General features: G+C 66.5%; 56 protein-coding genes and 1 tRNA gene (2 of these 57 only partly in view). 24 read left to right on the top strand and 33 right to left on the bottom strand.

The annotated features are described in order from the left end of the window. The 5 genes from WC585_RS05285 to mnmH all read left to right on the top strand — a co-directional run. On the top strand, positions 1-847 hold the 3' portion of the coding sequence (locus WC585_RS05285) for a Gfo/Idh/MocA family protein (RefSeq protein WP_373256517.1). Its footprint begins 89 nt before the window's first position; the window shows 847 of its 936 coding nt (coding positions 90-936); its start codon lies off the left edge, out of view; it ends in the stop codon at positions 845-847. A 4-nt stretch (positions 848-851) separates the two neighbouring features. Beyond that, the gene (locus tag WC585_RS05280; RefSeq protein ID WP_373256516.1) at positions 852-1,343 is read left to right on the top strand and encodes a hypothetical protein; all 492 of its coding nucleotides are present in this window, start codon (positions 852-854) and stop codon (positions 1,341-1,343) included. Positions 1,344-1,434: 91 nt separating this feature from the next. Further along, on the top strand, positions 1,435-2,805 hold the full coding sequence (locus WC585_RS05275; RefSeq protein ID WP_373256515.1) for an NAD-dependent succinate-semialdehyde dehydrogenase: 1,371 nt from the start codon (positions 1,435-1,437) through the stop codon (positions 2,803-2,805). Positions 2,806-2,858: 53 nt separating this feature from the next. After that, entirely contained in the window at positions 2,859-3,923 is a 1,065-nt protein-coding gene (gene selD / locus WC585_RS05270; RefSeq protein ID WP_373256514.1) for a selenide, water dikinase SelD, read from the top strand. Positions 3,924-3,927: 4 nt separating this feature from the next. Beyond that, entirely contained in the window at positions 3,928-4,992 is a 1,065-nt protein-coding gene (gene mnmH, locus WC585_RS05265) for a tRNA 2-selenouridine(34) synthase MnmH (RefSeq protein WP_373256513.1), read from the top strand. A 3-nt stretch (positions 4,993-4,995) separates the two neighbouring features. On the opposite strand, the gene WC585_RS05260 is transcribed toward mnmH, so the two are convergent. Next, complete coding sequence (locus WC585_RS05260; protein ID WP_373256512.1) at positions 4,996-5,451, bottom strand: MaoC family dehydratase; 456 nt, start codon at positions 5,449-5,451, stop codon at positions 4,996-4,998. A 52-nt stretch (positions 5,452-5,503) separates the two neighbouring features. Beyond that, the gene (locus WC585_RS05255) at positions 5,504-6,496 is read right to left on the bottom strand and encodes a threonine/serine dehydratase (RefSeq protein ID WP_373256511.1); all 993 of its coding nucleotides are present in this window, start codon (positions 6,494-6,496) and stop codon (positions 5,504-5,506) included. Between the two features lie 44 nt (positions 6,497-6,540). Between WC585_RS05255 and glpK the strand changes: the two genes are divergently transcribed. Together glpK and WC585_RS05245 are read left to right on the top strand one after the other, a co-directional pair. Next, complete coding sequence (gene glpK, locus WC585_RS05250) at positions 6,541-8,046, top strand: glycerol kinase GlpK (RefSeq protein WP_373256510.1); 1,506 nt, start codon at positions 6,541-6,543, stop codon at positions 8,044-8,046. After that, positions 8,043-9,149 (top strand): phosphotransferase family protein, encoded by a 1,107-nt coding sequence (locus tag WC585_RS05245; protein WP_373256509.1) that lies wholly within the window; start codon positions 8,043-8,045, stop codon positions 9,147-9,149. The genes glpK and WC585_RS05245 overlap by 4 nt, the downstream gene beginning before the upstream one ends. Here WC585_RS05245 and WC585_RS05240 read toward each other — a convergent pair. The 6 genes from WC585_RS05240 to ccmC form a co-directional block, all read right to left on the bottom strand. Further along, positions 9,146-9,952: a hypothetical protein gene (locus WC585_RS05240; protein WP_373256508.1), complete on the bottom strand. Its 807-nt coding sequence runs from the start codon at positions 9,950-9,952 to the stop codon at positions 9,146-9,148. The two genes, WC585_RS05245 and WC585_RS05240, sit on opposite strands and share 4 nt — an antisense overlap. 103 nt (positions 9,953-10,055) lie before the next feature. Beyond that, positions 10,056-10,814, bottom strand: coding sequence for a DUF1223 domain-containing protein (locus tag WC585_RS05235; protein WP_373256507.1), 759 nt, complete (start codon positions 10,812-10,814; stop codon positions 10,056-10,058). Between the two features lie 53 nt (positions 10,815-10,867). Beyond that, on the bottom strand, positions 10,868-11,110 hold the full coding sequence (locus WC585_RS05230) for a hypothetical protein (protein ID WP_373256506.1): 243 nt from the start codon (positions 11,108-11,110) through the stop codon (positions 10,868-10,870). A gap of 42 nt (positions 11,111-11,152) precedes the next feature. Continuing rightward, positions 11,153-11,761, bottom strand: a complete 609-nt coding sequence (locus tag WC585_RS05225) for a DsbE family thiol:disulfide interchange protein (RefSeq protein ID WP_373256505.1) — start codon at positions 11,759-11,761, stop codon at positions 11,153-11,155. Further along, positions 11,758-11,910 carry a heme exporter protein CcmD gene (ccmD, locus tag WC585_RS05220; RefSeq protein ID WP_373256504.1) on the bottom strand — a complete coding sequence of 51 codons (153 nt, stop codon included), beginning with the start codon at positions 11,908-11,910 and terminating at the stop codon, positions 11,758-11,760. Before ccmD ends, WC585_RS05225 begins: the two co-directional genes overlap by 4 nt. Then, positions 11,903-12,634 (bottom strand): heme ABC transporter permease CcmC, encoded by a 732-nt coding sequence (gene ccmC, locus WC585_RS05215; RefSeq protein WP_373256502.1) that lies wholly within the window; start codon positions 12,632-12,634, stop codon positions 11,903-11,905. Before ccmC ends, ccmD begins: the two co-directional genes overlap by 8 nt. Before the next feature lie 88 nt (positions 12,635-12,722). Between ccmC and WC585_RS05210 the strand changes: the two genes are divergently transcribed. After that, entirely contained in the window at positions 12,723-12,947 is a 225-nt protein-coding gene (locus tag WC585_RS05210; protein ID WP_373256501.1) for an alkylphosphonate utilization protein, read from the top strand. A 43-nt stretch (positions 12,948-12,990) separates the two neighbouring features. Here the strand turns inward: WC585_RS05210 and ccmB are convergent, their stop codons facing one another. Together ccmB and ccmA are read right to left on the bottom strand one after the other, a co-directional pair. After that, entirely contained in the window at positions 12,991-13,656 is a 666-nt protein-coding gene (gene ccmB, locus WC585_RS05205) for a heme exporter protein CcmB (RefSeq protein WP_373256500.1), read from the bottom strand. Beyond that, positions 13,653-14,252, bottom strand: coding sequence for a heme ABC exporter ATP-binding protein CcmA (gene ccmA, locus WC585_RS05200; RefSeq protein WP_373256499.1), 600 nt, complete (start codon positions 14,250-14,252; stop codon positions 13,653-13,655). The genes ccmB and ccmA overlap by 4 nt, the downstream gene beginning before the upstream one ends. Before the next feature lie 201 nt (positions 14,253-14,453). Here ccmA and acnA point away from each other — a divergent pair, with 201 nt between their 5' ends. Then, a complete protein-coding gene (acnA, locus tag WC585_RS05195; protein ID WP_373256497.1) occupies positions 14,454-17,198 on the top strand; it encodes an aconitate hydratase AcnA in 2,745 nt (914 codons plus the stop codon). A 71-nt stretch (positions 17,199-17,269) separates the two neighbouring features. On the opposite strand, the gene WC585_RS05190 is transcribed toward acnA, so the two are convergent. Together WC585_RS05190 and WC585_RS05185 are read right to left on the bottom strand one after the other, a co-directional pair. Beyond that, on the bottom strand, positions 17,270-17,800 hold the full coding sequence (locus tag WC585_RS05190) for a hypothetical protein (RefSeq protein WP_373256496.1): 531 nt from the start codon (positions 17,798-17,800) through the stop codon (positions 17,270-17,272). A gap of 66 nt (positions 17,801-17,866) precedes the next feature. Beyond that, positions 17,867-18,736, bottom strand: a complete 870-nt coding sequence (locus WC585_RS05185) for an isoaspartyl peptidase/L-asparaginase family protein (protein WP_373256495.1) — start codon at positions 18,734-18,736, stop codon at positions 17,867-17,869. A 155-nt stretch (positions 18,737-18,891) separates the two neighbouring features. Here WC585_RS05185 and WC585_RS05180 point away from each other — a divergent pair, with 155 nt between their 5' ends. Beyond that, positions 18,892-19,893 (top strand): NADPH:quinone oxidoreductase family protein, encoded by a 1,002-nt coding sequence (locus tag WC585_RS05180; RefSeq protein ID WP_373256494.1) that lies wholly within the window; start codon positions 18,892-18,894, stop codon positions 19,891-19,893. Beyond that, positions 19,893-20,606, top strand: coding sequence for a 2OG-Fe(II) oxygenase family protein (locus WC585_RS05175; protein ID WP_373256493.1), 714 nt, complete (start codon positions 19,893-19,895; stop codon positions 20,604-20,606). Before WC585_RS05180 ends, WC585_RS05175 begins: the two co-directional genes overlap by 1 nt. On the opposite strand, the gene WC585_RS05170 is transcribed toward WC585_RS05175, so the two are convergent. Further along, complete coding sequence (locus WC585_RS05170) at positions 20,603-21,001, bottom strand: YkvA family protein (RefSeq protein ID WP_373256492.1); 399 nt, start codon at positions 20,999-21,001, stop codon at positions 20,603-20,605. The two genes, WC585_RS05175 and WC585_RS05170, sit on opposite strands and share 4 nt — an antisense overlap. A gap of 55 nt (positions 21,002-21,056) precedes the next feature. On the opposite strand from WC585_RS05170, the gene WC585_RS05165 reads away from it, so the two are divergent. Both WC585_RS05165 and WC585_RS05160 read left to right on the top strand, forming a co-directional pair. Next, positions 21,057-21,839 carry an SDR family NAD(P)-dependent oxidoreductase gene (locus tag WC585_RS05165; RefSeq protein WP_373256491.1) on the top strand — a complete coding sequence of 261 codons (783 nt, stop codon included), beginning with the start codon at positions 21,057-21,059 and terminating at the stop codon, positions 21,837-21,839. Between the two features lie 108 nt (positions 21,840-21,947). After that, positions 21,948-22,022 (top strand) — tRNA-Gly (locus WC585_RS05160). 253 nt (positions 22,023-22,275) lie between these two features. Here the strand turns inward: WC585_RS05160 and WC585_RS05155 are convergent. After that, a complete protein-coding gene (locus WC585_RS05155; RefSeq protein WP_373256489.1) occupies positions 22,276-23,373 on the bottom strand; it encodes a phytase in 1,098 nt (365 codons plus the stop codon). A gap of 258 nt (positions 23,374-23,631) precedes the next feature. Here WC585_RS05155 and WC585_RS05150 point away from each other — a divergent pair, with 258 nt between their 5' ends. The 3 genes from WC585_RS05150 to WC585_RS05140 all read left to right on the top strand — a co-directional run bounded on the left by WC585_RS05150 (position 23,632) and on the right by WC585_RS05140 (position 29,024). Next, the gene (locus tag WC585_RS05150) at positions 23,632-26,454 is read left to right on the top strand and encodes a TonB-dependent receptor (protein WP_373256488.1); all 2,823 of its coding nucleotides are present in this window, start codon (positions 23,632-23,634) and stop codon (positions 26,452-26,454) included. Between the two features lie 341 nt (positions 26,455-26,795). After that, positions 26,796-28,229, top strand: a complete 1,434-nt coding sequence (gene lpdA, locus WC585_RS05145; protein WP_373256801.1) for a dihydrolipoyl dehydrogenase — start codon at positions 26,796-26,798, stop codon at positions 28,227-28,229. Between the two features lie 3 nt (positions 28,230-28,232). After that, the gene (locus tag WC585_RS05140; protein WP_373256487.1) at positions 28,233-29,024 is read left to right on the top strand and encodes an SDR family oxidoreductase; all 792 of its coding nucleotides are present in this window, start codon (positions 28,233-28,235) and stop codon (positions 29,022-29,024) included. Between the two features lie 8 nt (positions 29,025-29,032). On the opposite strand, the gene WC585_RS05135 is transcribed toward WC585_RS05140, so the two are convergent. From WC585_RS05135 to fsa, 3 genes are read right to left on the bottom strand one after another with little or no spacing between them, the layout of a single operon-like run. Then, positions 29,033-29,959 (bottom strand): tyrosine recombinase XerC, encoded by a 927-nt coding sequence (locus WC585_RS05135; RefSeq protein ID WP_373256486.1) that lies wholly within the window; start codon positions 29,957-29,959, stop codon positions 29,033-29,035. Next, a complete protein-coding gene (locus WC585_RS05130; RefSeq protein WP_373256485.1) occupies positions 29,956-30,657 on the bottom strand; it encodes a DUF484 family protein in 702 nt (233 codons plus the stop codon). Before WC585_RS05130 ends, WC585_RS05135 begins: the two co-directional genes overlap by 4 nt. 21 nt (positions 30,658-30,678) lie before the next feature. After that, entirely contained in the window at positions 30,679-31,332 is a 654-nt protein-coding gene (fsa, locus tag WC585_RS05125) for a fructose-6-phosphate aldolase (protein WP_373256484.1), read from the bottom strand. A gap of 210 nt (positions 31,333-31,542) precedes the next feature. Here fsa and WC585_RS05120 point away from each other — a divergent pair, with 210 nt between their 5' ends. Beyond that, entirely contained in the window at positions 31,543-33,705 is a 2,163-nt protein-coding gene (locus WC585_RS05120) for a primosomal protein N' (protein ID WP_373256483.1), read from the top strand. 2 nt (positions 33,706-33,707) lie between these two features. Here the strand turns inward: WC585_RS05120 and WC585_RS05115 are convergent, their stop codons facing one another. Beyond that, positions 33,708-34,499: a glutaminyl-peptide cyclotransferase gene (locus WC585_RS05115; protein ID WP_373256482.1), complete on the bottom strand. Its 792-nt coding sequence runs from the start codon at positions 34,497-34,499 to the stop codon at positions 33,708-33,710. A gap of 2 nt (positions 34,500-34,501) precedes the next feature. Beyond that, on the bottom strand, positions 34,502-35,347 hold the full coding sequence (locus tag WC585_RS05110; RefSeq protein WP_373256481.1) for a TerC family protein: 846 nt from the start codon (positions 35,345-35,347) through the stop codon (positions 34,502-34,504). A 284-nt stretch (positions 35,348-35,631) separates the two neighbouring features. On the opposite strand from WC585_RS05110, the gene WC585_RS05105 reads away from it, so the two are divergent. The 6 genes from WC585_RS05105 (at position 35,632) to WC585_RS05080 (ending at position 41,065) form a co-directional block, all read left to right on the top strand. Beyond that, positions 35,632-36,186 carry a F0F1 ATP synthase subunit delta gene (locus WC585_RS05105; RefSeq protein ID WP_373256480.1) on the top strand — a complete coding sequence of 185 codons (555 nt, stop codon included), beginning with the start codon at positions 35,632-35,634 and terminating at the stop codon, positions 36,184-36,186. A gap of 66 nt (positions 36,187-36,252) precedes the next feature. Next, positions 36,253-37,788, top strand: a complete 1,536-nt coding sequence (gene atpA, locus WC585_RS05100; protein ID WP_373256479.1) for a F0F1 ATP synthase subunit alpha — start codon at positions 36,253-36,255, stop codon at positions 37,786-37,788. A gap of 32 nt (positions 37,789-37,820) precedes the next feature. After that, complete coding sequence (locus WC585_RS05095) at positions 37,821-38,699, top strand: F0F1 ATP synthase subunit gamma (RefSeq protein WP_373256477.1); 879 nt, start codon at positions 37,821-37,823, stop codon at positions 38,697-38,699. Between the two features lie 46 nt (positions 38,700-38,745). Continuing rightward, a complete protein-coding gene (atpD, locus tag WC585_RS05090; RefSeq protein WP_373256476.1) occupies positions 38,746-40,314 on the top strand; it encodes a F0F1 ATP synthase subunit beta in 1,569 nt (522 codons plus the stop codon). 3 nt (positions 40,315-40,317) lie between these two features. Further along, a complete protein-coding gene (locus WC585_RS05085; protein ID WP_373256475.1) occupies positions 40,318-40,587 on the top strand; it encodes an ATP synthase F1 subunit epsilon in 270 nt (89 codons plus the stop codon). A 148-nt stretch (positions 40,588-40,735) separates the two neighbouring features. Then, positions 40,736-41,065 (top strand): multidrug efflux SMR transporter, encoded by a 330-nt coding sequence (locus tag WC585_RS05080; RefSeq protein ID WP_373256474.1) that lies wholly within the window; start codon positions 40,736-40,738, stop codon positions 41,063-41,065. 143 nt (positions 41,066-41,208) lie between these two features. On the opposite strand, the gene WC585_RS05075 is transcribed toward WC585_RS05080, so the two are convergent. The 11 genes from WC585_RS05075 to ald form a co-directional block, all read right to left on the bottom strand. After that, positions 41,209-41,682, bottom strand: coding sequence for an RNA pyrophosphohydrolase (locus WC585_RS05075; protein WP_373256473.1), 474 nt, complete (start codon positions 41,680-41,682; stop codon positions 41,209-41,211). Between the two features lie 90 nt (positions 41,683-41,772). Beyond that, entirely contained in the window at positions 41,773-42,975 is a 1,203-nt protein-coding gene (locus WC585_RS05070; RefSeq protein WP_373256472.1) for a divergent polysaccharide deacetylase family protein, read from the bottom strand. Between the two features lie 111 nt (positions 42,976-43,086). Then, a complete protein-coding gene (locus WC585_RS05065; protein ID WP_373256471.1) occupies positions 43,087-44,496 on the bottom strand; it encodes a S41 family peptidase in 1,410 nt (469 codons plus the stop codon). A gap of 206 nt (positions 44,497-44,702) precedes the next feature. Next, entirely contained in the window at positions 44,703-45,785 is a 1,083-nt protein-coding gene (locus WC585_RS05060; RefSeq protein ID WP_373256470.1) for a murein hydrolase activator EnvC, read from the bottom strand. Continuing rightward, on the bottom strand, positions 45,785-46,249 hold the full coding sequence (rlmH, locus tag WC585_RS05055; protein WP_373256468.1) for a 23S rRNA (pseudouridine(1915)-N(3))-methyltransferase RlmH: 465 nt from the start codon (positions 46,247-46,249) through the stop codon (positions 45,785-45,787). The genes WC585_RS05060 and rlmH overlap by 1 nt, the downstream gene beginning before the upstream one ends. Before the next feature lie 15 nt (positions 46,250-46,264). Further along, complete coding sequence (gene rsfS / locus WC585_RS05050; protein ID WP_373256467.1) at positions 46,265-46,684, bottom strand: ribosome silencing factor; 420 nt, start codon at positions 46,682-46,684, stop codon at positions 46,265-46,267. A gap of 97 nt (positions 46,685-46,781) precedes the next feature. Continuing rightward, positions 46,782-47,468, bottom strand: a complete 687-nt coding sequence (locus WC585_RS05045; RefSeq protein WP_373256466.1) for a nicotinate-nucleotide adenylyltransferase — start codon at positions 47,466-47,468, stop codon at positions 46,782-46,784. Between the two features lie 97 nt (positions 47,469-47,565). Next, a complete protein-coding gene (locus tag WC585_RS05040; protein ID WP_373256465.1) occupies positions 47,566-48,858 on the bottom strand; it encodes a glutamate-5-semialdehyde dehydrogenase in 1,293 nt (430 codons plus the stop codon). Between the two features lie 36 nt (positions 48,859-48,894). Continuing rightward, the gene (gene proB / locus WC585_RS05035; RefSeq protein ID WP_373256464.1) at positions 48,895-50,058 is read right to left on the bottom strand and encodes a glutamate 5-kinase; all 1,164 of its coding nucleotides are present in this window, start codon (positions 50,056-50,058) and stop codon (positions 48,895-48,897) included. Beyond that, the gene (gene obgE, locus WC585_RS05030) at positions 50,055-51,113 is read right to left on the bottom strand and encodes a GTPase ObgE (RefSeq protein WP_373256463.1); all 1,059 of its coding nucleotides are present in this window, start codon (positions 51,111-51,113) and stop codon (positions 50,055-50,057) included. The genes proB and obgE overlap by 4 nt, the downstream gene beginning before the upstream one ends. An 89-nt stretch (positions 51,114-51,202) precedes the next feature. After that, the gene (ald, locus tag WC585_RS05025) at positions 51,203-52,321 is read right to left on the bottom strand and encodes an alanine dehydrogenase (protein WP_373256462.1); all 1,119 of its coding nucleotides are present in this window, start codon (positions 52,319-52,321) and stop codon (positions 51,203-51,205) included. A 146-nt stretch (positions 52,322-52,467) separates the two neighbouring features. Between ald and WC585_RS05020 the strand changes: the two genes are divergently transcribed. Continuing rightward, positions 52,468-52,935 (top strand): Lrp/AsnC family transcriptional regulator, encoded by a 468-nt coding sequence (locus WC585_RS05020; protein WP_373256800.1) that lies wholly within the window; start codon positions 52,468-52,470, stop codon positions 52,933-52,935. On the opposite strand, the gene WC585_RS05015 is transcribed toward WC585_RS05020, so the two are convergent. The 3 genes in view from WC585_RS05015 to WC585_RS05005 are tightly spaced (at most 58 nt apart) and all read right to left on the bottom strand, a layout consistent with a single transcriptional unit that may run on beyond the window. Next, positions 52,910-53,152 carry a hypothetical protein gene (locus WC585_RS05015; protein WP_373256461.1) on the bottom strand — a complete coding sequence of 81 codons (243 nt, stop codon included), beginning with the start codon at positions 53,150-53,152 and terminating at the stop codon, positions 52,910-52,912. The genes WC585_RS05020 and WC585_RS05015 overlap by 26 nt on opposite strands. Further along, positions 53,149-54,603 (bottom strand): NAD-dependent succinate-semialdehyde dehydrogenase, encoded by a 1,455-nt coding sequence (locus WC585_RS05010; RefSeq protein WP_373256460.1) that lies wholly within the window; start codon positions 54,601-54,603, stop codon positions 53,149-53,151. Before WC585_RS05010 ends, WC585_RS05015 begins: the two co-directional genes overlap by 4 nt. Positions 54,604-54,661: 58 nt before the next feature. Next, positions 54,662-54,905 carry the 3' portion of an MFS transporter gene (locus WC585_RS05005; RefSeq protein ID WP_373256459.1) on the bottom strand. The gene runs 1,433 nt beyond the window's last position, so the window shows 244 of its 1,677 coding nt (coding positions 1,434-1,677); the start codon falls outside the window, past its right edge — the gene reads right to left on this strand; its stop codon occupies positions 54,662-54,664.

Here is a 54,905-nt window from a genome sequence, read left to right as displayed (position 1 = left end):
CGACTTCGACCTCACGCACATCTTCGACGCCGATGAAGTGACCGCCCAGGGCGTCGCCGAACTGTACGGCGCGACGCCGGTCACGACGGTTCAGGCCTTTGTCGAGGCCGGGCTGGAGGCGGCGGTGGTCTCGACCCCCAACCGCACCCATGCCGATCTGGGCGTGGCCTTGCTGGAACGCGGCGTGCATGTGCTGGTCGAAAAGCCGATCGCCGCCACCGTGGCCGATGCCCAGCGGCTGATCGATGCGGCCAAGGCCAATGACCGCGTCCTGATGGTCGGTCAGGTCGAGCGGTTCAACCCGGCGGTCGATGCCGTCAAGCGCGCCATCGCGGACGAAAAGGTCATCTCCATCCAGATCACCCGCGTGGGCCCCTTCCCGCCGCGCATGGGCGAGGTCGGGGTGGTCATCGATCTGGCGGTGCACGACATCGACATCATCCGCCACCTGACCGACAGCGAGATCGTCGAGATCCAGCCGCAGCTGGCCCGCACCAAGGCGGACCGCGAGGACACGGCCCTGCTGCAGTTCCGGCTGGAGAATGGCGTGATCGCCCACATCACCACCAACTGGGTCACGCCCTACAAGACCCGCACCCTGCAGGTCGCCACCCAGAACAAATTCGTGGTCGCCGATCTGATGACCCGTCAGGTCACCGAATATTTCGGGCAGCAGCCCGACGGCAGCTATTCGACGCGCGGCGTCATGAGCTGGCCCAGCGAGCCGCTGAAGAAGGAACTGGAAGCCTTCGCCCATGCCATCCGCACCGGAGAGACGCCGGCGGTGACCGGCGAGGACGGCCTGCGCAACCTCGAAGTCGCCCTGCGGTGCCTCGGCGAGGCCTAGGGCCATGTCGCGACCGAACCGCCAGATCGGCCGCCGGATAGGCTTGGCGGCGACGTTTCTGGTCGTCGGACCGATCGCGGGCGGGCTGACCTTCCCGCTGGTCGTTGTCATTGATCACCTGATCTGGCCTGACAACCCCGCCCGATTCGCACTGGCAGGCATGTTTCTGGCGGGGACGGTGCTGACGATCCTGCCGTCGCTGATTGCCGGGATCGCCGGTGCTATCACATCGAGGCTCTGGAGGCGGCGAACAAGCTGGATAACTCAGGCAGTGGCAATCGGCACCGCGATGAGCGTGCTCGAGGGCGTCTTGCTCGCCATTCTGTCGGGGTCAAACTCTGTGATGTTTCAGACAACAGAGGCTATGACACGCTCAATAGTCCTGATCGTGATGCTTGGGTTCCCTGGAGCACTGGCGGGGCTGGCCGCCGCGGTGGCGACCCAGGCCTGGCGTCCTAAGAGCCTTTCCGGGCTCTACGCCGAAACCTTTGACTGAAGTTCAGAAGGCACGTGGCGTCTGGTCGCGGCAACGGGAGGGGGCGGGCGGCGTTTGGCTGTGACCCGTCACCTCGCCGATCGGACGCATCATGGCCTACCGCACCCTGAACCCCTACACCGAAACCGTCGTCAAGACGTACGATCCGCATACGGACGACCAGGTTGAGGCGGCTCTGTCCAAAGCGGACGACATCTTCAAATCCGACTGGTGCCAGGGCGATATCGCGTCGCGTCTGAAAGTCCTGTCGCGGATGGCGGAGCTGCTGACGGAGCGCAGCGACGACCTCGCCGCCAAGATGGCCGAGGAAATGGGCAAGCCGATTACCCAGGGCGCGCAGGAGATCGAACTGTGCGCCGGGATCGCGCAATACTATGCCGAGAACGCCACCGAGCTCCTGAAGCCCCAGGCCTATGAGAGCCAGTTGGGCGAAGCCTGGGTCCAGAATCATCCGGTCGGCGTGCTTCTGGCGGTCGAGCCCTGGAACTTCCCGATTTATCAGCTGATCCGCGTGATCGCTCCGGCCATCGCCGTGGGCAATCCGGTTCTGTTCAAGCACGCGGGGATCGTCCCGGGCTGTGCGGCCATGTTCGAGACGCTGGTGCGAGATGCGGGTGCGCCCGATGGCATGGTGGCAACGCTCTACATCTCGTCGGAACAGGTGTCCGACCTTATCGGTGACGACCGCATCCAGGGTGTCGCCCTGACCGGGTCGGAAGGCGCAGGCTCAAAGGTCGCAGCGCGGGCGTCGGAGATGCTCAAGAAATCCACACTGGAGTTGGGCGGCAGCGACGTCTTCGTGGTGCTGGACGACGCCGATGTTGCGGCCGCCGCCCAGGCCGGGGCCGAGGCGCGCCTGTCCAATGCCGGTCAGGTCTGCACGGGGGCCAAGCGGTTCATCGTCCAGAAGAAGGTCGCAGACGCCTTCACCGCCGCCTTCACCGAAGGCATGCAATCCGCCGTCATGGGCGACCCGATGGATCCGTCCACGACGCTGGGCCCACTGTCGTCCGAGGACGCGCTGGAGGGTCTGGCCAAACAGGTCGATGCCGCTGTGGAGCACGGTGCCGAGCCGTTGACCGGTGGCAAGAGGGCGGACCGCAAGGGCTTCTTCTTTGAACCCACCATCCTGACCGGGATCACCTCTGGCAATCCGGCCTTCCATCAGGAGTTCTTCGGACCCGTAGCCCAGCTCTACATCGTCGAAGACGACGATGCCGTCGTCGCCCTGGCCAACGATTCCCCCTACGGCCTGGGCGGCTCGATCTTCTCGGGCGACACCGACCGGGCGCGCAAGCTCGCCTCGCGGATCGAGACCGGCATGGTCTTCATCAACACCCCGACCACCTCCATGCCTGAACTGCCGTTCGGCGGCGTCAAACGGTCCGGCTACGGCCGCGAACTGGGCGATCTGGGCATCAAGGAGTTCGTCAACCGCAAGCTGGTTGTCGTCGCGGGCTGAGCTAGGCTCAAGCATGGGATGATGCCGGACCGGGTTTGGGCTATCAAGGTGCCATGACGTCCGAACCCGCTACCGAGCCCCGCCTGACTTCCCTCGCTCACGGCGGCGGGTGCGGATGCAAGATGTCACCGGAGCGGTTGCGGTCCATCCTGTCGCAGATGCCCGCCGCCTCGGCCTTTCCGTCGCTGCTGGTCGGGACCGAAACCTCCGACGACGCGGCGGTCTGGAAGATCAGTGAGGATCAGGCGGTGGTCGCCACCACCGACTTCTTCATGCCCATGGTCGACGACCCCTTCGTCTTCGGCCAGATCGCGGCGACCAACGCCCTGTCGGACGTCTATGCCATGGGGGCCAGGCCGATCATGGCCCTGGCCATTCTGGGCATGCCGATCAACGTCCTGTCCGATGCGACCATCGGTCAGATACTGGCTGGCGGGGCCGAGGTCTGTTCGCGGGCCGGCATACCGGTTGCGGGTGGGCATTCGATCGATTCCGTCGAACCCATCTATGGGCTGGTGGCCATGGGTCTGGTCGATCCGCGCCGTGTCCTGACCAATCGAGGGGCCCGGCCGGGAGACAGGTTGATCCTGACCAAGGGTCTGGGCGTGGGTGTGCTCAGCGCTGCATTCAAGCGCGATGAGCTTTCAGCGACCGGCTATCAGGCGCTGGTCGCCTCGACGACGCAGCTCAATACCGTCGGCGCTCGGCTGCCCGATATCGACGGTGTGCATGCGGTGACGGACGTTACCGGCTTTGGCCTGCTGGGGCATGCCCTGGAGATGGCGCGGGGCGGGGACGTCGATCTGGAGATAGAAACCGGACGGCTCCCGGTGCTGGACGCCGCGCATGATCTGATCCGTGCCGGGCGCGTCACTGGCGCGTCGGGCCGCAACTGGACCAGTTATCAGCAGGATGTCCGCCTGCCCGCCGATGCGGTGGCAGACTGGCGCGATCGGCTGACAGACCCCCAGACCAGCGGCGGCCTGCTGATCGCCGTGGCCGAGGCGGATGCCGGGCGGGTTCTGGACATGGCGGTGCAGGACGGGTTCGCCATGGCAACCGAGATCGGGCGCGTGGTGCCTGCGGTCGGCCGGCCCTCCGTCATCGTCAGGGCCTGACCGCATGGCGGGGTCGACGATCGATCTGAGCCCCGAGGCCCGCGTGACCTATGACGCGATCATCGACGTGCGTAGCCCCGCCGAGTTCGCGGAAGATCACCTGCCCGGCGCGATCAACCTGCCGGTTCTCGACGATGCCCAGCGGGCCGAGATCGGCACGATCTACGTCCAGACCTCCAAATTCCTGGCGCGACGGCAGGGTGCCGCCATGGTCGCACGCAATATCGCGGCCCATCTGGAAGGTCCGCTGGCCGAACGGACGGGTGGGTTCAGGCCCCTTGTCTATTGCTGGCGTGGCGGACAACGGTCGGGGTCCATGGCCACGGTGATGAGCCAGGTCGGCTGGCCCGTGACGCGGCTTGAGGGTGGTTACCAGACCTGGCGGCGACGGGTTCTGTCTCGCCTCTACGATCCAGCACCACACGGTCCGGATTTCCGCTGTATCCTGCTGGATGGTCCGACCGGCAGCGGAAAGACCGCTGTCCTGGGCCTGCTGGCCGAGCGCGGCGTACAGGTTCTGGATTTGGAAGGTCTGGCCCATCACCGTGGGTCCCTGTTCGGCGCTTCCGACCAGCCCCAACCGCGCCAGCGCCTGTTCGAAAGCCATTTGCTGGAAGCCCTGGAGCGGCTCGATCCCGCTCGCCCGATCGTGGTCGAGTCCGAATCCAGCCGGATTGGTGCCCTGACCCTGCCGCCGCGTCTGTGGGCCGCGATGAAGATTGCGCCGCGCATCGAACTGGTCGCCTCGCGGGAGGCTCGCGCCCGATTCAGCCTGGACAGCTACGCCAGCGTCGCCGCCGATCCTGCGGCCCTGGACCAGACCCTGTCACGCCTGCCCTGGCGTCATGGACGGGCCCAAATCGCCGCGTGGCGCACCCTGGCCAGCGCGGGCGACCTTCTGTCCCTGGTCGATGGTCTGCTGGAGATACACTACGACCCGGCCTACCGTCGGGCCGCGTCCCGGTTCGCACCGGCCGTCGCCGCAGTGCCCTCGCCTGTTTTCGGGGACCCGTCGGAGCGTGACGCAGCCCTGGATCGAATCGAGGCCACCATCAGCGCGCTGGGCTGAGCTTCAGCCGCCGACCATCTGCATGCCCAACCATTCGGCGATCAGGGCGGGCTTGTCTCCGCCCTCGATCTCGACCGTCAGCTCGTGCTTGATCAGCCAGCGCCCGCCGCCCTTGTCCTCGGCGGACAGCAGTTTGAAACGGCCGCGCACCTTCGAATTGACCGGCACGGGTGCCAGAAAACGCAGCTTGTCGAAGCCGTAGTTGACGCCCATGACCACGCCTTCCAGCGGGGCGACGGCCTCATAGGACATGCCGGACGCCAGGCTGAGCGTCAGGAACCCATGCGCAATGGTAGTTCCGAACGGGGTCTGTTTGGCCAGTTCGGGATTCACATGGATGAACTGATGATCGTTGGTGACCTCGGCGAAGGCGTCGATGCGGGCCTGGTCGATCTCGATCCAGCTGGAGACGCCGACTTCGGTGCCGATCAGGGACTGCAGTTCGCTGGGCTTGGGCATGGTGGTCCTCACGTGGGTTTCGAGAGCAGACTGACCGGGAAGCGCGGCGCAATCAATGGGCGACGAACCGGCCCTCGATGATGTCGGAGAACAGGCCCGGATCGACATTGCCGCCTGACAGAACGAGAACCGTGGTTCGCCCCGCTGCTTCGACATGACCCGACAACAGGGCGGCAAGGGACACCGCGCCACCCGGTTCGACCACTTGCTTCAGGGTTCGGAATGCGTAGGCCACGGCCTCGGCCACCTCGGCGTCCGAAACAGTGACGACCCGCTGCAGTCGCCGGTTGATCGGAAACGTCAGCTCGCCCGGCCGATCGGTCATCAGGGCATCGCAGATGGAGGGGTGCGACACCGGCGCATGGGTCAGCCGCTCGCCTGCGGCGAGCGATAGCAGGGTGTCGTTATAGGCCTGCGGTTCTACCCCGATCACCGGCGTATCCGGCGACAGGGCCGCCATCGACAGATTGATCCCCGCGATCAGCCCGCCGCCCGACGCCCCGCACAGCAGCTGATCGATCCGCTCGACACCCTGCTCACGCGACTGCTCGACGATCTCCAGTCCCGTCGTGCCCTGGCCCTCGATGATGAAGGGGTCGTCGAAGGGGCGGACCAGGACGCTGCCCTTCGTGGCCGCGATCTCCTCGCCGATGGCCTCCCGGCTCTCGGTATAGCGGTCGTACATCCGCACCTCGCCACCGAAGGCGATGACGCCCTCGACCTTCACCCTGGGGCTGTCGGCGGGCATGACGATGATCGCGTGGGTGCCCATGCGACGGGCGGCGGCAGCCACGGCCTGGGCATGATTGCCGGACGAATAGGCGACGACACCGCGTGCCAGTTCTTCAGACGTCAGCCGGCTGATCCGGTTCCACGCCCCCCGGAACTTGAAGGCCCCCGCCACCTGAAGGTTTTCCGCCTTCATCAGCACACGCCCGCCCAGACGTTCGTTCAGCGCGGGGCTTTCGATCAGGGGCGTGCGGACGGCGTGTCCGGCGATCTGACGGGCGGCGTCGCGGACGCCCTCGAAGGAGGCGGTGTGCATGGGCCCTCTTACCTTGCCTGCACGGGTTTGCGTAAGGTGTGACTATGAGAAGTCTGATCCTCGCCATTGACCAGGGCACGACCTCGTCGCGCGCCATCGCCTTCGAAGTGGCAACAGGAGGCGGGCTTCGACCGGTAGCGGTCAGCCAGATCGAACTGCAGCAGCATTTCCCCAAGTCCGGATGGGTCGAGCATGACGCGGCCGAGATCTGGTCGGCCACGCTGCAGACCTGCCGCGAGGTGATCGGCAAGGCGGGCGGCGTCGCGCGCTTCGCCGCCATCGGGATCACCAACCAGCGTGAGACGGCGGTTCTGTGGGATGCCCGAACATCAGAGCCTCTGCACCGCGCCATCGTCTGGCAAGACCGGCGCACCGCCGATGTCACCGCGCGTCTGGCCGCGGCCGGGCATGAGTCCATGGTTCAGGACGCGACCGGCCTGATCCTCGATCCCTATTTCTCCGCGCCCAAATTCGCCTGGCTGCTGGATGCGGTGCCTGGCGCGCGCGAGCGGGCGCAGCGCGGCGAGGTGAAGCTGGGCACGATCGAGAGCTGGCTGATCTGGAAGCTGACAGGAGGCAACAGCCACGTCACCGACGCGACCAATGCCAGCCGCACCTCACTGATGGACCTGAGAACCCGCCAATGGCGGCCTGATCTGGCCGAGCTGTTCCATGTGCCCCTTTCGGCCTTGCCGGAGATACGCGGCTGTACGGATCATCTGGGGGATTGCGAGGCGTCGTTGTTCGGGACTGCCCTGCCCATTCACGGCGCGGCGGGCGATCAGCAGGCGGCGCTGGTGGCGCATGGGGCGCTGAAGGCGGGCGATGCCAAGATCACCTATGGCACCGGGGCCTTTCTGGTCGCCAATGTCGGCACAGAACCCGTCGCCTCGACCAGCCGCCTGCTGGGCACGCTGGGATACGAGGCGAAGGGCCAGGTCGCCTATGCGCTGGAAGGGTCGATCTTCTCCGCCGGATCGGCGATCCAGTGGCTGCGCGACGGGCTGAAGGTCATCTCCGCATCGCGCCAGTCCGAGGCCATGGCGCAGAGCCTGGCCGACAATGGCGGCGTCTATCTGGTGCCGGGCTTCACGGGTCTGGGGGCACCGTGGTGGGAGCCGAACGCGCGGGGCACGATCGTTGGCCTGACCCGCGATTCGGGACCGGCGCATATGGTCCGGGCTGCGCTGGAGAGTCTGGCCTATCAGACGCGCGATCTGCTGGACGCCCTGGCCCGCGACGGGGCACCCAGGCTGAAAGTTCTGAAGGTCGATGGCGGGGTCACCGCCAATGCTTTTGCCATGCAGTTCGTCGCCGACATCTGCGACATCACCGTCGAGCGCCCTGCCTTTCAGGAGATGACGGCCCTGGGGGCCGCCAAGCTGGCGGCGCTGGGCGTCGGTCTGATCGACGACCTGGAGGACCATCCCGTGGAGGCTCCGGCGGTCTGGACGCCGCGCATGGATCAGTCCAGACGTGAAAGTCTACTGAGGGGCTGGCGCGGGGCGGTGCGTGCGGCCATCATCGCCGCAAACCCGGATGACGCATGACCCAGATCGACACTGACCCGGCCGATAACGGCGACATCAACACCGACGCGCAAGCCGCCTTCTCCGGCACGCGCGACGTCGATCCGCGCTATCGTCTGGACGAACCGGCGCTCGAGCGCTGGCTGACCCAGAATGTGGAGGGCTATGCCGGGCCGCTGACGGTGCGTCAGTTCAAGGGTGGCCAGTCCAATCCGACCTATGAGCTGACCACACCCGGCCACACCTATGTGCTGCGCCGCAAGCCGCCGGGCACCCTGCTGCCCTCCGCCCATGCCGTGGATCGCGAGTTCACGGTCATCTCGGCCCTGCACGCGCAGGGCTACCCCGTCGCTCGGCCCTATACTCTGTGTACGGACGATGGCGTCATCGGCTCGATGTTCTACGTGATGGACAAGGTCGAGGGCCGCGTCCTTTGGGACCTCAAACTGCCCGGCATGACCCCGGCGGACCGCCGGGCCATCTACGACACCCAGATCGACGCCTTGGCGGCCCTGCATGCCTTCGATCCCGCCGCCATCGGCTTGGGCGATTACGGCCGTCCCGGAAACTATTTTGAGCGGCAGGTCGGACGCTGGACCAAACAGTATCGTGCGTCCGAGATCGAACCGAACGCGGCGATGGACCGGCTGATCGAATTCCTGCCCGCAACCCTGCCGCCCCAGGGGCCGACACGGATCGTGCACGGCGACTTCCGTCTCGATAATCTGATCATGGCCCCCGATGCGCCCCAGGTGCGGGCCGTGCTGGACTGGGAACTGTCCACGCTAGGCGACCCGATGGCCGACTTCTCCTATCTGCTGATCGCCTGGGTCATTCCGGCGGATCAGAAAAACGGGCTGGCCGGGACGGACATCGAGGCCCTGGGCATCCCCTCCGTGGCCCAAACCGTCGAACGCTATGCGCGCCAGACGGGGGGAGAGGTCCCCGCCAATCTGGACTGGCTGTTTGCCTATAATTTGTTCCGGTTGGCCGCCATCTGTCAGGGCATCGCCGGGCGGGTGCGGGACGGCACCGCCGCATCTTCGCATGCCAGGGCCATGGCCGCCCAGGTCCCGATGCTCGCAGGCGGTGCGCTTGCGTTTGCGAAGAAAGCCGGAGCCTAGTTGCTCAGGATCTGAACCTTGGTCCAGACGTCGCCGCGATTGACGATGTCGATCCTCAGGCGGGCCGCCGTCGCCGGCGACAGGGTGCAACTGGGATAGTGATCGTCCAGACCGTCGGCGCAGAGGACCTGTCCCCGGTCATCCCGCACGACCAGGTCGATGTTGGTGTCTCCGTCGCCTATGGCCGCAACCCTGAGAAGCTGGGCTCCGCGCGCGTCGATACTGAAGCTCCAGCGCTCGCGCGAGTTCAGTCGCTTGACGGTCGAGATGGGCCCCACGCCGAAAGGCGAGGTCATGACGCCCACCATGGGGGCGGGTGGTGCCGCCGGCATCGGTACTGCGGGGGCAGGGGCCAGAGCGGGCGGCGGAGGAGGCGGTGGTCTTGGCGCTGGCGGCGGTGCTGCCGTCTCGGCGCTGGCGGGCGGCGGACGTCTGACGCGCGAACCGGTCACCACGACATCTTCGACAACGGTCTGGCCCTGACCCAAGGCGGCTGCCTCCTGACGCAGGCCTTGAGGCGTCAGGACGGGTGTAAGGCCCACGTCACCGTCGAGCCCGGTCCGCATCGGCACCTCATCCAGCATGCGAGCCGCCGTCAGCAGCGCACCGGAATCCCTGTTCGCGCGGGCCCAGTCGACCAGATGGGCCACGATCAGGGTCCTTGAGACGGCGCGCGATTCCGGCGTCTCGTTCGCTACGGGAGGATCCTGGGCGTAGGGTTGCGGCGGCGAGATGGCCTGCGCAGACGGCACCGCCATTATGGCGAGCACAGCCATTGCTGAAATATAGACCGTCGATCTCATCACGTCGCCTTTGCCTCTTCGGGCTCTCAGCTGCCGAGCTTTCATGGTCGATGAAGGTGCTCGGTCTGCGCCACTGACGAAAGCTGATAATTCAGGCGGGACGTCAGCGCGGGGCCAGGACAGCGCCGGCCAGGATCTGGCGACTGGTCTTGGCCTGGATCAGGACAGCGACGGCTTCTCCCGCAGCCATATGGTCGGGCAGGGAATACAGAACCGGTCGTCCGCTCCAGTCACCCAGGGTCTCGACCCCGACGACGACATTGGTGTGCCGCAGGCGCCGGCCGCGATTCTCACCAGACGACACCACGACGGTCTGGGCTCCCGGCTTGTAGCGCACGGCCACAACCTCTGCCCCGCCGTCTGGCGACGTGCCGGACCCTATACCGACGCGGTCGCCCGTTTCGCGGAATTCGATCTCGGGAGGGTTGGCCGGGCGCGTCGCTTCATCGTCTATGGCCACTTGAAGCGCAGGCGGCTGGGCCAGCACGACCTCACGGCGGCCGTTGATGACGATCTGCGGCGTCGAGACATCGCGCACGCGCAAGGGACGACGATAATCCCGCTGGCGCTGGGCAAACTCCGGACGGGCAAAGGTGTCCTGCCAGCCCAGATAGTCCCAGTAGTCGACGGCATAGGTCAGGGCGATCACGCCCGGCTCGTCGGCGACCGCCTCCAGGCGTGTGTTGGCCTCGGCACAGACGCCGCAGCCCTGGGCGGTGAACAGCTCGACCACGACAGGATCGCTGGGCCCGGGGACCTGATGGCGGACATCGCGCACAGCCGTGGGCTGGGCGGTCGAGGTCGCCGCGACGAGGGCGAGCCCGAGGGCCGCCGCGGGTATGATCCAGCCCCGGTTACGCATGGCGCGACCATAAACACGGCGCGCGCGGATGCGCCGCTCATTTTCGCGTGAAGTCAGACCCGGATGTCGACCAGGGAGCCCGGGCGCAGGTCGCGCTCGCCGGTTGAGACTGTGCTGTCGGACCGCGAAGCCGTCGTGATCGAGGGCCGAACGGCGACCTCCGTCTTCGTCACCGGCGTCGGCGAAATCCCGGCCAGCGCGGCGCGGAAGAAGTCGGATGAGCGCGCCGCCTGGGCCGCCGGCTGCGGGGCCGTCGGGAACAGGGTGGAGGGCAGGTCGGGCCGAATCGCGCTCATGCCGACAAGGTTAACGAAAACGGTGTGGAGAGGGTTAACGGCCTATTCCGGCGGGCGCGGCGTGGCCGTCGGCAGGGGCCGGGCCGGGGCCTGCATGGCCTGGACCAGGCGCTCGACCTCGGCGTCGCTCACCAGGGGACCGGAGAATTTGGCGACCACCTTGCCCATGGCGTCGACGGCAAAGGTTTCCGGCGCACCCGTTATGCCCAGATCCAGCCCGGCCCGGCCTTCCCGGTCGACCAGGACGATGGAGTAGGGGTCGCCCAGTTCGTTCAGAAAGGCGCGGGTGGCGACGGGATCGTCCTTCCACGCCACGCCGACGACGGCCACACCCTGTTCGCGCAATGCCAGAAGCCGGGGGTGTTCGACGCGGCAGGGCGCACACCAGCTGGCGAAGACATTGACCAGCATCGGCTTGCCGACGCCGGCGGTCTTCAGATCGACTTGGCCCGGACCCGGCTCGGTGCCGGTCAGGATCGGCAGGACGGTCTGGGGGATCGGCTGACCGACAAGCGCTGATGGACGATACTCGTTGCCCTGGGTCTGGCCCTGGGTCAGCGAGCGCGAGGCGACATCGCCCAGTTTCAGGGCCGCGAAGACGACCAGACCGACCAGCAGCGCCAGGGGAATGAGGGCCAGCCAACGGTTCATGACTTGTCGTCCTCCAGCCGCTTCAGGGCGCTCTTCCAGCGGCGCGAGGCCGTCAGCGCCCGCATGGCCAGGGCCGCCAGAACGACTGCGCTGATGGCCCAGCACGGCCAGACGTAGGCTCCGTAGGCTCCCATATCCAGATCAGGCATGATCGGCCTCCATGGCGCGGCGGGCGCTCAGCGACAGCACCCGGCGACGCACGATCTCGGTGCGGATGGAGGTGATCCAGTAGGCCAGGAAGAAGACCCCGAACGCCGCCATCATGATCAGCAGCGGCGTCAGCATGGAGGCCGCCATCGACGGTCCGTCTTCGCGCAGCAGGCTGGCGGGCTGATGCAGGGTATTCCACCAGTCGACGGAGAATTTCACGATCGGCAGGTTGATCAGACCGACCAGTCCCAGCACCGCAGCCGCTCGTGCCGCCTTGGCCTCGTCGTCGATCGACGCCCTCAGCGCCATGTAGCCGATGTAGAACAGCAGCAGGACCAGCTCCGACATCAGCCGCGCATCGCCCCAGACCCAGAAGGCCCCCCACATCGGCTTGCCCCATAGACTGCCGGTAATCAGGGCCAGGAAGGTATAGGCCGCGCCCGGCAGGGCCGCCGCCCGCGCTGCCGCATCCGCCAGCGGATGCCGGAACACCAGGGCGAAGAAGCTGGAAATCCCCAGCGCCAGATAGATGCCCAGACCCACCGAGGCGGCGGGCACATGCACGAACATGATCCGCACCGTATCGCCCTGCTGATAGTCCTCGGGCGCGACGAAACTCAGCCAGGTCCCGACGGCCAGCAGCAAGCCGGCCCCGACCCACAGCACGGGCGTGAGCGGGCGCGTGAAGCGCAGGAACCGGTCGGGATTGGCAAGGCCGAACATCCGCATCCCTTTAAGGGGCTTGGCGCCGCCGCGCTATACGTCCCCCATCCCTGTGCTACAGCGTCGCGCCAGATTTGCGGAGACGACCATGACCGACGACGTGACCAAGGATTCCAACGGCAACATCCTGGCCGACGGGGACAGCGTGACCCTGATCAAGGATCTGAAGGTCAAGGGCTCGGGCGGGGTGACGCTGAAACGCGGCCAGCTGGTCAAGAACATCCGCCTGACCGGCGATACAGACGAGATCGAGGCCAATGTGGAGAAGGTGCGCGGCCTGGTGCTGCGGACGGAGTTTGTGAAGAAGGCCTGATGCGCTGACGCTCGGGCCGCGGACCCTCGCGACTTGAGCGCGATTACCCTTGAGCGTTCCGGATCGCCGCTGCGCCTGCGAACGGCGCAATGACGGCGGCGAACAGGACATAGGCAGTCAGCAGGGCCAGGGCCGGGATGGGGGACAGGCCGTTGGTCGCCCGCTCCAGGGCCCCGGCCCCGAAGACCACCGGCGGGATGAACAGCGGCAAGACGACGACGGCGATCAGCAGGCCGCCGCGCTTCGACCCAAGCGCCAGGGCCGCGCCCAGGGCTCCGGTCAGAGCAAACCCCAGCCCGCCGATCAGGGCTGATAGTCCCACCAGCGGGGCGAGAGCCGGCGACAGGCCCAGGGTGATGGCGGCAACGGGCGCGGTCACAGCCAGGGGCCAGCCGACGGCCAGCCACTGGGCCTTGGCCTTGGCCATGACGACCAGTTCCAGCTGGACGGGCCCCAGCGCGATCAGGTCCAGCGTACCGTCCTCCAGATCGCGCTCGAACAGTCGCTCCAGCGACAGGATCGACGACAGCGCCAGGGCCAGCCAGGCCATGCTGCCCGCGACGGGTCTCAGGCCTGCCGGATCGCCACCGGCCGCCAGCGGCACCAGGACGGTCAGACACAGGAAAAAGCCGCAGGCCAGAAGAGGCCCGCCACCGCCGGACCAGGCCAGTGCCAGTTCACGACGGAACAGGATCAACAGGCCGCTCACCGCCCGGCTCCGATATCAAGCGTACGGGCCGGCACAGGCAGGGGGTCATGCACGGCGGCGATGACGGCCCCACCCTTGTCGACATGGGCCTGCATCAGGGTGCCGAACACGGCGCGCCAGCGGGCATCCAGCGGACTGAACGGCTCGTCGAGCAGCCATAGCGGTCGCGGCGCGGCGATCAGACGAGCCAGGGCCAGTCTGCGGCGTTGGCCCGCAGACAACTGACGCACCTCCAGATCCAGCAGTGGCGTCAGGGCCAGAAGGTCAATGGCTGCGGCGACACCATCCGGGTCTGCACCGGCGAACCGGGTCTGGAACGCCAGTTCGTCACGCGCGCTGCGGGCCGTTTTCAGACCGTCAAGCGGGCCCTGCCAGTGCAGATGCTGTCGCCGTGCTTCGTGCACATCCGTGCCCCCGAAGGCTATTTCGCCTGCGTCGGGGCGGATGAATCCGGCTATGGCGCGCAACAGGCTGGTCTTGCCCGCCCCGTTCGCCCCGGTCAGGGCCAGCACCTCTCCGGGCGCGACGGTAAGGGACAGGTCGCGGAACAGAATCCGCTCTCCGCGGGATACGGTCAGGGCAGAGACGGAAATCATCTGTCACCCCTCCAGTTGCGAACATTTCTCAATGTCCCTGTGCCCAACGCGGATACATGGACGCAAGCGCCTGCCATCGCTATATCCAGCGTCGCCGCAGCAGGCGTTCGCCGCGCGCGCCGGGGACCTGTGTGCCCCTGCGTGGATCGCGCGAACGTGCAACCGGATTGTCGGGCGGCGTTGACCAGAGGAAACCTCTCCATGCCGTCGAACGACAGCCTCAAGACCCGTCAGGACCTTTCCGTCGGGCGCAAGAAATACGCCTATTACAGCCTTCCCGCCGCCGAGGAAGCCGGTCTGGCCGGGATTTCCCGTCTGCCGCGCTCCATGAAGGTGCTCCTCGAGAACCTTCTGCGCAACGAGGACGGCGTTTCCGTCACCGAAGCCGACCTGAAGGCCGTGGCCGCCTGGATCGACAACAAGGGCTCGGTCGAGCACGAGATCGCCTTCCGTCCGGCCCGCGTGCTGATGCAGGACTTCACCGGCGTCCCCGCTGTCGTCGATCTGGCCGCCATGCGTGACGCGATGGCCAAGCTGGGTGCCGATGCCGCCAAGATCAATCCGCTGGTCCCTGTCGACCTGGTCATCGACCACTCGGTCATGGTCGACCATTTCGGCACCGCCGGAGCCTTCAACCAGAACGTCGAGCGCGAGTATGAGCGCAACATCGAGCGCTACAACTTCCTGCGCTGGGGCTCATCGGCCTTCAATAATTTCCGCGTCGTGCCCCCCGGCACCGGCATCTGCCACCAGGTGAACCTGGAGAACCTGGCCCAGACCGTCTGGACGCTGGAAGAGGGCAAGAAGACCGTCGCCTATCCCGACACGGTCGTGGGCACCGACAGCCACACCACCATGATCAACGGCCTGGCCGTTCTGGGCTGGGGCGTGGGCGGCATCGAGGCCGAGGCCGCCATGCTGGGCCAGCCGATCCCGATGCTGATCCCTGAAGTCATCGGCTTCCGCCTGACCGGCGCGATGACCGAGGGCACGACGGCGACCGATCTGGTCCTGACCGTCACCCAGATGCTGCGCAAGAAGGGCGTGGTCGGCAAGTTCGTCGAATTCTTCGGCCCGGCCCTGCCGAGCATGACGATCGAGGATCAGGCGACCATCGCCAACATGGCCCCGGAATACGGCGCCACCTGCGGCTTCTTCCCCGTCAGTCGCGCCACCATCGACTATCTGACCGCCACGGGCCGCGACAAGGCGCGTGTCGCCCTGGTCGAGGCCTATGCCAAGGCTCAAGGCCTGTGGATCGACGAGACCTCGGAAGACCCCGTCTTCACCGACGTGCTGGAACTGGACATCTCCACCGTCGTGCCGTCGCTGGCCGGTCCCAAGCGTCCGCAGGACAAGGTCGCTCTGGACGTCGCCGCGCCGTCGTTCGAGACCGCCCTGACCGATGTCTTCAACCGCGTCACCGATGCCCCGCGTTATGCCGTCGAAGGCCAGAAGTTCGACGTGGGTGACGGCGACGTCGTCATCGCGGCCATCACCTCCTGCACCAACACGTCCAACCCCTCGGTTCTGATCGCCGCCGGTCTGGTGGCGCGCAAGGCCAACGCCCTGGGTCTGAAGGCCAAGCCGTGGGTCAAGACCTCGCTCGCCCCCGGCTCACAGGTCGTCACCGACTATCTGACCGACGCCGGCCTGCAGAAGGACCTGGATGCCCTGGGCTTCAACCTGGTCGGCTATGGCTGCACCACCTGCATCGGCAACTCGGGTCCTCTGGATCCGGCCATTTCCAAGGTGATCAACGACAACGGCTTGGTGGCCACGTCGGTGCTCTCCGGCAACCGCAACTTCGAGGGCCGGGTGAACCCCGACGTCCAGGCCAACTATCTGGCCTCGCCGCCGCTGGTCGTGGCCTATGCCATCGCCGGCTCGATGCGCATCGACATCACCACCCAGCCGATCGGTCAGGACAAGAAGGGCAAGGACGTCTTCCTGAAGGACATCTGGCCGACCTCGGAAGAGATCGCCGCCATCCAGAAGAAGTCGGTCACCCCGGCCATGTTCGCCAAGCGCTACAAGGACGTCTTCAAGGGCGACAAGCACTGGCAGGCCATCAAGATTGAGGGCGGCCAGACTTATGAGTGGGAGGACACCTCCACCTACGTCGCCAACCCCCCGTATTTTGAGGGCCTGTCGATGGAGCCGGCACCGGTCACTGACATCGTCGAGGGCCGCGTGCTGGCCATCTTCGGCGACAGCATCACCACCGACCACATCAGCCCGGCCGGCTCGATCAAGAAGACCTCGCCTGCCGGGGTCTATCTGACCGGACGCGGCGTCGATGCCCTGGACTTCAACAGCTATGGCGCGCGCCGGGGCCACCACGAAGTCATGATGCGCGGGACCTTTGCCAACATCCGCATCCGCAACAAGATCACGCCGGAGATCGAGGGCGGGGTGACGAAACACTTCCCGTCGGGCGAAACCATGTCGATCTACGACGCGGCCATGCGCTACCAGTCCGAGGGCCGTCCGCTGGTCGTCTTCGCGGGCAAGGAATACGGCACCGGCTCGTCGCGTGACTGGGCCGCCAAGGGCACCCGCCTGCTGGGCGTCCGCGCGGTCCTGGCCGAAAGCTATGAGCGTATCCACCGGTCGAACCTGGTCGGAATGGGCGTCGTGCCGCTGCAGTTCAAGGCGGATGGCTGGCAGAAGCTGGGCCTGACGGGCGAGGAGATCGTGACGATCCGCGGCCTGTCCGACGTCAACGTCGGCAAGCTGCGTCCGCGTCAGGACATCTGGGTCGAGCTGTTCCGTCCGTCGGACGGAAAGATGGCCCGTTTTCCGGTCCGCTGCCGCATCGATAACCAGACCGAGCTGGACTACTTCAAGGCCGGCGGCGTGATGCCCTATGTGCTGCGGAACCTGGCGGGTGGGGACCAGCCGGCCCCGGCCAATGATGAAGCTGCGGCGATCGCGGCGGAATAGGCCTCGAGCGCTATAGTTGAAAAGGAAAGGTCGGCGGATGGCTCCGCTGGCCTTTTCACGTTCGGGGCGGTTCAGCCCCGGGTAGCATTGTGCGGGCCGGGATCTCGCGGATTACGGCCAAAGGCCTCCTCGCAGATGGCGCGACCGAAAGCTTCCGAGACCATCATCTGGCGATCACCGAGCAGGCCGCCGACGCGGCCCTGAGCGCTGGTCGAAACCCGGATCGGGTAACGGCCCAGAACCCGATTGTTGTGAGCCGGATCGACGAACTCCACCGTGGCGGCCAGGTAATGCTCGCCGTCGCCGTTCAGCAGGGTTTCCAAGCGGCCAGCGCGGTCCAGCGCCTTGATGTGAACCCTAAGATCGACAGGTGCCGTGCCCCACATGCAGCGGCGGAGCTCTTCGTGCACTTCTTCATTGAATGTGTCGGCGAAATCGTCCTCAGCGTCGAGCCAGTCAGACGACATAACTATCGAGCCGATCTGCGCGGTCTCCTGAAGCCCGATCGGCAACGCTAACGGGGGGCCACCTTCGATTACTGGGGCGCAGGCCGCGGTGGCGCTAAGCGCCGCAAGGGTCACGGCGGTGATGAGGGATTTCATATCGGTCTCCTGTGCGCGCAGAAGACTTAGTCGAACCCTGTTCATTGACGAGTGAATTCGGCGTAATCAGCGTCCGAAGACCTCGACCCCGATCTGACCTTCGGTCGTCAGCCAGGCCCTTTTCATGCCCTGGCTGTTGAACGGCGCGGCGATGTTGCCATCGCGGTCCAGGGCGATCAGCCCGCCGTCGCCGCCCATGCCGCCGATCTGATCGATGACCCCCTGCGTCGCCTCGGCAAGCGGCTGTCCGGCCCCGACGCGCCAGCCGACCTGGGCGGCGGCGGCGACGCGGATGAAATACTCGCCCTGTCCGGTGCAGGAGGTGGCGGTCCGCTCGTCGGCCCAGGTCCCGGCCGCCGGAATGGGGGTATCCCCGACCCGGCCCGGCATCTTGCCGAACACGCCTGCCGTCGAGGTCGCTGCCGCCAGCCGTCCCTCATTGTCCAGAACGCAGCAGCCGACCGTGCCATGGCTCAGCGTCCCCGGCGGATGATTGTCCTCGCCCTGACCGGCACGTGTGAACCAGGCCGCCTCGTCGCCGATGGGCTCCAGTCCTTGGTCGTGCGCAAACAGGGCCGCACCTTCGCCCGCCAGCATGATGTGCGGTGTGCGGTCCATCACCGCCCGGGCGGCCACGACCGGATTGCGGAACCCTTGCAGCGCCGCCACGGCTCCCGCCTTGCGGGTCGCGCCGTCCATCAGGCTGGCGTCCAGCTCATAGGCCCCGGCCAGATTGGACGAGGCCCCGCGCCCGGCGACATAGAGGCCGGAATCCTCCAGCATCACCACCGTCTCGACCGCCACGTCCAGCGCGCTGGCCCCCGCCTCCAGCCGCGCCTTCATCGCCTCCACGACCTGGCGCATATGCACGACCTCGGCGTCATAGTTCCGCTCGCGCCGCGCGCCTGCGCCACCGTGAAGAATGAGGGCCGTCATGGGTCGTCTCCGGATCGCCTCTTTCAAACGGGCGTGCGGCTGATTAGCCTTGACTGGAGCGGCATGCCACGGTGGCAATGTCGAAATATCCTGACAAGCAGGCCTCAGCAGCGCGAACGCGCGTTAGGGCTGCCGAGCAAAGCGAGACCAGAAAGATGCGCGCAGTCCTGTCCAAGGCCCCCGGCGGCCCTGAAACCCTGGTCGTCGAAGAGGTCATGGACCCGCGCCCGATGAAGGGCGAGGTGGTCATCGATGTGAAGGCGGTGGGCATCAACTTCCCCGACACCCTGATCATCGAGGACCGGTACCAGTTCAAGCCACAGCGCCCCTTCTCGCCCGGTGGCGAGGTGGCGGGCGTCGTCGAGGCTGTGGGCGAGGGCGTGACTTCGGTCCGCAAGGGTGATCGCGTTATCGCCGTGCCGGGCTGGGGCGGTCTGGTCGAGCGGCTGGCCGTGCCCGCCACCAGCGTCATCAAGATTCCCGACGGCATGGACTTCCCCACGGCCGCGGCCCTGATCATGACCTATGGCACCAGCTATTATGCGCTGAAGGACCGGGCCCAGCTGAAGGCGGGCGAGAGCCTGCTGGTGCTGGGGGCCGCAGGCGGGGTCGGTATCGCCGCCGTCGAACTGGGAAAGGCCATGGGGGCCCGCGTGGTCGCCGCCGCCTCGACCAATGACAAGGTGCAGTTCGCGCTGGAGGCCGGGGCCGACAACGGCCTAATCTATCCCTCGGGCCAGATGGACAAGGCGGCCCAGAAGGAACTGTCCGGCGAGCTGAAGCTGGCCTCGGGCCGCGACGGGCCGGACGTGGTCTATGACGGTGTCGGCGGCGACTATTGCGAGCCGGCCCTGCGCTCCATGGACTGGAACGGGCGCTATCTGGTGGTCGGCTTCCCGGCGGGCATTCCGTCCCTGCCGCTGAACCTGACCCTGCTGAAGTCGGTGTCGGTGATCGGGGTCTTCTGGGGCGCAGCCGTGGCCCGCGATCCTGCCGGTCACGCCGCCAACATGACCGACCTGTTCGGGTTCTGGAGCGAGGGCAAGATCAAGCCGCGCATCAGCCGCACCTATCCGCTGGAGCGCGCGCATGAAGCCATCCAGGCCTTGGGCGACCGCTCGGTGATGGGCAAGGTCGTGGTGACGGTCGACGCCTGATGGTGAAGCTGGCCCTGTCACCGTCGCTGGACGTTGCGGCCCTGAACGCGGCCTTCAAGGGGCATCGCCGCCTGCACATTCCCGATGTGCTCGGCCCTGACAGCGCCGAGGCAGTAACGGCGGCCATGGAAGCCTATGACGGCTGGCGCGTCAGCGTCCACGCTGGCGGTGAACGGTTCGAGATTCCGTTGAGCGGCGGTCGCGCCGCCGAGCCGGGCAAGCAGAGCTGGATCGACCAGGCCGCGTTGAACGGGGCCGACGAGAGCATGCAGTATATCTTCGATACCCGGCGCATTACGGTCGAGGGCATCGGCGATGATGTCCAGGATGCGGTGGCGGCCGTGCCCGGCTTTCTGAACAGCCCGACCTTCATCGCCTTCGTGCGCGGCGTGACCGGCGACGACCGGATCGACTTCGCCGATGCCCAGGCCACACGCTATCGGCCCGGCCACGTCCTGACCGGTCACAACGACGACGCCGAGGGCAAGAACCGGCTCTATGCCTATGTGCTGAACCTGACCCGCGACTGGCGCGTAGACTGGGGCGGGGCGCTGATCTTTCCGGGTGCCGACGGCCAGATCGAAGAAGGCTTTGTGCCGCGGTTCAACGCCCTGAATATCTTCGCCGTGCCGATGGACCACGCGGTGACCCAGGTCGCCAGTTTCGCGGGTGCAAATCGTCTGTCGATCACCGGCTGGCTGCGATCGAACTAGTCGCCCTTCAACTGCTCCAGCGCCGCGTCGGCCTGCTTCTTGTGACGCGGCCGGATGTTGGCCCCAAGCGTCGCGATCAGGGCGGCGATGACGGCGGCGTCGTCGGTGAAGCCGATGCCGGCGAAGATGTCGGGAATGGCGTCGATCGGCAGGACGAAATAGGCCAGCCCGCCCAGCATCAACCCCTTGGCAGCCATCGGCGTCTCGGGATCGCGCGCCGCGAACCAGACGCTCAGCGCCTGTCCTGCGAAGGGGATGCGGGCCGCCGTGCGCCGGATCTTGGGCCAGAAGCCCTTCTGAACCCGGACCTCATTGGTCGCCAGCACCGAGGGCACCAGGGCGCGCTTGGGGTCCAGGGCCTCGTCGGGCGTCATCGGCTTGGTATTCGTGGTCATGGCGGCTAAAGCCCCGCAATCGTCATTCGTTCAATCCCATATAGGAACAGAGGCCATGAAACTCGACGGGTCAATCGCAGCGGTCGTCACGGGCGGGGCCTCGGGCCTGGGTGAAGGCACCGCACGCGCCATCGCCGCCACGGGGGCAAAGGTCGCCCTGTTCGACATGAACGCCGAGAAGGGCGAGGCCATCGCCGCCGAGATCGGCGGCGTCTTCTGCCAGGTCGACGTCACCTCCGACGAGGAAGTGGCCGCCGCCTTCGCCAAGGCCCGCGCCGCCCACGGTCAGGAGCGCCTGACCGTCAACTGCGCCGGCATCGCCACGGGCCAGAAGACCGTCAGCCGCAAGCGCGACACCGGCGAGACCCGCGCGCATGACATGGCATCGTTCGAGCGCACCGTTCGCATCAACCTGTTCGGCACCTTCCGCGTATTGAGCCAGTCGGCGCTGGGCATGGTCGCCCTGGATCCCATGGAGGACGGCGAGCGGGGGCTGATCGTCAATACCGCCTCGGTGGCGGCCCAGGACGGCCAGATCGGCCAGGCGGCCTATTCGGCGTCCAAGGGCGGCGTCTATGCCATGACCCTGCCCGTGGCCCGTGACCTGGCCCAGGAGGGCATCCGCGTGAACACCATACTGCCTGGCATCATGTGGACGCCGATGATGGCCGGGATGGACCAGAAGGTTCAGGACAGCCTGGCCGCCGCCATTCCCTTCCCCAGCCGTCTGGGCAGGCCGTCGGACTATGCATCGCTGGTGCTGGAACTGGCCCGCAACGTCTACATCAACGGCGAATGCATCCGGCTGGACGGGGCCATACGGCTGGCTCCTCGTTAACGGCGCTAACGCTCGCGACGCGGTCGCTCGCTACTTGAGCGCAGATTTTTGCGTTTGGGGCTTGCGAGAGTTGGGAGCCGTCCGCTATAGGCCCGCCTCCGACTGATTGCGGGCGTAGCTCAGTGGTAGAGCACAACCTTGCCAAGGTTGGGGTCGAGAGTTCGAATCTCTTCGCCCGCTCCAGTCGAAACGCACAAGGCCTGCCGGAGACGGCGGGCCTTTGTCGTATCTGGCCCCCATACTACGCGACCTCGGCCTCATGGGCGGCGAAGTTTGCCAAGGTTGGGGTCGAGAGTTCGAATCTCTTCGCCCGCTCCAGGCGAGACAGAAAAGGCCCGGTCGCAAGACCGGGCCTTTTTCGTTTGTGATCCTTCAGAAAAGCGAAAAGGCCGCCCCGCGAGGGAGCGGCCTTTCAGGATCATTGTGGCGTCAGTGACTAGTTGATGCCCAGCGCGCGCTTGATCTCGCGCCAGTCGACCATCTTGTAGTTCTGCTGGCCGCGGTTGGGGGCGTCGCTGTCGTCGTGGAAGGCCAGCGCACCCTGCGGCCAGGTGCCGATGGCCCCGCTCCAGGCGTCCAGACCATCCGTGTGGGTCACCGCATCGACAGCCTGGCCGCTGGTGGTGGCGACACCGTCGACGATGGTGAAGCGTCCGACGTAGGCATAGGCCGTCTGGGCTCCCGTTCCGGTGACGCGCCAGACCGGATAGGTGCTGTCGCCCTGGCTGGAGGCGATCAGGTATTTGTTCGCGCCATCGCGCATGATCGTCAGGCCCTCGACGTCGTCGGTCAGGCGGACGCGGTCGATGGGCTGGATTTCGGTCGGAGCGCTGGAGCCGGCCGGGTCGAAGTCGAAACGCCAGATGCCGACATCCTCTTCGCCGACGTACAGCAGGTCGGCGGCGTCATCGACGACACAGCCCTCGGTCTGGCTGCCCAGTTGCATCGACTTTTCGACCACGCCGACGGGGCCGTTCGGTCCCGCGGTGACGCGGATCTGCTGGATCAGGCCAGCCTTGTTGTTGGGCACCAGGTAATAGGCATCCCCTCGCTGGCCCATGCAGAAGCCGTAGGGCTCGCCCATGTTGGTCGGGATGAAGCCCCAGCGCCGGACCTCCAGGGTCGCCGGGTCCATCAGCCAGGTCATGATGCCGAAGCGGTCGCGCTCGGCCGCGGCGACCAGGACCATCGCCTTGCCGTCGACCATGAAGCCGGACCGGACATCGACATTGTTCATCGGGCCGTCCGGGAAGAACTGCCGCACGGTACCGTCCAGATTGTGGACGTACAGGCCGTCGGACTTGTCGGTTCCGAACATCACGGCCCGCGACGGATCGCGCGGATCGGCCCAGAAGGCAGGATCGTCGGCATCCACGGTCGGGTCGGTGGTGACCACGGTCTCGACCGCCGCGACGACGGGCTTGGCCGGATCGCCCGTGGCCAGGATACCTTGCGGAATTTCAGGCTCGGCCGTGGCGCAGGCGGCCAGCAGGGCGGCAGACGCGACCAAGGTGCTCAAGGTGCGGATCGACATGTCAGCCTCTTCGACGACGAAATTTTCAAGCGTGACCGCGCAGACCACGCGCGCGCGCATCGGGTCAAGCAAGGCCCTGTGACGGTTCTCGAACATCGATGTGACAACTGATCCGGTTCAAGAGCAAACGTCACGCGCGCGTCTGAAAATCGGCACCGCTTGTTCGTCAAATCGTCGTGGAGGCGTCGTCGCTACGGCTTAGCTCCGATTTCCGAACACCGGAGCCCTTTGGCTGCCGGTCTCTCGGGGATGCCATCAATGAAATTCGCGCTTCTGCTCGGTGCCGCCCTGGCTCCGATCTTCGCCGCCGCAGCGACGCCTGCCTTTGCCGGACCCGTCGTGGGTACTGTGGCTGACGCCTCAGGCACTCGCACGTTACAGGGGGCCGAGGTCACGATCGTCGAACTGAACCAGACGGCGACGGTCGGTGCAGACGGAACGTTCCGCTTTGGTGACGTGGCACCCGGCACCTATACGCTGCGTGCTGGTTTCGCGGGTGCCGTCGATGAGACCCGCCAGGTGGTTGTGCCCGCGACGGGCACTGCCTCCGTCACCTTCTCACTACGTCCGCTCGCATCTTCGGACGGTACGGTGATCGAGGATGTCCTGGTCATCGGCCAGCGCGCCAACTTCCTCAGCGCCGTCTCGCGCCAGCGCAGCGCCGACACGGTCCAGACCGTTCTGACCCGCGACGCCATCGGCCAGTTTCCGGACCAGAACGTGGCGGAGGCCCTGCGCCGCGCGCCCGGCATCAATGTTCTGAACGACCAGGGCGAGGGCCGGTTTGTATCCGTGCGGGGTCTCGACCCCAATCTGAACTCGGCGTCGATCAACGGCAACCGTGTGCTCGCGACCGGAGGCGACGAGCGTGCCGTGGCGCTGGACGTCATCCCGTCAGAACTGATCGAATCCATCGAGATCAAGAAGTCGCTGACGCCGGACATGGACGGCGACACCATCGGAGGCTCGATCGACATCGCAACGACCAGTTCGCTGGACCGTCGCCGCAACCTGTTCACGGCGTCGCTGGAGGGCTCGTACAACGATCAGAACGAACAGACCTCGCCCAAGGGCAGCTTCGATTTCGTCTACAAGTTCAATGACCGCCTCGGCATCGCTGGGGGGGCCAGCTACTACAACCGTGAATTCGCCACCGACAACATCGAGATGGACGGCTGGAGCGAGACGGACGACGGCGGTATCTTTGCCGAAGATCTGGAATACCGCGATTATGACGTTATGCGCGAACGTTATGGCGCGACCCTGACGCTGGATTACCAACTCAACGATTCGACACGCCTGTATCTGCGCGGCCTGTATTCCAAGTTCGACGACACCGAATTGCGCACCCGCCTGGTCTTCGGCTTCGACGAACCGACCGAGATCGTCGGGGACAGTGCCTCGTTCGATTCAGCCGACGGGCGTATCCGGGTCGAGCGCGATCTGAAGGACCGTCGCGAGGTGCAGACCATTCGCACGATCTCGGCCGGTGGCCGGACCGACTATGGCCAGTGGCGCTTCGACTATGACGTGGCCTATTCCGAAGCCGATCAGCAGGAAAATGGGTCGATTGACCCGATCGTCTTCCGTCGCGACTTCGAGGATGCAGGCGAACTGGGCGTCACCATCAACTACGGCGACCTGCGCCGCCCGACGTATCAGATCGACTTCGGCCAGAGCCTCTTCCTGGATCCGTCGCAGTATGAGTTCGACGCCCTGGAGCGCACTACCCGTGAAGATGCGCGCGACCGCGAGTTCTCGGTCAAGGCCGACGCGGCCTATGACATGGCCATCGACGGCGGCAATATCGAGTTCAAGTTCGGCGGGAAGGCCCGCCAGCGCGAGAAGCGTCTGAACTATATCTTCGACATCTACGACGGGTACGACGGCGACTTCACCCTAGCGGACGTTGTGGGCCGCCAGAGCTATGGCCTGGCCACCATCGACCCCGTTCCGGGCCTGTCGGAAACGCGCGATTTCCTGAGCGGTGGCTTCGGCGATTTCGAGCGCAACGATCTGGACAGCACCTTCGCGTCCAACGCGGAAAGCTATTCGGCGGACGAAGACATCTATGCCGGCTATGCCCAGGCCAAGCTTGAGAGGGATGCCTGGCGCGTCGTCGGCGGGGTTCGGGTCGAGCAGACCGAAGTCCAGCTGAACGGACAGCGGATTGACCTGGTCGAGGAAGGCGCAATCATCGATGGCGTCGAGCTGGACGAAGACACCCTGTTCATCACGCCGGTGCAGTTCGACCGCAGTCATACCGACTGGTTGCCCAGCGTGAATGTCCGCTACGAAGCGGCAGAAAACCTGATCGCCCGCTTTGGAGCCTTCCGCTCTGTCGTGCGGCCCAGCTTCGGTCGTCAGGCACCGCGCTTCCTGATTGAGGAAAATGACGAAAACGAGCGGTCGGGCGAGTTCGGCAATCCGGACCTGGACCCTTACAAGGCGTGGAACTTCGACGCGACGCTTGAGTACTATTTCGCCCCTGAGGCCGTGATCCAAGGCGGCATCTTCTACAAGTCGATCGAGGACTTCATCATCGATGCCGAGTTCGAGGACGGCACGTTCGCGGGCATCGATTACGACGAAGCCGTCATCCCGATCAACGGCGACGAGGCCACGGTGTTCGGCGCGGAACTGAGCTACGGTCAGGCCCTGTCGTTCCTGCCCGCGCCGTTCGATGGCCTGCTGGTCAATCTGAACTATACGTACACCGATGCCGAGGGTGAGGTTCTGGGGCGCACCGTGCCTCTGCCCACATCTCCCGAACATACCTTCAACGCTGTTCTGGGCTATGAGAAGGGCCCGCTGAGCCTGCGCGTCGCCGGAGCCTATCGCTCGGGCTATCTGGATGAACTTGGCGGCGATGCCGAAAGCGACCGCTATGTCGATGACCATTTCCAGATCGATCTGAGCGGCAAATATCGAGTGACCGAAAACGTCCAGCTGTTTGCCGAACTAGTGAACGCCAATGACGCGACCTACACCGCCTTCCAGCGCGGCCCGGGTCGTGATCGTCTGCTCCAGTACGAAGAATATTCCTGGACCGGCAAGTTCGGCATCAAGCTGAACTTCTGATCCTGCGCGACAGCAATCGACGAAGGGCCGGGCGGAAACGTCCGGCCCTTTTGCGTATCGCGCCCTTCCGGCGTTGCCGCAGGCGGGGCGGGTCCCCTATATGCAGGCGCGAACCTTCTCGCGTCCGGACACCCCCGATCATGGCCCGCAAGACAGACACATCCGGCGGACTTCTGGGCGGCCTGCGGTCGATGCTGGGCGGCAAGCCCACCAAGGCTGTCTCCGAGACCGCACCCGAGCCGATCACCCTCAGCCCAGACCCGGCGGGCCATTTCCAGACGCCGGACACCCCGGACACGCCCGCGCCCCCATCCGCGCCCGAACAGGACCAGAGCAAGCCCATGGCCGAAGCCGCCTCCCCCAGCCCCGCCGCCGCGAAATCTTATGACGTCGTGATCATCGGCGGCGGACCGGGCGGCTACAATGCCGCGATCCGGGCGGGCCAGCTGGGCCTCAGCGTCGCCTGTGTGGAGATGCGCGAGACCCTGGGCGGCACCTGCCTGAACGTCGGCTGCATGCCCTCCAAGGCCATGCTGCATGCCTCGGAGCTGTTCGAGGCGGCGACCAAGGAGTTTCCGACACTCGGCATCGAGATCGGTACGCCGAAGATCAACGTCGATCAGCTGCAGAAGCAGAAGCAGGAGAGCGTCACGGCCCTGACCAAGGGCATCGAATTCCTGTTCAAGAAGAACAAGGCGGACTGGATCAAGGGTCGCGGTCGCATCACCGGACCGGGCCAGGTCGAGGTCGAGGCGGCCGACGGGTCGAAGACGACCCTGACCGCCAAGGACATCGTCATCGCCACGGGATCGGAGCCGACACCCCTGCCGGGCGTGGAATTCATCGAGGGCAAGGTGGTCGATTCCACCGGGGCCCTGGCCCTGCCCGCCGTGCCCAGGACCATGATCGTGGTCGGCGCCGGCATCATCGGGCTGGAGCTCGGTTCGGTGTGGCGCCGTCTGGGCGCACAGGTGACGGTGGTCGAATATCTGCCGCGCATCACGCCGGGCATGGACTCGGACGTCGCCACCGCCTTCCAGCGCGTGCTGACCAAACAGGGCATGACCTTCAAGCTGGGCTCCAAGGTCACGGCCGCGAAGTCGGTCAAGGACGGCGTTGAGCTGACGGTCGAACCGGCGGCGGGTGGCGAGGCCGAGACGCTGAAGGCCGATGTCGTCCTGGTGGCCATAGGCCGCCGTCCCTATACGCAGGGCCTGGGGCTGGAGACCGTCGGGATCGAGCCGGACAAGCGCGGCTTCGTCACCCAGGATCATCTGAAGACCGGAGCCAAGGGCGTCTGGGTCATTGGCGACGTCACCAGCGGCCCCATGCTGGCCCACAAGGCCGAGGAAGACGCCGTCGCGGTGATCGAGCTGATCGCGGGCAAGGCCGGTCACGTCGACTACGACATGGTCCCCAGCGTGGTCTACACCTTCCCCGAGGTCGCCTGGGTCGGCAAGACCGAGGACCAGCTGAAGGCCGACGGCATCGCCTACAAGGTCGGCAAATTCCCCTTCACCGCCAACAGCCGCGCCAAGATCAATCATGAGACCGACGGCTATGCCAAGGTCCTGGCCGATGCGACGACGGACCGGATTCTGGGCGTCCACATCATGGGTCCGCAGGCGGGCGAGATGATCCATGAGGCCTGCGTCGCCATGGCCTTCGGCGGTGCGTCCGAGGACGTCGCCCGCATCTGTCATGCCCATCCGACCCGCTCCGAAGCCGTCAAACAGGCGGCCATGGGTGTGGAAGGCTGGACCATGCAGGCCTGATCGATGGATCTGGGGCTGAGCGGCAAACGCGCCCTGATCTGCGGCGGCTCCAGCGGACTGGGGCGGGCCGTGGCGACGGCGCTGGTCGCCGAGGGGGCGCATGTGGCCCTGCTGTCGCGCGATGCCGGAAAGCTGCAGACCGTCGCTGACGATTTGAACGCGATGGGCCCAGGCCGCGCCGTCATCGCGCCGGCCGACATGGCGGATCATGCGTCCCTGCTGACAGCGGTCGATGTGGCCGAGGCAGCGCTGGGTGGGCCGATCGAGATCCTGCTGAACAACACCGGCGGGCCGCCCCCGTCGGGGGTGTCAGGGCTGGAGCCCGACCTGTGGCGCGCGCAGTTCGAGGCGATGGTGCTGTCGATCTTCCGCCTGACCGACCGCGTCCTGCCGGGGATGAAGGCCATGGGCTGGGGCCGCATCCTGAACGTGGCGTCGATCACCGTGGTCGAGCCGGTGGCGTCGCTGGGCGTGTCCAACACCCTGCGGGCCTCGGTCACAGCCTGGGCCAAGACGCTGGCGGGTGAGGTCGCGCCGCACGGCATCACCGTCAACACCCTGCTGCCCGGCCGCATCGATACGCCGCGCATCGAGCGGCTGGACGCGGCTCGCGCGGCCGCCCACGGCATAACGCCCGAGCAGGCCCGGGCCGAGGCCACGGCCGGCATTCCCGTCGGTCGCCTGGGCATGCCGGAGGAGTTCGGTGCCGTCGCCGCCTTCCTGGCCAGTCCGCAGGCGGCCTACGTCACCGGTTCGCTGATCCGGCTGGACGGCGGGGCGGTCCGGGCCATCTGACGCCTGGGTTAGGCGCGGGGATGCGCATCCGCATAGGCGGCCAGCAGGTGCGCGGCATCGACGGCGGTGTATTTCTGGGTCGTGGACAGGCTGGCGTGGCCCAACAGTTCCTGGATGGAACGCAGGTCGGCCCCGGCCCCGAGCAGATGGGTCGCGAAACTGTGGCGCAGGGCGTGGGGCGTGGCGCTGGCGGGCAGGCCGAGGCGGCCGCGAAGGTGCTGGACGGTGGCCTGGACATGGCGGGGGCTCAGGGGACCACCGCGTCGGGCTCGGAACAGGGGTTCGTCCGGCGACAGGGGAAACGGCAGCAGCGCCAGATAATCGTCTACGGCTGCGCGGACAGCGGGCAGGACCGGGGCGATCCGGGTCTTGCCGCCCTTGCCAGCGATGCGCAGGGTCTCGCCCAGCGGGGCATCGGCGCGGATCAGCGACAGGCCCTCGGAAATCCGCAGTCCGCAGCCGTAGAGCAGGGTCAGGACCGCGCGGTCGCGGGCCGCCTCCCAGGGCGCGGCATCTGTATCGGCCTGCGATTCTTCCAGCAGACCGCGCGCCTGATCCTCGCTGACCGGCCGCGGCAGGGACGGCTTGATGCGAGGGCCGCGAACCAGCGCCAGTTGCGGGGCGGGTGTGGCGCAGCGGCGGTCCAGAAAGGCGTGGAAGGCGCGGATGGCCGACAGGGTCTGGCTGATGGAGCGGGCGGCGAGGCCGGAGCGATCGGACCCGTCACCGGCGCGGCGCTCGGCCAGATGGGCGCGGACCTCGGCAGCGCTGACGGTGCCGAGATCGGGCAGCGACAGGATCTCGCCGCGATGCCGCTCCAGAAAGGCGACGTACAGCCGCCCGATGTGGCCATAGGCCTCCAGCGTGCGAGGCGACAGGCGACGCTCGTGCGCCAGATGCTCCAGCCAGGCTGACAGAGCGTCGGCGGCTGTCATCCCAGCAGGGGCCAGCGCTCGGCGGTGCGTTCGACCACGCGGGCGATGAAGGCCACCAGCTCGCAGCCCATGGTGGCGGTAAAGCCGTCTTCCTCGGGCGAGCCGAAGGCGCACAGGGCGGGACGGGCGACCGTCTCGGCACCCGGAAACTGCGGGGCCATGCGGATCAGGGCCACGGAGTGGACCTGATCCTCGGCCGCGCCAAACAGGTTCAACCCCTCGAAGTTGGGCCCCAGCCAGGTCAGGCCGTGATCGCCCAGCAGGGCATCGACCCGACCTTCATCCAGCGCGCGCCAGCCGAAAGGCACGGGACCGGGCTTTTCGAGTGCCACGGCGGCACCGCTCAGACCGAACCTCCCCTGCGCCACTGCATCGAGACGACGGGAGAGGTCGGACAGGTTGCGGGCTTCCAGCAGATCGAGGGCCGCAACATGGGTCTGGGTCTGGGCGGCGAAATTGGCGCGGGCGATGCTCTCGATGCGTTTCCTCGCATCCGCCTCGCGTTCGGCCACCTCTTCCAGCCGGGTCAGGGCGGCGCGGCCGAACTCCACGACATTGCGGCCGTGAGGCTTGAGCCCGACCTCTTCCAGCAGGGACCGATCGTCCAGCAGGATCTGAGGATGCGCCTGCAGCCAGGCACGGATTTCCGGCCAGTGCGGACCCGTGTCGTCGGCAGAGAGGTCAGGCAATACGCTCACAGACCTCTCCTCGGAGGCAGGCTACAGGATCGACTGACCGGTCTTGCCCCAGTCCGCCAGGAAGGCATCAAGCCCCTTGTCGGTTAACGGGTGCTTGACCAGGGCCTTGAAAGTGTCGGCCGGCAGGGTCGCGGCGTCCGCTCCGGCGATGGCGGCGGCCGAGACATGGCCAGGATTGCGCAGGGAAGCGGCGAGGATTTCCGTCTCGAAGCCATGGGTGTCGTACAGCACGCGGATTTCTTCCAGCAGACTGATGCCGTCGGCCCCGTGATCTTCCAGCCGCCCGACGAAGGGCGAGACGAAGGTGGCCCCGGCCTTGGCGGCCAGCATGGCCTGGGCGGCGGAGAAGCACAGTGTGACGTTGGTCTTGATGCCCTTGTCGGAAAAGGTCCGCGCCGCGCGCAGCCCGTCCCACGTCAGGGGCAGTTTGACCACGACATTGGGCGCGATGGCGGCCAGCTTGTCGCCTTCCTTGACCATGGTCTCATAGTCGGTCGCCACCGCCTCTGCGGAAATCGGCCCCTCGACCAGGCCGCAGATTTCGGCGATGACCTCTGCGATGTTGCGACCGGATTTGGCGATCAGCGAAGGATTGGTGGTGACGCCGTCCACCATGCCGGTGGGGACCATGTCCTTGATGACGGCGACGTCGGCTGTGTCGAGAAAGAGTTTCATGGGGTGGGTGTTTAGCGGCGGAAGGTCGAGAGCGCGAGCCTCTTTCACCTCCCCACGCGTGGGGAGGTGGCGCGGCGCGTCTTCGCGCCGTGACGGAGGGGGCGGCGCTGGTGTTAGCTGCTGGTCCGCCAATCTCTGTAGGCGGGAGTCGCCCCCTCCACCACGCTTCGCGCGGTCCCCCTTCCCATCTGCGATGGGGAGGTGATTGCCATGCGCGTCGCCTCCGTCCTCATTCCCCTGCCGGTACCCGAGGCTTTCGATTACGAGGTGCCGGAGGGCATCGAGGTCGTGCGCGGCGATCAGGTTGCGGTGCCGCTGGGGCCGCGGCTGATGCGGGGCATCGTGGTCGAGGCGCGCGAGACGACCGGGTCGAACCGGCGGCTGAAGGCGATTGATCATCTGATGGATGATCCGCGCCTGCCCGAACGCACGGTGGACTTCGTCGAATGGGCCGGGCGCTGGACGCTGAGCGCGCCGGGCGAGATGGCGGCGACGGCGCTGAAAGGGCTGCGGGCCCCCCGTCCCCGGCCCGAGCGGCGGGTGCGGCGTGTCGGTGAGGCTGTCCCTGTGCGCCCGACGGCGGCGCGGACGGCGGTGCTGGAGGCGCTGGGCCAGCGGGCTATGCCGGGAGCTGATCTGGCTCGGGCGGCCGGCGTGTCCTCGGGCGTTGTGAAGGGCCTGGTCGACGAAGGCGTGCTGGAGATCGTCGAGATCGAGGCTCTTGCCGCCTTCGATGCGCCCGACCCCGACCATGCGCCTGCCGATCTGAATGCTGATCAGGCGGCGGCAGCCGAGGCCATCGCAAGGGCGGTGACGCGCGGCGGGTTCGCGCCCTTCCTGCTGGACGGCATCACCGGCTCAGGCAAGACCGAGGCCTATCTGGAGGCGGCGGCGCAGGCGCTGAAGGCCGATCCGACGGCCCAGATCCTGATCCTGCTGCCCGAGATCGCCCTGACCCAGGCCCTGATCGAGCGGATCACGGCCCGGTTCGGCACCGCGCCCGCCGAATGGCATTCCGGGGTGGCACCGCCGCGTCGGCGCCAGGTCTGGGAGGCGGTGGTGGCGGGGCGCTGCAACATCGTGGTGGGCGCGCGGTCGGCCCTGTTCCTGCCCTTCGTCAATCTGCGACTGCTGGTCGTTGACGAGGAGCACGACGGCTCTTTCAAGCAGGACGAGGGCCTGATCTATCACGGCCGCGACCTGGCCGTGGCGCGGGCGCGGATCGAGGGGGCGACGGTGGTGCTGGCCTCGGCGACGCCGTCGCTGGAGACGCTGTGGAATGCGCGGCAAGGGCGGTACGGCTGGCTGAGGCTGGAGCGGCGGCACGGGTCGGCGATGCTACCCGATATCGCCCTGCTGGACCTGCGGCAGACACCGCCGGACCCCCAGACCTGGCTGTCCCAGCCCTTGCGCGAGGCCATCGGCGAGACCTTTGCGCGGGGCGAGCAGAGCCTGCTGTTCCTGAACCGGCGGGGCTATGCGCCTGTGGTGCTGTGCCGGGTCTGCGGCCACCGGATGACGGCACCGGACACCGACAGCTGGCTGGTCGAGCATCGCTATACCGGGCGTCTGGTCTGTCACCTGACCGGCTTTTCGATGATGCGGCCCAAGGCCTGTCCATCGTGCGGAGCGGAGGATTCGCTGGTCTCGGTCGGGCCCGGTGTCGAGCGGGTCGAGGAAGAGGTGCGCCAGCTGTTTCCAGAGGCGCGCACGGCGGTGTTCAGTTCGGACACCACGCCGGATGCTCGGTCAGCGCGTGCCCTGATCCAGGCCATGCAGGACGGCCAGATCGACATTCTGGTGGCCACGCAAGCCGCGGCCAAGGGGCACAACTTCCCCAATCTAACCCTGGTCGGGGTGGTGGACGCCGACCTGGGCCTGCGCGGCGGCGACCTGCGCGCGGCGGAGCGGACCTTCCAGCTGCTCAGCCAGGCGACGGGCCGGGCCGGGCGAGCCGACAAGCCGGGCCGGGCTTTGCTTCAGACATGGACGCCCGAGCATCCGGTGCTGATGGCGCTTGCGGCTGGCGACCGCGACGCCTTCGTCGAGGCGGAGCTGGCCGAGCGTGAGGCCGGATCGCTGCCCCCCTATGGCCGGCTGGCCGCGATCATCCTGTCCAGCGAGAACCCGCAGGCGGTCGAGAAGGTCGCCCGCGACCTCGCCGAAAACATTCCCAATGCCGAACGTCTGGAGGTCTATGGCCCCGCCGACGCGCCGCTCGCCCTTGTCCGGGGCCGACGTCGCAAGAGACTGCTGGTCCGGGCCGACCGGGACGTCGATCTCCAAGGTTTCCTGCGCGCCTGGCTGGCGCGGGTGAAGGTGCCGGGCTCGGTGCGGCTGTCGGTCGATGTGGACCCCTACAGCTTCCTGTAGCGTCAGCCCGGCGGTTCGGGAGCGGTCAGGCGGATTTCGAACAACTTGGGCCAGTTCTTGCCGGTGACGAACAGGCGTCGTTTGGCGGGGTCCCAGGCGATGCCGTTCAGCACATCGTCGGAAGGGCTGACCCTTTCACGGGAAGGATGGATTTCCGTCAGATCGATCACGCCTACGACCCAGCCTGAAACCGGATCAATCTTCACCAGCAAGTCCTGCTGCCACAGGTTGGCGACGATCTGGCCGTCGATCCATTCCAGTTCGTTCAGACGTGAAACGGGACGCCCGCCATAGGTCACGGTGATCCGGTGCGTTTCAGCAAAGGTGTCCGGATCGAGGAAGCGGATCACCGGCGTCCCGTCCGACATGATCAAGCGTTCCTCATCGTCGGTCAGACCCCAGCCTTCACCCGGATAGGCGAACTGCCCCAAGGGCGTGAGGTCATCGGCATTCCAGATGAAGCCGGTGCCGTTCTGCCAGGTCAGGCTGAACAATCTGCCGCCGATCTCGGTGACGCCCTCACCGAAATAGGCCAGGTCGAGGTCGTGCCTTTGCAGCACGGCACCGTTCTCGATTCGCACGCGTCTGATCGTCGAGGGGAACCGCCCGGTCGTCTCGATCAGCACGTCGTCATGCACGATCAGACCTTGGGTGAAGGCCGTCGGGTCGTGAGGGTAGATGGCGACGATCTCATAGCCCTGAACGGGCGGCAGGTCAGGTTCGGTCTGGGCCCAACTCGCCGCCGGGGCTCCGACCAGGAGCGCGCCGACGGCGAGAAGGGCTCTGAGCGACATGTTCAGTGGGTCGGGTCGGCGGCGGCTTCGGCCTCTGCGGCCTGGGCACGAGACTCGGCGGCATTGGCCTCCGCGCGGGCGCGTTCGGCCTTCTGCTTCTTGGTCGCGGACCTTCGGCTCAGCATGTTCAGCGCCTCGACGCCGGCCGAGAAGGCCATGGCGGCGTAGATGTAGCCCTTGGGCACATGATAGCCGAAGCCGTCGGCGATCAGGACCATGCCGATCATCAGCAGGAAGCCCAGGGCCAGCATCACCACGGTGGGGTTCTTGTCGATGAAATCACCAAGCGGGTCGGCGGCCAGAAGCATGACGGTGATGGCCACCAGAACGGCGACGACCATGATCGGCAGGTGCTCGGTCATGCCGACAGCGGTCAGGATGCTGTCGATCGAGAAGACCAGGTCGATCAGGATGATCTGGAAGATCGCGGCCCCGGCGTTGTTGATCACGACGTCGGCCTTGCCACCCTTGCTCTTGTCGAGCAGGTCGTGGCTGGGGGTCGGATCGACCGAGTGGTGGATTTCCTTGGTGGCCTTCCAGACCAGGAACAGGCCGCCGACGATCAGGATCATGTCCTTCCACGAAAACTCATTGCCCATGACCGAGAAGACCGGCTGGGTCAGGGTCACGATCCAGGCGATGGTCGACAGCAGGGCCAGGCGCATGACCAGGGCCAGGGAGATACCGATGCGGCGAACGCGTGAGCGGTGCTCCGGCGGCAGCTTGTTCGAGAGAATCGAGATGAAGATCAGGTTGTCGATGCCCAGCACGACTTCCATCACGATCAGGGTGACGAGCGCGGCCCAGGCCGCGGGGTCGGTGAGCAGGGGGGTAATGCTGTCAAACATTGGGGCTGTGATTCCTGAGAGGGGCCGTCGTAAAGCCGCGACCCTGAATGCCCTTCATACAGTCGTGGTTGCAGGTGCGGCAATGCGTCTGTGGTTGGAAGGTATGCGGCGGGGCGTCTCGGTTGCGGGAGTGAAAAGCCCATGCTATCAGGCGCCCGGCTTGCAGGAGGCGTTTCTCACGAAACGGCTCTAGTCGTGCTTTCCATAAGTATATCAAGCCCTTGATCGACGCGAACGTCGTGGTCGATCGTGACACAACATGCTTATCCGGACGGACAAGACCCTTGGCTGACGAATTCAGGACGACAGAAGTCGCAGAGCGCTATGCCCAGGCGCTGTTCGACCTCGCCGACGAAACCGGTGCAATCGACGCCGTGCGCGCCGACCTGAAGTCGCTGCGCGCCGCCTGGCACGAGAGCGCGGACCTGCGCCGCCTGGCGACCTCGCCGGTGATTTCCGACGAAGATCAGCAAAAAGGTCTGGTCGCCATCGCCGAGAAGGCGAAGTTCCACAAGACGACCCGCAACTTCCTTGGCCTGCTGGCCCAGAATGGTCGCTCGGGCGACCTGACCGGCGTCATCGCCGGTTATGAGGCGCTGTATGCCAAGAAGACCGGACTGGTCGCCGCCGAGATTGTCTCGGCCCGGGCCCTGACGGCCGCGCAGACCAAGTCCATCCAGACTGCCCTGCGCACCGCCCTGGGCAAGGACGCCGAAATGACCGCCCGTGTCGATCCGTCGATCCTGGGTGGCCTGAAGGTCAAGGTCGGCTCGAAACTGTTCGATGCCTCGCTGAAGACCAAGCTCGACCAGATGAAATTTGCCCTCAAAAGGGCCTGATACACACCGATTGACCGTCGGCCCGGTGCCGACGCCCAAGAACGACGAAAGCCAGAGAGCCTGACCATGGACATCCGCGCCGCCGAGATTTCGGCCATCCTCAAGTCCCAGATCGCCAACTTCGGCGTCGAAGCGGACGTGTCCGACGTCGGCCAGGTGCTGTCGGTCGGCGACGGCATCGCCCGCATCCATGGTCTGGACAATGTCCAGGCCGGCGAAATGATCGAATTCCCCAAGGCCGGCGTGAAGGGCATGGCTCTGAACCTGGAACGCGACAACGTCGGCGCCGTGATCTTCGGCCAGGACAACCAGATCGCCGAGGGCGACGAGGTCCGCCGTCTGGGCGAGATCGTGGACGTTCCGGTCGGCAAGGGTCTGCTGGGCCGCGTCGTCAACCCGCTGGGCGAGCCGATCGACGGCAAGGGCCCGATCCAATTCACCGAGCGCCGCCGCGTGGACGTCAAGGCGCCCGGCATCATCCCGCGCAAGTCGGTGCATGAGCCGATGCAGACCGGCCTGAAGGCCATCGACACCCTGATCCCTGTCGGCCGTGGCCAGCGCGAGCTGATCATCGGTGACCGTCAGGTCGGCAAGACCGCCGTAGCGATCGACACCATCCTGAACCAGAAGTCGATCAACGTCGAAGGCGCGTCCGAAGGCGACAAGCTGTACTGCATCTATGTCGCGATCGGGCAGAAGCGCTCGACCGTGGCCCAGATCGTCAAGACGCTGGAAGAGCGCGGCGCGCTGGAATACACCATCGTCGTGGCCGCCACGGCATCCGAGCCTGCTCCCCTGCAGTTCCTGGCCCCGTTCTCGGGCACGGCCATGGGTGAGTTCTTCCGCGACAACGGCATGCACGCCCTGATCGTGTACGATGACCTGTCCAAGCAGGCCGTGGCTTATCGCCAGATGTCCCTGCTGCTGCGTCGTCCGCCGGGCCGCGAAGCCTATCCGGGCGACGTCTTCTATCTGCACAGCCGCCTGCTGGAGCGTTCGGCCAAGCTGAACGAGGACAATGGCTCGGGCTCGATGACGGCCCTGCCGCTGATCGAGACCCAGGCCAACGACGTCTCGGCCTATATTCCGACGAACGTGATCTCGATCACCGACGGCCAGATCTTCCTGGAATCCGACCTGTTCTACCAGGGCATCCGTCCGGCCGTGAACGTCGGCATCTCGGTGTCGCGCGTGGGCTCCTCGGCCCAGATCAAGGCGATGAAACAGGTTGCCGGTTCGATCAAGGGCGAGCTGGCCCAGTATCGGGAAATGGCCGCCTTCGCCAAGTTCGGCTCGGATCTGGACGTCTCGACCCAGCGCCTGCTGGCCCGCGGTGCCCGCCTCACGGAGCTGCTGAAGCAGCCCCAGTATTCACCGCTGACGGTCGAGGAGCAGGTCGTTTCGGTCTATGCCGGGACGCGCGGTTATCTGGACAACATCGCCGTGGCCGACATCGCCCGCTTCGAGAGCGAACTGCTCGCCCGGATGCATTCGAACCACGCCGGCATCCTGAACAGCATCAAGACGACCAAGGCCCTGTCCAAGGACCTGGAAGCCGAGCTGAAGGCCGCCATCGAAGCCTTCGCCAAGACCTTCGCCTGATACTGACCCGGAAAGCGAGAGAGTAGCGCCGGATGGCCAGCCTCAAGGAAATGCGCGATCGGATCGGAAGCGTCAAAGCGACGCAAAAGATCACGAAAGCCATGCAGATGGTCGCCGCGGCCAAGCTGAAACGCGCCCAGGACCAGGCCGAGAACGCCCGGCCCTATGCCACCAAGATGGCCTCGGTCATCGCCAATCTGGCGGCCGGTGTCTCGGGGGCTGATGCGCCCAGGCTGCTGGCGGGCACGGGTGGCGATCAGCGCCACCTCGTCGTCGTCGCCTCGGCGGACAAGGGTCTGGCGGGTGGTTTCTCGACCAACATCATCCGGGCCGCGCGCGAGCGCATCCGCAGCCTGATCGCCTCGGGCAAGGATGTTCGCATCGTCGCCGTCGGCAAGAAGTCGCGCGACCAGCTGACCCGAATGTTCGGCGACAAGGTGGTGCGTACTTTCGAGCTGAGCGAGCACAAGGTGCTGGGTATGGCCGCCGCCCAGCCGGTGGCCCAGTTCATTGCCGACAGCTTCGAGAACGGCGAGACCGATGTGGTCACCCTGTTCTACAGCCGCTTCCAGTCGGTGATTGCCCAGGTGCCGACCGCCAAACAACTGATCCCCGCCGTTGTGGAAGGCGACGCCGCCCCCATCGACCTGAACGGTGCGGTCTATGAATACGAGCCCTCGGAAGAGGAAATCCTCGAGACCCTGCTGCCGCGCAACCTGACCACCCAGGTGCTGGCTGCGCTGTACGAGAACCAGGCGGGCTTCTTCGGCTCGCAGATGGCGGCGATGGACAATGCCACGCGCAATGCGGGCGACCTCATCAATGCCCTGACCCTGCAGTACAACCGCAAGCGCCAGGCCCAGATCACCACTGAACTGATCGAGATCATCGCCGGCGCCGAAGCCCTCTGATCCCGATCCCGCTGACATAGACGTTATTCCGAACCGGAACCCTGCCATGACCGACACCATCGCCAAGACCCCCGCCCCGAAGAAGCCCGCCGCCAAGAAGCCGGCCGCGCCCAAGGCCCCCGCCGCCACTGCCGCGACGGGCAACACCGTCGTGATCGAAGGCACGGGCGTGGGCAAGATCGCCCAGGTCATCGGCGCCGTGGTGGACGTCGAGTTCACCGGCGACCTGCCCGCCATCCTGAACGCCCTGCACACCCAGAACGTCGACCAGAAGACGGGCGAGCCCTTCACCCTGGTTCTGGAAGTCGCCCAGCACCTGGGTGAGAACATGGTCCGCACCATCGCCATGGACACGACCGAGGGCCTGACCCGCGGCCAGGCCGTGACCGACACCGGCGGCTCCATCCAGGCCCCTGTCGGCCCCGGCACCCTGGGCCGCATCATGAACGTCGTCGGCGCGCCGATCGACGAACAGGGCCCGATCAAGACCACCATGTACCGCCCGATCCACCGCGAGGCGCCTTCGTTCGAAGAGCAGTCGACCTCGTCGGAAATCCTGGTCACGGGCATCAAGGTCATCGACCTGATGTGCCCCTACACCAAGGGCGGCAAGACCGGCCTGTTCGGCGGCGCTGGCGTGGGCAAGACCGTGACCATGCAGGAGCTGATCAACAACATCGCCAAGGCCTACGGCGGCTATTCGGTGCTGGCCGGCGTGGGTGAACGCACCCGCGAGGGCAACGACCTGTATCACGAGATGATCGAGTCCAATGTGAACGTGGACCCGGCCAAGAACGGCGGTTCGACCGAGGGCTCCAAATGCGCCCTGGTCTACGGCCAGATGAACGAGCCTCCCGGCGCCCGCGCCCGCGTCGCCCTGACCGGCCTGGCCCAGGCCGAATATTTCCGCGACGAAGAGGGCAAGGACGTCCTGCTGTTCGTCGACAACATCTTCCGCTTCACCCAGGCTGGTTCGGAAATGTCGGCTCTGCTGGGCCGCATCCCCTCGGCCGTGGGCTATCAGCCGACGCTGGCCACCGAGATGGGCAATCTGCAGGAGCGCATCACCTCGACCAAGAAGGGCTCGATCACCTCGATCCAGGCCATCTACGTCCCCGCCGACGACCTGACCGACCCGGCGCCCGCCGCTTCGTTCGCCCACCTAGACGCCAAGACCGTTCTGAACCGCGACATCGCCGCCCAGGCCATCTTCCCCGCCGTGGACCCGCTGGACTCCACCTCGCGGATCATGGACCCGCTGGTCATCGGCGAAGAACACTACAACGTCGCCCGCTCGGTCCAGGAAGTGCTTCAGTCCTACAAGGGCCTGAAGGACATCATCGCCATTCTGGGCATGGACGAACTGTCGGAAGACGACAAGCTGATCGTCTCGCGCGCTCGCAAGATCAGCCGCTTCCTGTCGCAGCCCTTCTTCGTGGCCGAACAGTTCACCAACTCGCCCGGCAAGTTCGTCGAACTGGCCGACACCATCCGCTCGTTCAAGGGCATCGTGGCCGGTGAATACGACCACCTGCCGGAAGCCGCCTTCTACATGGTCGGTGCCATCGAGGAAGCCGTCGAAAAGGCCGCCAAGATGGCTGCCGAGGCGGCCTGATCCATGGCGGGCAAGCTCCACTTTTCGCTGGTGGCGCCTGAGCGCGAGGTCTTTTCCGGCCTCGTGGATCAGGTCGATGCGCCCGGCGTTGAAGGCGACTTCGGCGTCCTGGCGGACCACGCCCCCTTCATGACGGCCCTGCGCGAAGGCGTGGTGACGGTCATTGACGGGAACGCGCGCCGCCAATTCGACGTCCACGGCGGCTTTGCCGACGTCACGCCCGCCGGCCTGACCATCCTGGCCGAACAGGCCTCGGAAGTGGTCGCGGCCTGATCAGGTGACGGTGGGCCTTGACCCGCCGCCAAGCTGTCCCAGATAAGATCTTCAAGACGAGGCCACGTCCTCGCCTCGCGTTGCGCTGATCCTGGCGACGCGGGACAAGCCCGGGACGGCCCGGCCCTTGTGAAGGAGGGCCGCGACCATGGCCTGGATCTATCTGCTCATCGCCGGACTGCTGGAAATCGTCTGGGCGTTTTCCATGAAACAGTCCGAGGGATTTACGAAGCTGGGGCCCAGTCTGGTGACCCTGGTCGCCATGGTGGCCAGCTTCGGCCTGCTGTCGGTGTCGATGAAGACCCTGCCGCTGGGCACCGCCTATACGATCTGGACCGGCATTGGCGCGGTCGGGGCGTTCGTGGTCGGCATCATCTGGCTGAACGAGGGGGTGCATCCGATGCGGGTGGCCGCCGCTGGTCTGATCGTGGCCGGGCTGGTGCTGATGCGGCTGGCCCCGACAGGAGCGGCGGGCTGACCTTTCTCCCTCCCCTTTATGGGGAGGGATGTCGGCGTGAAGCGACGACAGGGTAGGGTATGCCAGACCGAGTTCTCGCCCTTATGAGCCCCACCCTGATCGCTGCGCGATCTGTCCCTCCCCACTTCGGGGGAGGGAGAACTCTACCGAGCTAGCTCAGCGAACGCCGCCACCACCTGCTCATAGACTCTTCGCTTGAACGGCACGATCAGGTCGGGCGCTTCAGCCAGTCGGCCCCAGCGCCAGGCGTCGAACTCGACCTCGTCATGCTGTTCTAGATCGATGTCGGCCTCGTCGCCCGTGAACCGATAAGCGAACCAGGCCTGCTTCTGACCCTTCCAGCCGCGCGCGCGCTTGGTGCCTTCGAAATCCGACGGAAAGTCATAGGCGATCCAGCCTTCGGTTCGGCTCAGGTATTCAATCGAGGTGACGCCGGTTTCCTCGGCCAACTCGCGCCGTGCGGCGGTTTCCGGATCCTCGCCCTCGTCGACGCCGCCTTGCGGGAACTGCCAATTATAGGGACCGGCCTGTCCTGCCCGTCGCCCATACCAGACTCGCCCATCCGGGTGGAACAGCACGACGCCGACGTTGGGGCGGTGGTGGGGGAGGTCGGTCATAGGTTTTAGGTTCTAGGGATTAGGTTCTAGGGAAGAAAGCCGGTGCGGAGTGCGTGCCATCCCTAATCCCTACTCCCTAGACCCTAGTCCCTATCTCCCCGGCCTTTGCGTCATCGCCGAGGCCGGGGCCAGCTGAAGCCCCCGCGCTTCCAGCTCCGAGGTCCAGCGGGCGACGGCTTCGACCGTGACGGGGTAGCTGAAGCCGGTGCCCATGGCCTGGCCGCGCGCCTTGGCCAGAGCCTCCAGCGCGTTCAGCTGGCCGACGATGGCGGCGGGGGTCTGCTGCTCGTCGATGATGCGGTTGGCGCTGGCACGGGCCCAGGCGCCGGGGCGGCGGCTCATGGAGCCATCGTCCAGGAAGGCCACGCCGCGCTGGCGCAGGACGCCCAGGAAGGCGTTCATGGCCCCATCCGAGGTCGCGAACTTGTCGCCCATATAGTTGGTCACGGCGAAATAGCCGGTGGCGCGGCCCAGCAACCAGTTCATCCTGGCGGTGATGTCGGCGCTGTCGCCGCTGGCCAGCAGCGTATAGGGGCCGGGGTCGTTGTCGGGATAGCCGGTGGGCTCCATCGGCATTTCCAGCATGACCTCATGACCGTGGGCGCGGGCCAGGTCGATCCAGCCCTGCAAACCCTCGGCATAAGGCACGAAACTGAGCGTCACATCGGCGGGCAGGCGTTCGATGGCGGCACGGGTCGTCACGGCGTTCAGACCCAGCCCACCGACCACCAGCGCGACGCGTGGACGGCCGTTGGCGCGGAACGGGCGAGCATAGGCCTGGGCCGGGACGCGACCGTCGGTGGCGATGACCGGCAGGGGCCCGTCCGGGCCCGGCTGCGACAGACCCGCCAGGGGCGCGGCGGGCAGGGGGGAGGCGATGGCCAGGCGCGGGGCGGTGACGGGCGCACCATTGCCGGATACGGTCGCGCCGTTGGGCAGGGTGATGACCGCCTCGCCAGACAGGGCGGGGTCGATGACGCTGCCGTCGGCGGCCAGGTCCTGATAGCTGCCGTAGGCCCCCATGGAAAAGGCCTCCAGCCCGGTCGGGGCCGGAGCCTCGACGACGGGCGTGCGGGCCAGTTCGGCGCGGGCCGAGGGCACGCCGGCGCGGGGGTCGCCCAGGACGGCGATGAACAGGCCGGCCGCGGCCAGTAGCAGGACGCCCGCACCGGCCACAGCGACGGGCGGCTTCTTCAGTTGGCGCATGACCGGGGCGAAGGCATCGCCCATGGATTTGCGGGCCGGAGGCGCTCCGGCAGTGGCGGCGAGGACGGACTGGCGCTTGGCGAACATGGCGGTGTGAACGGCTCGAGGGCGGGCCCTGCGCAGGCAGGACCCTTCACGCCTCACACTGAACGCTGTCGGTTAAGAAAGCCTAACGTGGCATTAGGCATGCACGTGCGACTATTCGGGCTGCTGAATGATATCAGCGGGCAAGCGCGGTCGCACTTCGTCCGTCTCTGCCTCGGCAATGACGACCGTCGGCGTACCCGGCGGGGTGACCACGATGCCTTCGGGCGCAGCCGCCAGTTGGCTGAGATTTCCGCCCGCTCGCAACACGTCGAAGGCGCGTTCCAGTTGATAGTCCTTTTCTTCGGGCCAGTCCTCACCGGGGGCCTCAACCGGCGTGTGCGGCCCCTTGCGCTCGGCCCCAATGGAGGCGTCCAGAGCGGTCGCGTATCCAGCCTCGGAATAGATGAAGTTGGAGCGCGAGACGATCCGCGCCTCGGCCATGGAACGCGAGACCTCCAGATCGGGCTCGATGCCGATCTTCTGGATGGAGCCGCCGGACGGCGTATAGTAGCGGGCCGTCGTGATCGACAGGGCCCCGTCGCGGCCCCCCCGCAGCGGGATAACGGTCTGGACCGACCCCTTGCCGAAGCTGGTCAGGCCGATGACGGTCGCCCGCTCGTGATCCTTGAGCGCCCCGGCCACGATCTCGGAAGCGGAGGCGGAGCCATAGTTGATCAGCACCACGACGGGCAGGCCGCCGGTCAGGTCGCCCTGAGACGCATAGTAGCGCTGGATCTGTTCGGCGGTGCGGCCGCGCTGGCTGACGATCTCGCCGCGTTCGAGGAAGGCGTCCGACACGGAAATGGCCGCGTCCAGCAGTCCGCCACCGTTGTTCCGCAGGTCCAGGACGTAGCCCTTGATGGTCGGGTTCTCGGTCTTCAGCCGGGCGATGGTTTCGCCCAGTTCGCGTCCGGTGTTCTCGTTGAAGGTCGAGACACGCAGATAGCCGAACTCGCCCTCGACCCGGCCCGTAACGGATTCGATCTTGATGACCTCGCGGGTCAGGGTCACTTCGCGCGGCTCTTCGCCGTCACGCAGGAAGGTGACCTTGATGGAGGTGCCTGCGGCACCGCGCAGCTTGTCGGAGACCTGGGTCACGGTCAGGCCGGCAGCGTTCTGGCCGTCGATCACCGAGATGACGTCGCCCGCCTGCACGCCCGCGCGCGCAGCGGGTCCGCCGTCCATCGGCGAGATGATCTTCACGAAACCGCCCTCGGCCTGGATGGTCAGGCCGACGCCGGAATACTGGCCGGTCGTCCGCTCCTGCAGGTCGCCATAGCCGTCCGGCGGCAGGTAGTTGGAGTGGGGGTCCAGCGACGTCATCATGCCCTGAAGCGCCGCCTCGATCAGCTTCTTGTCATCGACCGGTACGACATAGGCCTGCTCGACGATGCCCAGCACGTCGCCGAACAGGGCCACCATGCGGAAGGCCTCGTTGCGCGGGGTCTGGCCCACAGCGGTCGCGGCCCCCAGGCCCACCAGAGTGGCCGCAGCAGCACCGATCAAAAGCAGCTTACGCATCAAGTCTCTTTCCGTCGGGCCGCAACACCGGCCAGTGCACTCAGATAGGAAGTTATCGGCGACTTATTCGTGGCCAACCGCAGTTTGTCGATAAAATCAGCGTCATCAGGAAGGGTCTAGGCTTTAGGGCCTAGGTTCTAGTGAAGAAAGTGATGTTCGAAACCGTGCTCAATCGCCCCTAGAACCTAAGCCCTGAAACCTGGAACCTACTCCAGCCACGGGGCCGGATCGATGGGCCGTTCGTCGCGGCGCAGTTCGAAATACAGTTCGCCGTCCGGGCCGGTTCGGCCAAGGGTCTGGCCGTCGGTGACGGTGTCTCCCGTCTGGACCGACAGGCTGTCCATGCCCGAGACGATGGCGCGCCAGCTGGGACCCAGGTCCAGGATCACGACTTCGCCCCAGCCGCTGAGCGGACCGGCATGGACGATGCGGGCATTGGCGGGGGCTCTGGCCTCGGCCTCGTCGGCTCGCCAGCGCCAGCCGGTTGCGCCGCGCCCATAGCGCTGGGAGGGTGCCGCAGTGATCGGGGCGGTCAGGCGGCTGCGTCCGGCAGGCAGACGGGCGACAGTTGTCGTGGCGGTGGCGTCGGCCGTGGGGATGGAGGCTCCCAGGGCCTGGAGACGGGCCTGAAGCACACTGGCGGCGCGTTCTGCAGCCTGGGCTTCGGCCCGCAGGACGGTGCCCAGCGCGGCCTTGCGCGTCGTCAGGCTTTCGATCTCTGCGCGGCGGTTGCCTTGGGCACTTTCGGCGGTGAAAAGGGCTTCACTGTTCAGGGCGGCCAGGCGGCGGACGCGGCTGACTTCCTCGCGCCGGTCGGTGATGGCTTCGGCATCCCTGCGCAGATCCGGCGCGATGGTGCGCATCAGGATGGAGGCCCGCACCGTATCGACCGCGCGATCGGCGGGCACCAGCAGGGGCGGCGGGGGGCGGCGGCTCATCATCTGCAGCGCGGAAAGCAGGCGACCTTCGCGGGCACGGGTGCGGGACAGTTCGGCGATCAGCGTGGCCTCGCGCGCCTGAAGCGCGCGCAGGCGTTCGCGCTGGGCCACGATACGGGCGTCCTCGGACCCCAGAACGGCGCGAAGCCGAGCCAGCTCACGTTCCAGTTCGATACTCTCGGCTGCGGCCTCGGTGGCCTGGGCTCTCAGACGGCGGGCGCGGACCTGTTCGTCGCGGTATTCGGCCTGAAGGCGGGCGACCTCCCCTGCACGGGGTTCCTGAATTGCCCAGGCTCCGACAGGGACGGCCACGGCGGCCAGCGCACAGAGGGTCAGGATCAGGCGACGCATCAGTCGCGATGATAGGGCGAACCGGCCAGAATGGTCACCGCACGATACAGCTGTTCGGCCAGCATGGCGCGGGCCAGCGCATGCGGCCAGGTCTGGGGCCCAAAGGCCAGGGTCGAGGACGCCGCCTGACGCACGGTGTCGTCCAGACCATCCGCCCCGCCGATGGCAAAGACCAGCCGCCGCTCACCCCGGTCCCGCAACATGGCGATATGATCGGCAAAGGCGCGGCTGGAATAGGTGCGGCCCCGCTCGTCGCAGGCGATCAGGTGAGCGCCCTCGGCCGCCTTCAGGATCAGCTCGGCCTCCGGGGCCTTGCCGGGTTTGCGGGGCTCCAGATCGATGAGCTCGAGCGGACCCAGGCCCAGCGCGCGTCCGGCCAGGCTGGTACGTTCGGCATAGTCGGCGGCCAGGTTCGCTTCGGGCCCACGCCCCGGCTTGCCGATGGCGATGACGCCCAGCTTCATCGCCTGCGGGCCGGACTAGTCGCGGCTGTCGACGCGGTGGCCGCTGTCGACCGACCAGATCTTCTCGATGTTGTAGAAGGTGCGAACCTCGGGCCGGAACAGGTGGACGATGACGTCGCCCGCATCCAGCAGCACCCAGTCGCAGTGCGGCAGACCAGAAACCTTGACCTTGCCCAGACCTTCTTCCTTCAGCGTGCGCTGAAGGTGGTCGGCCAGGGCCCCGACGTGACGATGCGACCGCCCGGAGGCGATGATCATGCTGTCGGCCATGGGCGACTTGCCCTTCAGGTCGATCAGGATGATGTCCTGGGCCTTGTCGTCGTCCAGCTTGGCCAGAATGGCCTGCTCCAGAGGGGTCGAGCCGACAGGAAGGGGGGCCTGGGAACCGCTCTCGTAGGGGCCGTCTTCCGAGTGGATGGGCGGAATGGCGTCCATTTCGTGCGCCGTGTTCGAAACGGCTTCATCATGCGCATCGTGCGCGGTCGAGGGGGTCAGCGGAAGGCTCCGGGGGAATTACTAAAGCGGCAGCCTATCACGAATGCGGGGCGGCGTCACCCACGCCCCTTACGGCCCGAATTGCTGACGACGAACGCGGGTTCAGCGGTGCGGTCAGATAGGTCCAGGCGGGGGCTTCCATAAAGGGAAGCAGCCCAGCACGGGCAGCGGGAATGCGGGCTCCGGCAAAGCGGGCGGCGGCGGGCGCGGTACGGCTGTCCAGCAAGCTGCCGGGCCGTGCGATGACAGCCACGGGCATCAGCCGCATGATATCCGTCCACCCGCGCCAGCGGTGGAAACTGGCCAGATTGTCGGAGCCCATCAGCCAGACGAAATGCACCCCGGGGTAACGGGCCACCAAAACCCTCAGGGTATCGATGGTCCATTGTGTGCCCATCCGGGTCTCGACATCCGACACGACCATGACCGGTCCACGCGCAGCGGCGTCCGCCGCCCGACGGGCCGAGGCCATGCGCTCGGTCAGGGGCGCGCTGTCGCGGGCGTCCTTCAGAGGGTTCTGGGGTGAGACCAGCCAGACGACCCGGTCCAGACCCAGGCGGCGCATAGCGGTTTCGGCGACATGGGCATGACCGTCATGGGCCGGATTGAACGAGCCGCCGAACAGCCCGACCGTCATGCCGGGGCTTAGGGTCAGGCCATCGCGCAGGGCACCCTTGCGGGGTCCAGACGTGCGGGGCGCGGGGCCGGCGTGAAAGAAGGACAAGGCGGCAGGGCTCGCGCGGACTTATGCTCACTCGCGCCCTAACACGCAGATCGCGGCGTGTCGCGCGTGATTGTCCGTCGCCGGACGGCTGCGCGCCTCAGGGCCGTGTCTGACCCTGACCCCGGATCACATATTTGAAGCTGGTCAGCTGTTCGGCACCGACCGGGCCGCGGGCGTGCAGGCGGTCGGTGGAGATGCCGATCTCGCCGCCGAAGCCGAACTCGCCGCCGTCGGCGAACTGGGTCGAGGCATTGGCCAGGACGATGCCGGCGTCGGCCTCGGCCAGAAAGCGTTCGATGGCGGCCTCGTCGGAAGCGACGATCGACTCTGTGTGGCCCGAGCCATAGCGGGCCACGTGGTCAAGGGCGGCGTCGAGGCCGTCCACCACCTTCACGGCGAGAATGGGTTGGAGGTATTCCGTCGACCAGTCGTCGTCATTGGCGGCTGTCGCAGCGGGGACCAGGGCGCGGGCGGCGGGGTCGGCACGCAGTTCGCAGCCGGCTTCGGTCAGGTCGCGGGCGATCAGCGGCAGCAGGGTGTCGGCGGCGGCCTGGTCGATCAGCAGGGTCTCGGCCGCCCCGCAGACCGAGACGCGGCGCATCTTGGCATTCAGAACCACGGCGCGGGCCATGTCGGCATCGGCACTGGCGTGGACATAAACGTGATTGACGCCCTCCAGGTGGCCGAGCACGGCGACGCGGGCTTCGTTTTTCACACGCTCCACCAGCGATCGGCCGCCGCGCGGGATCAGCAGGTCGATCGCGCCGTCCAGCCCGGTCAGGATGTGGCCCACCGCGGCGCGGTCGCGCGTGGTGACGATCTGGACGGTGTCGGGCGACAGGCCTGCGCTTTCCAGTCCCTCGGTCAGGGCGGCGTGGATCGCCAGATTGGACCGCAGGCATTCGGACCCGCCTCGGAGGATCACCGCATTGCCTGCGCGAACGGCGAGGGCGGCGGCATCGGCGGTGACGTTGGGGCGGCTCTCATAGATGATGGCCAGCACGCCGATGGGGGTGCGGACACGGGCGATGTCCAGGCCATTCTCGGGCGTCCAGCGCGCCGTCTCGACGCCGACCGGGTCGGGGATGGCCGCGATGGATTCCAGCGCGCCGATCACCCCGTCCAGCCGTTTCTCATCCAGGGCGAGGCGGTCCATCATGGCCCCGGCCATTCCCTTGGCGCGGGCATCGTCCAGATCGGCGGCATTGGCGGCCAGGACCTGACTTGCCCGGGCCCGAAGAGCTGTAGCCATTCCTGCGATGGCTCGCGTACGTGTTTCGGGCCCGGCGAGGGCCAGGGCGCGAGCCGCCGCGCGGGCACGCCGGCCCATGGCGGTCATGTCATTGCATAGAGTGGAGTCGGCGGTCGGGGCGGGGGCGTCCTGTGTCATGATCATCTCTTTAAGGTCGGCCCTAACCGCAGGGTTTCAAGGGGCGGCGGTCTCTCGCAGAGCCAGATCATCGGCGTGAATGACCACCGGACCACCCGCATAACCCAGCGCGGCCTTCAGTTCACCGGAGCGGACGCCGATGATCTTGGCCACATCCTTGGCGTCGTAGCGCACCAGCCCCCGCGCGATCTCCACGCCCACCTCGTTGAAGATCTCGACAGGATCGCCCTTGCTGAAATCGCCTTCGCTGGCAGTGATCCCGACGGCCAGCAGAGACTTGCCGCGAGTGAGGGCGCGGGCACATCCCTTGTCGATCGTCAGTCGCCCGCGCGTGGCGAGCGATCCGCCGATCCATTGCTTGTAGGCCGCCTTCACCGTGGTGGCCGGGGCGATCAGGGTGCAGCGGCGACCCTCTTCAAGCGTTGGAGCGCTACGTGTCTTGGGCCGTCCCTGGGCGATCAGTGTGGCGCAACCGGCCTCGGCGGCTATGCGGGCCGCCATCAGCTTGGTCGCCATGCCGCCAGTCCCGACACCGGCGTCCGCATTGGCCCCGGTGGCCATGGCTTCCAGTTCCGGGGTCAGGGTCTCGATATAGGGGATGTGCTCAGCCTGGGGATCGACGCGCGGATCGGCGGTGTAAAGGCCATCGACATCGGACAGCAGGATCAGCAGGTCGGCGCTGATCATCTGGGCCACGCGGGCGGCCAGCCGGTCATTGTCGCCGTATTTGATCTGGTCGGTGACGATGGTGTCGTTCTCGTTGACGATCGGGACGGCCCCCATGTCCAGCAGGGCCCCCACGGTGGCGCGGGCATTGAGCCAGCGGCGCCGCGTCTCGGTGTCGTCACGGGTCAGCAGGATCTGGGCGACGATGATGTCATGCGGATCGAAGACCGATTCCCAGGCATGCATCAGCATCGACTGCCCCGCTGCGGCGGCGGCCTGCTTCTTTTCCAGGCCGGGGCCGCGCGCCAGATTGCCCAAGCGCCGCCTTCCCAGGGCCACGGCCCCGGACGAGACGACCAGCACCTGCTTTCCCTCGGCCTGGAAGCCCGCGATGTCGGCGGCGAGCCCGCGCAGCCGGACCAGATCGACCGCATTGGTCTTGCGATCGACCAGCAGAGAGGATCCGATCTTCAGCACGATCCGGTTGGCCGCTGCGATGGCGGTTGCGGCGATGGGCGGATCGGAAAGGGTCAAGGGGCCCACCCTCCGGGCGTATCCGCGACCGTTTCCTCGTCATCGACCATGATGATATCGCCGCGTGTCTTGCGCACCTCGTTCCAGGCCGCGCGCAGCAGCTCCGTCACACCTTCGCCCGACACGCCGGAGACCAGCATGGGACGACGACCGGCGATGGCCTCCAGCTCCGCCGCCTTCTTCTCGCGCGCCTCGGGCGTCAGGGCATCGATCTTGTTCAGGGCCAGAATTTCGGTCTTGTCGGCCAGGCCTGCGCCATAGGCGTCGAGCTCGTGACGGATGATCCGGTAGGCCTCGGCTACATCCTCTTGTGTCCCGTCGATCAGATGGATCAGGCTGGCCGAGCGTTCGACGTGGCCCAGGAAGCGCGTGCCCAGACCGGCACCCTCATTGGCCCCTTCGATCAGGCCGGGGATGTCGGCGATGACGAACCGCTCGGTCGGCGACAGATCCACCATGCCCAGATTGGGCACCAGGGTCGTGAAGGGATAGTCCGCGATCTTGGGCTTGGCCGCGCTGGCCGCCGCCAAAAAGGTCGACTTGCCCGCATTGGGCAGGCCGGCCAGGCCCACGTCCGCGATCAGCTTCAGCCGCAGCCAAATCCAGCGTTCCTGACCTTCCTGGCCGGGGTTGGCGTATTTGGGGGCCTGGTTCTGCGGGCCCTTGAAGCGGACATTGCCCCAGCCCCCGTTGCCACCCTTCAGCAGCATCTCGGTCTTGCCGGCGACGTCCATGTCCAGCAGCACCGTCTCCTTGTCGTCGTCCAGCACCTGGGTGCCGACGGGGACCTTCAGGATCACGTCCTCGCCCTTGGCCCCGTGCATCTGGCGGCCCATGCCGTGGGTGCCGGTCGCGGCCTTGAAATGCTGCTGATAGCGGAAGTCGATCAGGGTGTTCAGCCCGTCGGCCGCCGTGATCCAGACATTGCCGCCATTGCCGCCGTCACCCCCGTCCGGTCCGCCGTTGGGAATGAACTTCTCGCGCCGGAAGGAAACGGCACCCGCCCCGCCATTGCCGGAGCGGATGTAGATCTTGGCCTGGTCGAGAAACTTCATCGCGGACTTATGCCGCAACTGCGAGCAGAATTACAGGCGGTAGAGCAGCCCCCCTCACAAACCGTGAGGGGGCGCTCATCTAGCTGTCCTCAGTTCTTCGCCCAGACCCCGTACGGGTCACTCCAGCTCATGCCCAAGGCCTCGGCCACGGCGGGATAGGTGATCTCGCCCTTTAGAACGTTCAGGCCGCGCGCCAGGTGCGGGTCCGATTTCAGGGCGTCCAGGCCCTTGTTGGCCAGGGCCAGGCCGAACGGCAGGGTGGCGTTATTCAGGGCTTCGGAACTGGTGCGCGGGGCGGCACCCGGCATGTTGGCCACGCAGTAGTGGACCACGCCGTCGATCTCATAGGTCGGGTCTTCGTGGGTGGTGGCGTGGCTGGTTTCGAAACAGCCGCCCTGGTCGATGGCGACGTCGACCAGAACCGAGCCGTTCTTCATCGCCTTCAGATCTTCGCGCTTGATCAATTTCGGAGCCGAGGCTCCGGGAACCAGCACGGCACCGATGATCACATCGGCCTTGACCATCTCCTCGTCGATCGCATTGATCGAAGAGTAGCGCGTGATGACCCGGCCTTGGGTAACTTCGTCGATATAGGCCATGCGCGGGATGGAGCGTTCCAGCACCACCACCTCGGCCCCCAGGCCCATGGCCATGCGCGCCGCGTTCAGCCCGACGACGCCGCCGCCCAGTACCAGCACCCGCGCCGGGGCTACGCCCGGAACGCCGCAGAACAGCAACCCCATGCCGCCGTTGTGCTTCAGCAGGGTCTCGGCGGCCGAGAAGACGGCGATACGGCCGGCGACTTCGGACATGGGAGCCAGCAGCGGCAGGCCGCCCTTGGCATCTGTGACGGTCTCATAGGCCACGGCGGCGCATTTGGAGGCCAGCAGGCCCTTGGTCTGCTCGGGATCGGGCGCGAGGTGCAGATAGGTGAACAGGATCTGGTCCTCACGGAGCATCTCCCACTCGACCTTCTGGGGCTCCTTGACCTTCACGATCATGTCGTTGTTTGCGAAGACGGTGGCCGCATCGGCGACGATGGCGGCCCCGGCCTTCTTGTAGTCCTCGTCGGTGAAGCCTGCACCCAGGCCTGCACCCGTCTCGATCGAGACCGTGTGGCCGTGGGCGACGTATTCGCGCACCGCCGTCGGCGTCAGGCCGATGCGGTGTTCGTTCTTCTTGATTTCCTTGGGGACACCGACGCGCATGGGACGTTTCCTGTGATGAGGGGTCGGTAGGGCCGACCGCGTTTCGAGCGCAATCTAGCGAGTGATTTGACGCAGGTTCCTGTTCTTTTCGGCGACTGATCGGCATACAGTCGCAGAAGCTGCGAACGGAGTGTGCCTTGAAGACGATTTCTGCCGTCACCCTGGATGACACCGACCGCAAGATGATCCGCGCCCTGCAGTCCGATGGGCGCATGACCAACAGCGACCTGTCACGCGCGGTGAACCTGTCCGAAAGCGCCTGCCTGCGCCGTCTCCGGGCGCTGGAGGCCGAGGGCGTCATCAGCCGCTATGCCGCCATCATCAACGAGCGGGCCGTGGGGCTACCGATCAGCGTCTTCGTGACCGTGACCCTGTCGTCCCAGGCCGAGAGCGCCCTGACCGCCTTCGAGACCGCCATTACCGGCGTGCCCCAGGTGGTGGAGTGCTATCTGATGACGGGCGGCTCGGATTACCTGCTGCGGCTGGTCGTGCGCGACGTGGACGACCTGGAGCGGGTCCACTCGCGCGAGCTGACCCGCATCCCTGGTGTGACGCGGGTCTCGTCCAGCGTGGCGATGCGGACGGTGGTCAAGCGAGGGGCTCTGCCCGTCTGACGGCCCGCAGCCTGGGCGCGCGAAAAATCTGGATCAGGGCGATGACCAGCCAGATCAACCCGATCACGAGGAGCAGATCGCTGGTCATTTTGATCAGTCCGTAGAGCGTCACGGTCTGGACCGACCAAGACGTCGTCTCGGCCGCGAGAGCTGTAAGCGCCGAAGCAATCAATACGGCGACCGGCCAGACGAGAAGTTGGTAGCGTCCGCGTTTCACTTGAGCGCCAACGTCAGAGCTTTGATATCCAGATATTCGTCGATGCCATGGGTCGAGCCCTCGCGGCCGTAGCCGGAGGATTTTACACCGCCGAATGGCGCGACGGCCGTCGACATCAGGCCGGTGTTGATGCCGCACATGCCCGCCTCGATCCGGCGCCCGATGCGGAACGCGCGGTCCAGGTCGCGGGTGAACAGATAGGAGGCCAGACCGAATTCGCTGTCGTTCGCTTTTGTCAGAACCTCGTCCTCGCTGTCGAACGGGAAGACGGGGATCAGGGGGCCGAAGGTTTCTTCGTCACGGAACAGCTTGTCGTCGCCGCCCAGGGTCACGGTCGGCTGAAAGAAGCGGCCGCCCAGGGCGTGGCGCTGGCCGCCGGTCAGCACCTTGCCGCCCGAGGCCTGTACCTTTTTCAAATGCTCCTCGACCTTGGCGATGGCCTTGTCCTCGATCAGGGGGCCGACCTTGACCCCGTCCTCGAAGGCGGGACCGACAGGGATCTTTGCCACGGCCTCGGCCAGTTTGTTCGCATAGGTCTCGGCGATCGAGGCCTCGACATAGACGCGGTTGGGACAGACGCAGGTCTGGCCCGAGTTGCGGAACTTGCCCTTGATGGTCTCGGCCACGGCCAGGTCGATGTCGGCGTCGGCGAAGACGATCAGAGGCGCGGCCCCGCCCAGCTCCATCGACACCCGCTTCAGCGTCGGGGCGCATTGCTCCGCGAGTTTGCGGCCGACGGGCGTCGAGCCGGTGAAGCTCAGCTTGCGGATCAGGGGCGATGCGGTCAGGACGCCGCCGATGGTCGCCGCATCGCCGGTGACGACGCTGAGGGCACCCTTGGGCAGACCCGCCTGATAGGCCAGTTCGGCCAGGGCGATCGCGGTGAAGGGGGTCTGGCTGGCCGGCTTGATCACGGCGGTACAGCCGGCGGCAAACGCAGGCCCCAGCTTGCGGGTCAGCATGGCGGCGGGGAAGTTCCAGGGCGTGATCAGGGCGCACGGCCCAACCGCCTCGCGGAAGGTCAGGATGACGTGGCCCAGCGGGCTGTCCTGGGTTTCGCCCAGCAGGCGTTCGGCTTCGCCCGCGAACCATTTGATGAAGCCATTCGCATAGGCGACCTCACCCTTGGCCTCCTCGAACGGCTTGCCGTTCTCCAGCGCCATGAGGGCCCCCAGGCCCTCGGTATTCTCGTCGATCAACCGGGCCCATTCGCGAAGGAAGGCGGCACGCTTGTGCGGATCGGAGCGGGACCAGTCGGCGAAGGCGTCGTTAGCCGCGTCGATGGCTTCTTGCGTTTCCGCCACGCCCAGATCGGGGATCCAGCCTATGGTCTCGCCGGTGGCAGGATCGTCGACGGCGATGCCCTGGCCATTGGCAGGAACGGCCTCGCCTGCGATCAGGGCGTGCTGGCGCAGCAGTTTCAGTCCGGCGTCGCGGGCGGCGGTGTTCATGTCTGATCCTTGAGCTGGAGCATCACTAGTTGAGCATGATGCCAGCGCGTTTCAACGCTCAGTCGCCGATGGTGTTCAGATCGCGACCCCGGGTTTCCGGCAGGAACAGCAGGGCAACCGCTGCCGCCACCGCCGTGAACCCGACCGAGTACCACAGACCGAAATAGATATTTCCCGACCACGCCACCAGCGCAAAGCTGGCCGCGGGCAGCAGACCCCCGACCCAGCCGGTGCCAATATTGTACGGCAGGCTCATCGCCGTATAGCGCACCCGCGTGGGGAACAGCTCGACCAGGGCCGCC

This window comes from Brevundimonas sp. (genome assembly GCF_041648055.1).
GTDB lineage: Bacteria > Pseudomonadota > Alphaproteobacteria > Caulobacterales > Caulobacteraceae > Brevundimonas.
This window is presented reverse-complemented; position numbering and strand designations above follow the sequence as displayed.

What these genes read in the sequence shown, in the direction of transcription:
- WC585_RS05245 (WP_373256509.1), top strand. Translation starts at nt 8,043, where the DNA reads ATGACCCAGATCGACACTGACCCGGCCGATAACGGCGACATCAACACC.
- WC585_RS05210 (WP_373256501.1), top strand. Translation starts at nt 12,723, where the DNA reads ATGACCGACGACGTGACCAAGGATTCCAACGGCAACATCCTGGCCGAC.
- WC585_RS05240 (WP_373256508.1), bottom strand. Translation starts at nt 9,952, where the DNA reads ATGAGATCGACGGTCTATATTTCAGCAATGGCTGTGCTCGCCATAATG.
- ald (WP_373256462.1), bottom strand. Translation starts at nt 52,321, where the DNA reads ATGCGCGTCGGTGTCCCCAAGGAAATCAAGAAGAACGAACACCGCATC.
- WC585_RS05180 (WP_373256494.1), top strand. Translation starts at nt 18,892, where the DNA reads ATGCGCGCAGTCCTGTCCAAGGCCCCCGGCGGCCCTGAAACCCTGGTC.
- WC585_RS05040 (WP_373256465.1), bottom strand. Translation starts at nt 48,858, where the DNA reads ATGACACAGGACGCCCCCGCCCCGACCGCCGACTCCACTCTATGCAAT.
- WC585_RS05120 (WP_373256483.1), top strand. Translation starts at nt 31,543, where the DNA reads ATGCGCGTCGCCTCCGTCCTCATTCCCCTGCCGGTACCCGAGGCTTTC.
- atpD (WP_373256476.1), top strand. Translation starts at nt 38,746, where the DNA reads ATGACCGACACCATCGCCAAGACCCCCGCCCCGAAGAAGCCCGCCGCC.
- WC585_RS05260 (WP_373256512.1), bottom strand. Translation starts at nt 5,451, where the DNA reads ATGCCCAAGCCCAGCGAACTGCAGTCCCTGATCGGCACCGAAGTCGGC.
- rlmH (WP_373256468.1), bottom strand. Translation starts at nt 46,249, where the DNA reads ATGAAGCTGGGCGTCATCGCCATCGGCAAGCCGGGGCGTGGGCCCGAA.
- acnA (WP_373256497.1), top strand. Translation starts at nt 14,454, where the DNA reads ATGCCGTCGAACGACAGCCTCAAGACCCGTCAGGACCTTTCCGTCGGG.
- WC585_RS05275 (WP_373256515.1), top strand. Translation starts at nt 1,435, where the DNA reads ATGGCCTACCGCACCCTGAACCCCTACACCGAAACCGTCGTCAAGACG.
- ccmA (WP_373256499.1), bottom strand. Translation starts at nt 14,252, where the DNA reads ATGATTTCCGTCTCTGCCCTGACCGTATCCCGCGGAGAGCGGATTCTG.
- WC585_RS05150 (WP_373256488.1), top strand. Translation starts at nt 23,632, where the DNA reads ATGAAATTCGCGCTTCTGCTCGGTGCCGCCCTGGCTCCGATCTTCGCC.
- WC585_RS05095 (WP_373256477.1), top strand. Translation starts at nt 37,821, where the DNA reads ATGGCCAGCCTCAAGGAAATGCGCGATCGGATCGGAAGCGTCAAAGCG.
- WC585_RS05060 (WP_373256470.1), bottom strand. Translation starts at nt 45,785, where the DNA reads ATGCGTCGCCTGATCCTGACCCTCTGTGCGCTGGCCGCCGTGGCCGTC.
- WC585_RS05080 (WP_373256474.1), top strand. Translation starts at nt 40,736, where the DNA reads ATGGCCTGGATCTATCTGCTCATCGCCGGACTGCTGGAAATCGTCTGG.
- WC585_RS05110 (WP_373256481.1), bottom strand. Translation starts at nt 35,347, where the DNA reads ATGTTTGACAGCATTACCCCCCTGCTCACCGACCCCGCGGCCTGGGCC.
- WC585_RS05190 (WP_373256496.1), bottom strand. Translation starts at nt 17,800, where the DNA reads ATGAAATCCCTCATCACCGCCGTGACCCTTGCGGCGCTTAGCGCCACC.
- atpA (WP_373256479.1), top strand. Translation starts at nt 36,253, where the DNA reads ATGGACATCCGCGCCGCCGAGATTTCGGCCATCCTCAAGTCCCAGATC.
- WC585_RS05185 (WP_373256495.1), bottom strand. Translation starts at nt 18,736, where the DNA reads ATGACGGCCCTCATTCTTCACGGTGGCGCAGGCGCGCGGCGCGAGCGG.
- WC585_RS05235 (WP_373256507.1), bottom strand. Translation starts at nt 10,814, where the DNA reads ATGCGTAACCGGGGCTGGATCATACCCGCGGCGGCCCTCGGGCTCGCC.
- WC585_RS05170 (WP_373256492.1), bottom strand. Translation starts at nt 21,001, where the DNA reads ATGACCACGAATACCAAGCCGATGACGCCCGACGAGGCCCTGGACCCC.
- WC585_RS05010 (WP_373256460.1), bottom strand. Translation starts at nt 54,603, where the DNA reads ATGAACACCGCCGCCCGCGACGCCGGACTGAAACTGCTGCGCCAGCAC.
- WC585_RS05175 (WP_373256493.1), top strand. Translation starts at nt 19,893, where the DNA reads ATGGTGAAGCTGGCCCTGTCACCGTCGCTGGACGTTGCGGCCCTGAAC.
- WC585_RS05140 (WP_373256487.1), top strand. Translation starts at nt 28,233, where the DNA reads ATGGATCTGGGGCTGAGCGGCAAACGCGCCCTGATCTGCGGCGGCTCC.
- WC585_RS05070 (WP_373256472.1), bottom strand. Translation starts at nt 42,975, where the DNA reads ATGTTCGCCAAGCGCCAGTCCGTCCTCGCCGCCACTGCCGGAGCGCCT.
- rsfS (WP_373256467.1), bottom strand. Translation starts at nt 46,684, where the DNA reads ATGGACGCCATTCCGCCCATCCACTCGGAAGACGGCCCCTACGAGAGC.
- lpdA (WP_373256801.1), top strand. Translation starts at nt 26,796, where the DNA reads ATGGCCGAAGCCGCCTCCCCCAGCCCCGCCGCCGCGAAATCTTATGAC.
- WC585_RS05225 (WP_373256505.1), bottom strand. Translation starts at nt 11,761, where the DNA reads ATGAACCGTTGGCTGGCCCTCATTCCCCTGGCGCTGCTGGTCGGTCTG.
- mnmH (WP_373256513.1), top strand. Translation starts at nt 3,928, where the DNA reads ATGGCGGGGTCGACGATCGATCTGAGCCCCGAGGCCCGCGTGACCTAT.
- ccmC (WP_373256502.1), bottom strand. Translation starts at nt 12,634, where the DNA reads ATGTTCGGCCTTGCCAATCCCGACCGGTTCCTGCGCTTCACGCGCCCG.
- WC585_RS05155 (WP_373256489.1), bottom strand. Translation starts at nt 23,373, where the DNA reads ATGTCGATCCGCACCTTGAGCACCTTGGTCGCGTCTGCCGCCCTGCTG.
- WC585_RS05075 (WP_373256473.1), bottom strand. Translation starts at nt 41,682, where the DNA reads ATGACCGACCTCCCCCACCACCGCCCCAACGTCGGCGTCGTGCTGTTC.
- glpK (WP_373256510.1), top strand. Translation starts at nt 6,541, where the DNA reads ATGAGAAGTCTGATCCTCGCCATTGACCAGGGCACGACCTCGTCGCGC.
- ccmD (WP_373256504.1), bottom strand. Translation starts at nt 11,910, where the DNA reads ATGCCTGATCTGGATATGGGAGCCTACGGAGCCTACGTCTGGCCGTGC.
- WC585_RS05280 (WP_373256516.1), top strand. Translation starts at nt 852, where the DNA reads ATGTCGCGACCGAACCGCCAGATCGGCCGCCGGATAGGCTTGGCGGCG.
- fsa (WP_373256484.1), bottom strand. Translation starts at nt 31,332, where the DNA reads ATGAAACTCTTTCTCGACACAGCCGACGTCGCCGTCATCAAGGACATG.
- WC585_RS05165 (WP_373256491.1), top strand. Translation starts at nt 21,057, where the DNA reads ATGAAACTCGACGGGTCAATCGCAGCGGTCGTCACGGGCGGGGCCTCG.
- WC585_RS05085 (WP_373256475.1), top strand. Translation starts at nt 40,318, where the DNA reads ATGGCGGGCAAGCTCCACTTTTCGCTGGTGGCGCCTGAGCGCGAGGTC.
- WC585_RS05065 (WP_373256471.1), bottom strand. Translation starts at nt 44,496, where the DNA reads ATGCGTAAGCTGCTTTTGATCGGTGCTGCTGCGGCCACTCTGGTGGGC.
- WC585_RS05115 (WP_373256482.1), bottom strand. Translation starts at nt 34,499, where the DNA reads ATGTCGCTCAGAGCCCTTCTCGCCGTCGGCGCGCTCCTGGTCGGAGCC.
- selD (WP_373256514.1), top strand. Translation starts at nt 2,859, where the DNA reads ATGACGTCCGAACCCGCTACCGAGCCCCGCCTGACTTCCCTCGCTCAC.
- WC585_RS05135 (WP_373256486.1), bottom strand. Translation starts at nt 29,959, where the DNA reads ATGACAGCCGCCGACGCTCTGTCAGCCTGGCTGGAGCATCTGGCGCAC.
- WC585_RS05255 (WP_373256511.1), bottom strand. Translation starts at nt 6,496, where the DNA reads ATGCACACCGCCTCCTTCGAGGGCGTCCGCGACGCCGCCCGTCAGATC.
- WC585_RS05230 (WP_373256506.1), bottom strand. Translation starts at nt 11,110, where the DNA reads ATGAGCGCGATTCGGCCCGACCTGCCCTCCACCCTGTTCCCGACGGCC.
- obgE (WP_373256463.1), bottom strand. Translation starts at nt 51,113, where the DNA reads ATGAAGTTTCTCGACCAGGCCAAGATCTACATCCGCTCCGGCAATGGC.